The sequence below is a fragment of the Capnocytophaga sp. G1920 genome (assembly GCF_051417515.1).
Genome location: NZ_JBPRKH010000020.1, coordinates 1 through 53472 on the forward strand (window position 1 = coordinate 1; position 53472 = coordinate 53472).

The following is a 53472-nucleotide window of genomic DNA, read 5'->3' on the forward strand; positions in this document are numbered from 1 at the left end:
CAAGCAAGAGTTTAATTTAGGAGTTACTTTTAATACTGAACAACAAGCTCTTAGTGCGGTATGCTCGGCTATAAAGACATATAATCAAAAACGTCCTCACTATGCATTGAACTTAAAAACTCCTGATCAGGTGTACTTTCAAAAGGTAGCTTAATAAGAAAATTTGACTAATAAAACAATAATTAATTATGACAACCTTTTTTAGGACGTGACAGTAGTGACCGAAAAGGGGGAATGTAGCGACGGAAAAGGGAAAATTAGTAAATTAGAGAATTAGTAAATTAGAGAGAGACTTAGGGAGAGCTGTCGGACAGGGCAGAGGGGACAGACTTATCTAACGAGTGATTTGCTTATTAACAAATTGGCTAATTGACAATTTTTTCATATCTTTGCCAAAACTTTTAACTCATACCTCTTAACTGATAACTAAATAAAGTGAACGAATTAAACTTAGAACTTACTGACGTGAGCGCCCAAGTGTTTTGTGGCGAAGACGAAAATAATATCAAATACATTAAAACGCTCTTCCCGAAGCTGAAAATCGTAGCACGGGGGTCTAAACTTATTGCCTTTGGCGAAGAACATTTGCTAAAAGATTTTCAGAAACAAATGGAAAAGCTCATCGCCTATTGCGCGAAATACAATCGCTTAGACGAGCGCACTATCGATAGTATTCTTTCGGCTACTAATACTGAGAAGAGCGAAAAAGTGCGCGAAGAGGACATCATTGTGCACGGCGTGAATGGCAAAATCATACGTCCGCAAACCCCAAATCAGGTAAAATTAGTAGAGCTGATGCATAAAAACGATATGGTATTTGCCGTTGGTCCTGCGGGTACGGGTAAGACCTATGTGGGCGTTGCCTTAGCCGTAAAAGCTCTTAAAGAAAAACAAGTGCGTAGGATTATCCTCACTCGTCCGGCGGTAGAAGCAGGCGAGAACCTCGGTTTTCTTCCTGGTGACCTCAAAGAGAAGCTCGACCCGTATATGCAACCTCTCTACGATGCTTTGCGCGATATGATTCCCCACGAAAAACTCAACGCCTTTATTGAGGCAGGAATCATAGAGATTGCCCCCCTTGCCTTTATGCGCGGGCGCACCTTAGACAACGCTTTTGTAATCCTTGACGAGGCACAGAACACCACTCACGCCCAGATGAAGATGTTCCTCACCCGTATGGGGCGCAATGCCAAGTTTATGATTACCGGCGACCCTGGACAAATAGACCTTCCTCGCAAAGTATCTTCCGGACTCAAAGAAGCGATGCTTATCCTCCAAAAAGTACAAGGTATCGCATTCCTCCACTTAGACGACAGAGATGTTGTGCGTCACCCACTGGTACGCAACATCATAGAAGCCTATAAAACCATAGAAAACAACGAATAGACGTAACACGACAAGCATTTTTTGCAGTATAAACTTTGAAGTTTGAAGTAGCTTGTCGTGTTACTACCTTTGGCAAAGTTTTTTACTTCTTATTCCAACCTTTTTGAATAATCTTCGTTTATAGAGCAGAAAGTGAAAGATATTAGCTCTCTTCTTTAAAAAATAATCAAGGAAAGATAATTGATAATCAGCGTAATGGAAAAATAATGATATCATAACGCTATTTTTATGGTACTTTGTATTGCATAATACTTTTATTTATTATATCTTTGCGCCGTGAAATTAATTAGTTTACATTTAATAACCATAAACCATATAAACAATGAAAAAGATTATTCTATCACTGCTATTAGCAGTAACGGTAAATGGCTTTGCACAATCTTCTTTTAAAGGAACCTTGTTGAATACTGAAAAAAAACCAGTGAGTGCTGCCAATGTGCTCCTAATGACTCTCCCCGACTCTACCCTCGTAAAAGGGGCAATAAGCAATCAGCGAGGAGTTTTTGAACTACCCAATGCTACTGAGGGTAAAAAGGTGGTTATCAAAATTACGCATTTGGAATATCAAACGGTGGTATTCACTCCCTCAGGGAGCAACTTGGGCACTATTGTTTTGACTCCTGCCACCAATCAGTTAGGAGAAGTAGTGGTAACAGCTCATCGCCCGATATTAGAACAGAAGGGTACGCGCATCAGTACCAATGTGGCACAATCGACCTTGCAGAACCTTCCCAAAGCCGAATTGCTTATCAACTTCTTGCCTGGGGTAAGCACCTCCTACACGGGCGGGGGCTTTGAGGTGTTTGGCAAAGGCAATCCTATCTTCTACATCGATAACCGCAGAGTGCGCAACCTTGATGAAATTTATCAGCTATTGCCCAAAGATATTGAGAGCATAGAGCTGGAAACCCAACCTGGTGCGGAACACGACAATACGGTGGGTGCGGTAATCTATATCAAACTGAAAAAGAAACAAGGCGATGGATTGAGTGGGTCGGTTGAAAATGAAAACTATGTGTTAAAAAAAGGTGCTATGATAACTACTTGGCTTAACCTGAACTACCGCAAAGGTAAAACCGACTGGTTTACTACCATTGGCAACTTCAACAACTTCAACAAGAAAAATGCCGACCTCTATCAGGATTTGCAAGTACATACCCAAAGCAATGATTGGCGCGTGACGAGCGACGAAACTAACGAAAGTAATGCCAAAGGAATAAATGCTAAAATAGGGGTAGCTCACGAGATTTCGGACAAACATTCCATAGGCGCAAGTGTGAGAGGGAGTGTAGAACCTTGGGTAGGACACAGGTTTAGCACCCAAGAGACCACTACCTTCAAAAATAACCTCCTTACCGCCAAAGGGCTCAATGAATACGACCGCTTTAGCCAAGATAAAAAGTTAGGCATTAATGCCTATTACGAAGGCAAAATTACTGACAAACTGAAACTGCAAACCGATGTAGATTATATCGGTCAGCGTTCCGATAACACTTCCGATGTTGTGGAGCGCAACCTCCTTAGCGCAACCTCTCGCAATGTGCACACCCATTCCGACGCTGCTTCCGATTGGTGGGGACTCAAAACTACTTTCTTGCAAACCCTTGGTAAGGGCGCTATAAACTATGGCGTAGAAGCAAGCGACCTGCATCGCACTGAGGACTATACCGATAATGTGCTTTCGGCTTCGGATATTAAGAATACCGAAACGCGTTCGGCTGGTTTTGTGAGTTTCTCTTACCCTATCAAAAAGGTGAATTTGAAACTCGGTACGCGCTACGAGTACGCCGACTTTGGTTATTACGAAAACGGACAAAAAAGCCCCGTAAAAAGCAAGACCTATCGCGATTGGTTGCCCAATATTTCTATCGCATTCCCTTGGGATAAAACTCAACTGACCTTTAGTTATGCACGAAAAATTAAACGTCCGGCTTTTTATGAGCTCAGCGACTACAACACTTATAGTTCTCCTTTCTTGTACAATCGCGGAAACCCATATATTGTGCCTCAGCTTACTGATGAATGGAATGCCTTGGCTACTTATGGTCCTATTTCGGCTTCGGTAAGTTATTCGAATATTCACAAGGGTATTTATTCCGATTACCAACTCTCAAGCATCAATCCCGATGCCGTTGAGAAAACCCTTCGCAATTACGATGATTTTAGCGAACTGAAATGTGTACTCAATGCTCAAACCCAAATAGGTAAATGGATGCCTAAACTTACCCTTACTTATAAAAAACCTTTTGCTAACAATGTGTTTTACACCAATGAAGGTAGGTTTATGGTAGAAATGATGAACCAAATTACTCCTACTGAAAATTGGTTAATCTTGGCGATGTTTATTTATATGAACAAAGGTTCAAACCGAGAAGTCTACGCCTACAAGGATATGAGTGGAATATTCGTAGGGGTTGCCCGTATGTTCTTCCACCAATCGCTTACGGTGTATGCCATAGCTTCTGACCCTTTTAACGGTCTCAATGAACACACACGTGTACAAAATTCGTACATCAGCAATAGTACTGCTCAGAATTACAGCAATATAAGTTTTAAAGTAGGACTGAGTTACAATTTCAACACCACCCAAAGCAAGTATAAAGGACAAGGTGCGGGAGAAGAAGAGAAAAACCGCTTGTAATTAGAAAATTAGAGAATGAGGAAATTAGAGAATGAGAAAATGGGTGTGAGGTTGTATTAGAGGAATGAGGCTGTGCCTCAGAAATCAAACAAATTTTAAACAAAATCAAGGCTACGCCTTGTAAACCAGCAGAGGTATTGTCAGTTTATTCAACTTTACCAAAGGTGCGAGCCACACAGGCGGGGAAAAATTAGAAAATTAGAAAATGAGTAAATTAGGAAATGAGAAAAAGCGATGTGTTGGGACTGTTAGGAGAATTCGGAAGGAAACGGAAATTTTCAAAAGGAGACTAAGAGGTCTTTTGATGAAAAAAGAGTATAAGCAGGGTGGGGTTAGCTTATAGAGAGCTTATAGGAAGCTTATACGAATCTTGGACGATTGGTATAGAAAGGGTATATAAGTGATTGACTCATAGTATAATACAACAGGGTTAAAAATGGGAAAAACGGGGTTTCGAGGCGAAAGAAAAGAGAAGAGGCACTAGACCTTAGACCATAGGCAATAGGGGGAGTATGACGGAAAAGGGAAGAAATGACGAATGACGAATGAAGAGTGACGATGTGGATTTCGTCCAAAGGGGGGAATGTAGCGACGGGAAAAGGGAAAAAGAGCAAGAAAACGATTGTTAAAAGGTAGTATATTTTTGAAATCAAAAAAAATGTACTACCTTTGTGCTTTCTAAGTTACGTTAGTTATCATAATACTATCTTTGCTAACGTTACTATTATCAGCATTTTCTCGAGGAGTGGGAGCACAAGCGATGTCTCTCATCACCTGTTGATGACTATGTGGAACAAAATGAGCGAGACTGATGAAAACAATATATTTACTCACCGTACTATCCTTGTTAATAGGTTGTTTGAGTGTACAAGCACAAGAAAAAGAAGACGCTTTATTAATACCCGTAAAGCTTCCTTATTGTAGTATATTTGATACCTCAGCAAGAAAAATGGTAGATAGGACGGTGAAAGAATGTTTGGACTATTGGGTAGTAATGCACTTCGAATATCCTGAGAAAGCTCTGAAATGGGGCGTACAAGGGCAAGTGGTGCTTGACATAGTGATTGATAAGCAAGGGGTTCTAAAAATTAAAGGGGCTGAAGGAGGCGACCCTATATTGGAAAAGGCAGCTATAGACTTGTTTAAAAACTTTCCGCCTATATATCCAGCTAAGAATATCAAAGGGGAGACTGTGGATTGCTATTATAAGTATCCTATTAATTTCAGATTAAAAGATTAGTAATTATGAACACAACTGCACAATACATAAAAGATTCTGAAGGGAATGACATTTTAGCTGTTATTCCTATGGAAACCTATAATGAATGGCGTTTTGAGAAGGCTGATTTAAGTAATACTCAAGAGATTCCAGAATGGCATAAAGAGATTTTAGATGAAAGCTTAAAAGAATTTGAAGAAACTGGTGAAGCAGAAGACTGGGAGGTTTTAAAACTAAAATTCAAACAGAAATATGGCTTCTGACACATTTAGAGTAGGAAAAAGAGCTGAAAAAAATCTATCAAAGATATTAGATTATTATACTGATATTGATGAAAAATTAGCTAATCGCTTCTTCCAAGAGATAGATAAATGTTTTGAATACATAAAAGATTATCCTTATATGTTTACTAAAAAATATAGGGAAATCAGAGTGTGTTTTACCAAAGTATTCCCTTATGGGATTTATTATGTGATAAAAGTTACGCCTAAAAGAAAAACAACAACAATAACAGTGATAAATATTCTGCATACAAGCAGAAAAGTAAGATATAAAGAATAACAATCGTGAATAAAGAACATTTAAAACAATTAGAAGCTGAAAGTATTTACATAATGCGGGAAGTAGCGGCGCAGTTTGAGCGCCCTGCTTTGCTTTTTAGTGGTGGTAAGGACTCTATTACCTTGGTGCACCTGGCGATGAAAGCCTTTGCTCCTATGAAGATTCCTTTCCCTTTGGTACATATCGACACGGGTCATAACTTCCCCGAAGCTCTTGAATATCGCGATGCCCTTGCTAAACGCATAGGTGCGGAACTGATTGTGCGACAAGTAGAAGACACTATTAAAGCGAAAGGACTTACCGAGCCCAAAGGTAAATTTGCTTCTCGTAACTGGTTGCAAACGCACACTTTATTGGACACTATTGAGGAGTTTCACTTCGACGCCTGCATAGGAGGGGCGCGTAGAGATGAAGAGAAAGCACGTGCCAAAGAGCGCTTTTTTTCAGTAAGAGACGAATTTGGTCAGTGGGACCCTAAGTTGCAACGTCCGGAGCTGTGGAACATCTACAACGGTCGGATACAGAAAGGCGAAAACGTGCGGGTGTTTCCTATTTCGAACTGGACGGAATTAGACGTGTGGAATTATATTCAGCAAGAGAAAATAGCACTTCCTTCTATCTATTTTGCGCACAATCGCGAGGTGATTGAGTACGAAGGTAGACTTATTGCAGTGTCGCCTTTTATCCAGATAGATGAAAACGATACTATCCTAAACAAGCGTGTGCGCTATCGCACGGTAGGTGATATGACCTGTACTGCTGCCGTAGAGAGCAATGCAGCGACTCTTGAAGAGGTGGTGAATGAGATTACTGCTTCGCGTATTTCGGAACGCGGTGAGACCCGCATAGACGACAAAGTAACGGAAGCGGCGATGGAAGACCGTAAAAAAGGAGGATATTTTTAATGATTAGTAGTTAGTGGTTAATTCTGATATGAAGAATTACTTGTCGTGCTACGACTTTGGTCAGGTTTTTGTATGACCAAAGACAATAACTAAAAAACAAGATTACGAATGAGAAAAAGATTTTTATTTACAGCCTTAGCACTTTTCTTTTTGGCAACTGCGGAATCCTTTGCACAAGCGTTGCAACGCCATAACCTTGTACCTGAAATTAACTTACCACAGCCTAATGGTGAAAAGTTAGCGTTATCTTCATTACGTGGTAAATATGTGCTAGTAGACTTTTGGGCTTCGTGGTGTATGCCTTGCAAGAAGGAAAACAAATACCTCAAACAAGCGTATAAAGAGTTCAAAGGGAAGAATTTTGTAATTCTATCAGTATCGATAGATAGACCTAAGGATAAAGACGCTTGGCAGGACGCTATCAAAATAGAAGGAATGGTGTGGCATAATGTGTGGGACAACGATGGCAAAACCGCTGAGAAATATGGGGTAACGAGTATCCCTGCGCCTTTTCTCATAGACCCGGAAGGAAACTTATTGTCGCAAGGAGATAACCTAAGAGCTAATGATTTAATGAAAACGCTGAAGAAATACATCAAATAGTCGCAACGCGACGGGCGTTTTTGTTATATCGAATTGACGTTAAAAAAATATATAAAATATTTGCAATGAAGAAAATCAAGTTTATGATGCTACTGAGCGTAGCAATAGGATTGGGGAGTTGCTCTACCAGTACCCAAGCGGTATATTGGGTAAATAGCTCCCAGGTAGAAAGCAGTGCAGGAGCTGGCAAAATGCAATGCTTGCAAGTGTACAAAGGCGATAATTTAAGTAAAGCACAATGGGAGGCTTTTTGTGCTCCTATTGAAGGTTTTACCTTTGAAGAAGGCTACTTTAAGAAGATAGAAGTAAGCGAAAAACCGCTGAAAGACGTCTCCGCCGGTGCACCAAATATTGCTTATACTTTGGTGCGCGAAATAGAAAAGGTGAAAGACTCTCGGTTTGATTTGCAAGGCGAATGGAAACTGGTGAGTATGGGAGAAATGGTTATCACCCCTGAGGCACAGCCTACATTAAAACTTAATATCAGTGAAATGAAGGTGAACGGCTCTGACAGCTGTAATACCTTTATGGGAAGTATTAAAACCCTCACCGATAAAGAACTTGTTTTTGGTGATTTAGCTTCTACACTAATGCTTTGTGTAGAAAAAATGGAGGTTGCTGATGCTTTTGGTATGGCTATGCAAAAGGTAAGACAATACCAACTAAAAGGAGACCAACTGTTGCTTACCGATGAACAAGGAGGCGTACTCCTTACTTTTGCAAAGAAATAGTTGTTTCAATTATTAAAAAAGAAAGGCTGTGCAGAACGCTGTGCACAGCCTTTCTCAATTATATTGGTGTTTAACTAATCATCTTCTTCGTCATAGTTTTCGGCTTCATCGTATTCCTCTTCAGAATACTCGGGTTCTACTACCTTTTTATCTTTAGCCTTAGTACTCTTTTTACCTTTTTTAGGATTAGAAGAGAGTTCATTATGTTTAAGCCATTCGCGTAGTTCTACTTCTATTTGTTCAGCTATTTCTGGATTGTCGTTAAGCATTGCAATAGAGGCATCACGTCCTTGACCTAATCGGGTGCCTTTATAGCTATAAAAAGCACCGCTTTTATCTACGATATCAGCCTCAACGCCTAACTCAAGAAGTTCAGCAGACTTAGAGATACCTAAGCCAAACATAATATCGAAAGTAGCGGTTTTAAAAGGCGATGCTACTTTGTTTTTAACTATTTTCACCTTGGTTTTATTACCGATGATTTCGCCATTGCTGTCCTTAATAGCAGCGCTTCCTTGAGGTCCTCCGTCTTTACGGATATCTATACGCACAGAGGCATAAAATTTAAGTGCATTACCCCCTGTTGTTGTTTCGGGGTTTCCAAAAGTAATACCTATTTTATCACGCAACTGATTGATGAAAATAACGATACATTTTGCTTTGCTAATACTACCGGTGATTTTGCGTAAAGCCTGAGACATTAGTCGGGCGTGAAGCCCCATTTTAGAGTCTCCCATTTCGCCATCAATCTCACCTTTGGGAGTAAGTGCTGCCACCGAGTCGATTACTACGAGGTCTACTGCATTGGAACGAATAAGAGCATCAGCAATTTCAAGAGCTTGTTCGCCACTGTCAGGCTGAGTAATCAATAGATTTTTAACATCTACACCTAAGCGTTGTGCGTAAACAGGGTCGAAAGCGTGTTCAGCATCGATAAAAGCTGCTGTCCCTTTAGCTTTTTGTACTTCGGCGATAGCGTGCAGTGTAAGGGTGGTTTTACCAGAAGATTCAGGCCCATAAATTTCGATTACGCGCCCTTTAGGATATCCACCTACGCCTAAAGCAGCATCGAGCCCGATAGAACCGGTAGAGTAAACTTCTACGTCTTCGACAGGATTATCGCCTAAGGCACGTACAGTTCCTTTGCCATAGGTTTTGTCTAATTTTTCTAAGGTGAGTTTTAGAGCTTGTTTTTTAGCCTCTTCTACACTCATTTCCTTGTTATCTTTTGTTGTTTTAGCCATTTTATACTAGATTGTTTTAATAGGGCAAAGATACAAAATCAAATGATAAATACAATAATATAGCATAATTATTTTAGTTTTTCATTATTGTGATGACGGTCGTGGTCACGTTGTGTTTTTTTTAGCATCTTCTTATCGAAAGCCTCTTGCAAGTCAATCCCTGTTTGATTGGCTAAACAAAGTACTACAAATACTACATCAGCGAGTTCCTCGCCTAAATCTTTGTTTTTATCACTTTCTTTCTCGGACTGTTCTCCATAACGGCGAGCAATAATACGGGCAACCTCTCCTACTTCCTCAGTGAGTTGTGCCATATTGGTAAGTTCATTAAAATAGCGAACACCGTGTTCTCTAATCCAATTATCAACTGCTAATTGTGCATTCTTGATATCCATAGTTTACAAATTTATTTTCTATTAAAAAACTGCTTTAAAAGAGCATTGCTTTTGATAGCAACGCTCTTTCAAAGCAGTTTAAAGAATATATTTCTGTGAATTTAAAATTAGTTTGTCCACATATCTTGCTCTCTGTCGCGAATTTTCTCTTTAATTTTGTCAGCTTCTAACAATTGGAAGAGTGCATTATCAGGGAGGTAGTCCTTGATTTTTCTGTCGCCGTATACATTCGCTTCTTTAAATATCACGGAACTGAACATTCGTGCATTTAAAACGTGGTCGAAAGACACAGGACGAGCATCATTCTTCCTATTAAAGGTTTTCGCTTCGTGCAAAATATCGCGTACTTGAGGATAGAATACCCAGAATAGAGGTACTAATGCCGACATAGTAGAGTCATCAGAATCTATAAAGTTTACGTCGGGAGCTACAGGAGCTAACGCGAGCAAACGATATTTTAATTCACCTTGGCGTTTGTCGAAATACCAAATACCTCTGATGTGGTACTGAGCGATATCTGCAGACTCTAAGTTTCTATGAGTTACATATTCAGGAGAAAGAGCCTCACCTGCGTTAAGTTGCTCATAGCCTACATCTAAAGTATCTACTTTTGATAGTGATGCTTCTATTGACTCAGCTGTTTTTGTTTGAGTAAAATAAGAATCTACATAGATGTCTTGAATTTTGCCATTCTTGATGTTCTTCAAAAGTACATCATACAATGAGCGACGATAAGCATCTATTTCCAAGGTATCAGTAGGGAAAAGGAGAGGAAAGTTAGCTCTTTCGTTGAGGTCGATTACTTCCCATACCTCTACTGACCAAAGGATATCGCGGTCGTCCACATAGCCATAAGGTAGTGGTTTGTCATTATCAGCTTCTATTCGCGCTTCAGATTTAACACCTATTTCGCTTGCTACTTTTGCGTTTAAGATGTTTACCTGAGCTTTGGAGAGCTGAAATGCAAATACTGAAAGCAATAATAATATTATATTTTTTACGTGCATAATAATGGTTTGTCTTAGTTTGTTATTTCAACTACGATTGGTGATACAGGAGGCAATCTGAGCTCAGAGTTACCGATGATACTTGCTTTCACGTCAAATATCTGAATTTTATCACCACGTTTAGCTCTTAGAACAGCTGCTCTTGCTTGTTCGTTCATTCTGCTACCTTTCACGTATACACTTGGTTGTCCTGGAATGAACACTTTAAATTCGTTTACTTGTAGTTTCAAGTCGAAGTCGAAGTCTTCCAAAACAGCCATCACTGGCATTACAGATACGTTTGCTTTTGGTAATTTAGCATTTCCTATTTGTCCGCCCAAGCTGGTTACAGCACGTGGGATATTTTTAATACGGAACATTTTAGAAGAGCTGAATTTTTGTCCTGCAAGCTCACCTGTTACGTGAATAGTAACTTCTCTGCCTTGCCCTGGACGCATTACCCAAGCACCACTACCACTCGCTTTAGATAAACCAGGTGCTGATGCTGAAATTTTGTTATCAGGTACACCAGGCATAGAAATAGTGATAGGGTTAGCAACACCACGATACACTACGTTCATCTTATCAGCTGAAATAACGGCTGAGTTTGGTTTAGGAATCACAGAGAAAGATTGTGCTACAGGCACAGCAATACGTTTTCCGTCTTGGTCGAAGTACAAGTTACCTGTGATTTTGTGATCACCTGTATTACCTGCTGAAATGTTTAATTTCACACGACCATCTTCAATAGTGTATTCACTTGTTCCTAACTTTCTACCATCGATAGCAATGTCTACTTCATTAGGACGTGTAGTAGCGTCTTTTCTACCCAATACGATAGAACCATCGAATTTCTCACCTTGGTAATACGCCCCTTTACTTTGCTCAAGTAAAGTTGTATAGTTAGTCATTGAAACTTGTGATTTCAAGCTACCTGCCAAAGCACTATCAAAAAATTCTTGTTGAATAGTTAAGATGTCTGACTGCATCATTGAGAATTTTGCCAAAGTTGCAATATAAGGGAACCCTTCAAAGTTAAAGTGTAACCATTTTACAGTTCTACCTTCTCTATCTTTTACGTCGTCAGTATTAAAGTTTGCTTTTACTTTATCGGCTAAAGCTTTATAAGCTGGATTATCTCCCAATACTTTTAATACTCCTTCACGATAGGTTTTCATTTTTTCAATGAATTCACTTGCGTGAGCTTTAGCTTGTGCTCCCTCAGCAAAGAAATAATTGTCAGTAAAATCTGACTGATCCATTGCCTGATAGTTTCTTTGATTTACAGGAATGTCTTTTTGACCAATTACATCTTCTACTTTGGTTTTAATATCTTGGATATAGCTGTACAATCCATCTGATAGTTCCTTTATTTGTTTGGATTGTTCATATATCTCACCATATTGAGCTTGATTCTCATTTGCTTTATTTGCTAATTCGGCTAAAGCATTAGATGTGCCTTCATTAGCTCTTTTGTTTGATGATTCAAACTTTTGATTCACTAACCCGAATGCATCTAGTACTTGCTTGCCCATATTCAATGCGATCATCGCAAGGAATACTAAGTACATCAGGTTAATCATCTTCTGTCTTGGACTTAATTTTCCACCTGCCATAAGCTATTTTTTTAATAAGTTAATAAATAATTACTCTTATCGTGCGCCGCCCATTGCAGATAACATTCCTCCATAGATAGTGTTCAAAGATCTTAAGTTGTCTTTAAACGTAAGCATTTGCTGATTTAATGAATCTAAGTTATCAACAACACCTGCTTGTGCAGATACTTGTCTTTCTGTTCTTTCTAATTGTAATTTGTAAAGGCTGTTTAATGACTCTAAATTTGATGCTGCTGCTGAAAGCTCTTCACCATATTTGTGAGTAGCCACCATCGTATTAGCCACTGGAGCGATTTCTTTACTTGCTTCTGCAAAGTTTTCAATAGATCTTCCTAATGAACGCATCATATTCGCATCGATACGAGCCTCTGCTAAAATACCATCTAATTTTTGTGATAATGATTCTCTAAGAATCTTATCTTCTCCTGACTGTAAAGCCAAAGCTCCTTGGCGTCCTGATGGAGCACCTCCTTTTAGCTCAGGATAAACCAATGACCAATCGAACTCTTCATCTATTGGTTCAAAAGCTGAGAAGAAGAAGACGAATGCTTCTGTTCCCATCCCTACTGCTAACAATACGCCACCGCTGATACCTAAGATATCCACGTGCAAAATTTTGGCTAAGGCACCGATAATTACAACTGAGGCACCTATACCATAAACCATATTAAACAATTTCTTTGTTGATCTACTTCCTGCCATAAGACTTTTTTTTATTTGTTAAATTTATTAGTTAATTTGTTTGATTTTTCTTTTAATTCTATCTGTATCCTCTTGCTGATTTAGCTTGTTGTTTGTCGCTGATACCCATAAAATCTTGTACGGTACGGAACCCTATATAACTACGGGCTGAGTCTTGGTACTCATAATCACGGGTATTTACTTGCAACATAAAGGCAACGTCCTTCCAAGAACCTCCACGTATTACTTTACGGTGATTTTTGTCATCAAGTACGTTAGGATTCATAGTAGACATATATTCATATGAATTGGGGTCATATGAGGTGTTTGTCCATTCTGATACGTTACCTGCCATATTGTAAAGGTTGTAACCATTAGGTTCGTACGACTTAGCTTCTACGGTATAGAGTGCATTATCAACAGCATAGTCACCACGCATTGGTTTAAAGTTTGCAAGGAAACAAGCTCTATCATCATAGGTATAAGGACCTCCCCAAGGATAAGTACCTCCTGGCAGACCACCACGTGCTGCGTATTCCCATTCCGATTCAATTGGCAAACGGAAAGAGTTTACTGTGTAATCACCTTTTGATTTTTGATAAGAGTTTTTGTTAAGAGTACGCCATTCACAGAAGGCTTTGGCTTGAATCCAGCTAACGCCTACCACAGGATAGTCGCCATAGGCTTCGTGCCAAAAATAGTCGTTGTGCATTGGCTCGTTATAAGAATAGTTGAAGTCGCGAATCCATACAGTAGTATCAGGATATACTTTCACGATTTCCTCTTTAATGAAGTCTTTACGGTTACCGCGAGTACGAGCGGCTTTATCCATATCAAGCCATTGATATTTAAACTCGAACTTCTGAACGTCCATAATGCGTTTGCCATTGTAAGCTTCTTCTTCGGGCAAATACATTTTGTCCATTACTTCCGAGTAGTATTCATCTGGGAATTTATTAGTGTCCCAAATAAGTGCTACTTTCTTGTTCAATTTTCGTGCTTTTTGGTCGCCATATGTGTTTTGAAGATACTGCTGATAAGCATTCATCTTCTCGGTGTTCGCATCTAAGTATGCGTATTCACCGATACCTCCACTGCCTTGGGTCTGACCGGTTTGTTCCGCCATTTCAGCTAACTGAGTACGGATAATTGAATCGCGAACCCAATTCACGAACTGGCGATACTCACTATTTGTGATTTCGGTTTCGTCCATATAGAACGACCCCACGCTCACAGTTTTCACTGGTGCGTTAAAACTCGCAGTTTTATCATCATCGGAACTACCCATAATGAAAGAACCACTCGGAATAAGCGTCATACCGTAAGGAGCAGGCTGTTTCCAGCTCTTCCCCTTAACACCTACAAGCTCTCCTTTGCTGTCGCCACCGCCACGCTTACACGCAGCTAGTACTAATAGTACAAGTAGCATTACAAATATTCTTCTTGCCATAAACATTGTTTAAATTCACATTTAATTAGGGCGCAAACGTACGCATTTATTTTATACACACAAAATTTATTCAACAATATTTTTCAATAACCTACAAACTTTAACACTATTTTTACATTTTAACCCCTTTTACCCCTTGAAATGTAAAAAAAAAGTAAAAGAATGAGTTTACTTTTTACCCTATTTAATACTTCTTTTGTAAACACTTTTGGCTACTAAATAGTATAAAAAGCTGTGTAATATTGTTACGAAGCTATTTTTCTTTTTCCTCTCCCCTACTCTTTACCGGAGTGTTTTAATCCCCATATTCCAAAGAGTGAATGCTTGCAAATCGGCGTTTTGCTCTATAGTTTTGCTCACTGGTGTCCCTGCTCCGTGTCCTGCATTGGTCTCTATTCGTATAAGAATAGGGTTGTTGCCCGTTTGTTTTGCTTGCAATTCCGCAGCAAATTTAAAACTGTGAGCAGGTACTACTCTATCGTCGTGGTCTCCTGTTGTTATGAGGGTAGCAGGATAAGCTACTCCTTGTTTTACATTGTGTAAGGGTGAATAGGCTTTTAAGTATTCAAACATTTCTTTGCTATCATCAGATGTGCCATAATCATAAGCCCACCCTGCTCCTGCAGTAAAAGTGTGATAACGCAACATATCGAGTACACCTACTGCGGGTAAAGCTACCTTAAACAGGTCGGGGCGTTGTAACATTGTAGCACCTACCAAGAGTCCTCCGTTAGAGCCTCCTCTGATAGCAAGGTATTGGGGAGAGGTGTATTTCTCTTTTATAAGATATTCAGCAGCTGCTATAAAATCGTCGAACACGTTTTGCTTTTGCATCTTAGTGCCTGCATCGTGCCATTGTTTACCATATTCACCTCCTCCACGTAAGTTAGGAACAGCATATACCCCCCCGAGTTCTAACCACACCGCATTGGCAACACCGAATGTAGGCATCAAACTGATGTTGAACCCTCCATATCCATATAATAAGGTAGGATTTTTACCGTTGAGTTTGATTCCTTTTTTATAGGTAATCATCATTGGTATTTTAGTGCCGTCTTTAGAGGTATAAAACACTTGCTTAGATTCGTAGTGAGTGGCATCGAAAGCAATAGCGGGCTTCCAATAGAGTTCAGTAGCTCCTGTTGCCAAATCCATTTTGTATATTTGGGTAGGATATGCGTAATTGGTGAAACTAAAATAGGTGTGTGTTTCATCTTTTTTAGCATAAAAACCTCCCGCACTACCTATACTGGGAAGCTTCACTTCGCGAATGAGTTTCCCCTCGTAGTCGTATTGTTTTACCTGAGAAAGAGCATCTACCATATATTTGGCAAACAGGTATTTGCCTGCGGTAGTAATACTGAGCACATTCTTGGTTTCAGGGATAACATCTTGCCAATGCTCTGGCTGTGGATTTTTAAAGTCTACTTTCACTAAGCGACCGTTAGGCGCATTCAGGTTGGTTTCTAAAAAGAGGGTTGTGCCTTGGTTATTTACAAATCCTGTATCTCCATCGAAGTTGTTGGTAATAGTTACCAAAGAAGATTTAGGATTAGATAAATCTTTTACAAATAGTTTATTACCTGAGGTCGCATTGGCAACCGAAATGAACAGATATTTCCCGTCATTGGATACTGTGCCCGACACATAACGATATTTCTCGGCTGGTGTGCCACCAAAAATGAGCTTATCACTCTTTTGAGATGTGCCGAGTTTGTGATAATAAAGTTTGTGCTGGTCGGTTTTTGCTGATAGCTCACTCCCTTTGGGTTTGTCGTAGCTGGAATAGAAGAAGCCTTCATTGTCTTTCCACGCGATACTACTAAATTTTATATCTACTAAGGTATCTCCTATTCTCTTTTTAGTTTTCGCATCAAGCACTATCCCTTTACGCCAGTCGCTACCGCCTTCTGAGATGAGATAAGCTACTAACGAACCATCTTCGGAGAAAGCAACGTCTCCTAATGAAGTTGTTCCGTCCTTAGAAAAAGTATTCGGATTTAAGAAAATTTCTTCTTTGCCTCCTTTATCTTTGCGATAGAGCACCGATTGGTTTTGTAAGCCGTCGTTCTTGTAATAATAGGTATAATCGCCTTCGGTAAAAGGAGCGCTCAGTTTCTCATAGTTCCAGAGTTTCTCGAGTTTCTCTTTTATTGCTTGTCGATAAGGTATTTTGGAGAGATAACCAAACGTAAAATCGTTTTGGGCTTTTACCCACTGAGCGGTTTCAGCAGAACGGTCATCTTCGAGCCAACGGTAAGGGTCGGATACCTGAGTGCCGAAGTAAGTATCGACGGTATTATCCATACGTGTTTGAGGATAGTTCATCTTTTCGTCGTTAGTGTTGTTAGGGTTTTGGTTGCAGGCTACTAAAAGAAGTAGCGTTGCGGAGAATAAGGAATGTTTCATATTATAAATTATTAGTAATGTCTTTTAAAAATATAGGTTCGCTTTTATCTATAAAAAAGGGTGCCTAAAAATATTGCTATTTTTAAAACACCCCATATTCTTAATTTAGTTATAAAATCTCTCAGCTTAGAAGAACAAAGCTACCCCGATACCAACACCGAAGTTGCCTATTCTCGTTTCTGCTTTATTGTCTTGTTTGTTCTTCAAGTTCATATAGTCATAACCTACATAACCTGTAAGAGCAGCACCTTGGTTTACAAAGTAAGCCATACCTCCTTTTACTCCTAATGCCAATCCTCTTTCTTTATCACTATTATTATCTCCTGCTGAAGCCCAAGCATATCCTACTTTTGCTCCTACAAAAGGTGCTAAGTTGCCACCGATAGGAAAATAATAATGTGCATTAGGAGCTATAACAAACGCAGAAGTTGTTCCCTTTGTTTCTGAACCTGCTACAGGTTTTACTTTGGTAGTAGTACTTTGGTACTCTAAACCTAAACCTACTGCTAAATTATTAATTACAAAATAATTTAAATTAGGTACAAACTTAAATGTATTTTGCGTTTGTACATTACCTGATGTTCCGTCATAACGAGGTGTTTCTTTAACAGAGTTAAATGAAAGAGCCAAGTCAGAGCCTACCATCCAGTTTCCTTTTTCAGTTTGTGCGTATGTAGCGCTTGCAAAAGCAACTGCTACGATTAATAAAAATTTTTTCATACAATTCTATATTTTTATTGTTATTAATAAGGCAAAGGTACTACTTATTTTTGAATGTGCAAATTTTTTTAAAGAAATTTTTCGCTTTGTCGTCGTGCTACGGCTACCCGTGTGTCCACCCCTGTCCAAGAAGTCTAAGCTGCAAAACGTGTGACATTAGGAGATAGTAGCACTATAAACTCTATTAATATTCAATTATAATTTAATTAACCTTTATTGTAGAGCCACTGTAGACCCACTGTAGACCCACTGTAGACCCACTGTAGAGCCACTGAAAACCCACTGTAGTTCCATTTAAAGTTTATTTAACGCCTATTAAAAATATACACCACTGATTTACAATTACGTTTGCATCGCAATCCGTGTAAATCCAGCAACGAAGTTGCCCATCCGTGCCCATCACATTTGTCAATTGTCAATTATCAATTGAAAACTATCCGTGAAATCCGTGAAATCTGTGCGAGACATTTAAAGTTTATTTGTTTGTTTTTTTTGAGATTTGTAAGATTTCTGTAGCGTAAGCTACACTTTTATTACTCCCAACTCACCTTAATTAACACCCGTTCAAAATCTACAACACCGATTCACAATCACGTTTGTATTACAACCTGTGTAAATCCAGCAACGAAGTTGCCCATCCGTGCCCATCACATTTGTCAATTGTCAGTTATCAATTGTCAATTGAAAGACTTTCTGTAGCGTAAGCTACACTTTTATTACACCCAACCCACCTTAATTAACAGCTATTCAAAATCTACAACACCGATTCACAATCACGTTTGTATTACAACCTGTGTAAATCCAGCAACGTAGTTGCCCATTCGTGCCCATCACATTTGTCAATTGTCAATTATCAATTGAAAAAATATCCGTGCAATCCGTGAAATCTGTGCGAGACATTTAAAGTTTATTTGTTTGTTTTTTTGAGATTTGTAAGATTTCTGTAGCGTAAGCTACACTTTTATTACTCCCAACTCACCTTAATTAACACCCGTTCAAAATCTACAACACTGATTTACAATCATGTTTGTATTACAACCTGTGTAAATCCAGCAACGAAGTTGCCCATCCGTGCCCATCACATTTGTCAATTGTCAATTATCAATTGTCAATTGAAAGACTTTCTGTAGCGTAAGCTACACTTTTATTATATCAACTAAAAAAGAGGTGTCTTAAAAAATATCACTACTTTTTAAAACACCCCATACTTATATAATTATGAAGGATTTCCTACTTAGAAGAACAAAGCTACTCCTATACCTACACCCAAAACACCCTCTTTTGCTTTGCGTTTACTGTTATCTGTATTTTTTAAAGAAAAATGGTCATACTCTGCATAGGCTGTAAGAGCAGCACCTCGGTTTACAAAGTAAGCCAAGCCTGCTTTACCTCCTACTACTAAACCATTCCACTCACCATTAGTGCCCGGTTGGTTTTCTCTGCTTGCAAAACCTATTTTTGCTCCCACGAAAGGTGCTAAACTTCCACCTGTAGGAAAATAGTAATGCACATTAGGGGCAATTGTAAGGGTATTCGATTTGTATTCCCAATTATCTCCCCTTTTATCTTTTGAATGTTCATAACTCACTCCTAAACCTACTGCTAAATTATGAACCACAAAGTAATTAAAGTTAGGTGTGATTTTAAAAGTAGTTACTGTTTGATCTAATTCTGTAACTTGGTCATTTTTCACTACTAAGTTTTTAGATTGAAATGAAAGACCTAAATCGGCACCTACCATCCAGTTTCCTTTTCCAGTTTGTGCGTAGGTAACAGTTGCAAAAACAACAGCTACCACTAATAAAATTCTTTTCATACTGTTCATTTTTTGTTTTTAATTAAGGCAAAGATACAAAATAATTACGAATTACAAAATACGAATTACGAAAAAAATGCTTTTTCACTTTTCACTAATGGCAAAAAGCTACCATATCTAATTCGTTTTCAAGACAAAAATCGATGTTCTCTTTTAGTCCCATAATATGTTCATAACTATAGCCTTTGTCTCTTCTTCCTCAGTTTCGCTTTTAGAGCCAAAAACAGCTTTTATCTCTGGAGTTTTTACTCCGTAAGCAAACATATAGTATCCCATAGGTGAGTGGTTTTTAAAGAAAGGACAAAGATAGTGTTTTTATAAAGAGAAGGACAAAAGTATAGTTAGTAAATTCAAGAATAAGTTGTATTTTTGCCAAATAAGTAAATAGATATCAAAAATATGCAACACTGGATATTAACCTCTGCACAAGAGTTTTACGCAAATGCTAAAGATATATTGGACAAGTGCCGAGCCTCATTCTATATAGAGGTAGGAGATGGTAAGGGAGGATATAGGCAAATTCTTATCACTCGAGAGAATGAAAGTGCTATCTCCTCGATAATGCTTGAAGGGATAGAGGGTTTTACCTACCGTCAGTTTATCATTGTCTCTAGCCCTGATGTTACCATAGATACTGAAAAATGTATTTATGATCAAGATATACTGCCTTATGTTATAGAAGGTACAGGAGGAAGAGAAACGGAAGACATTATAGAGTGTATTTACTTGCGGATGATTCTCATTACCAAACTAATGGACGTCTCGGCTAAGTCTCTTTATAAGAAGTTGTATAAGAATTTGGAAGCTAACCCTAACTTTCGTAAGGGATTTCATCAAGGTTCTTCTATGCACAAAAACGCATTGTATGATCTAAGAACTATCCATAAGACCAAGCGATTTGGTCTTAACAATCCTTTATCTATTCTAACGATAGAGGAAAAAGAGGAGTAAAGATATTTTTAAGTTAAAAAACAACAAAGGCTGTCGCAAATTTTACTTTGTGACAGCCTTTTATTTACTATTTTAACGTCAGTTTGATATGTACAATATTGTTTTATTTGTTTTTTCATTACTGTTCCGTGAAATTCCTCAGCTAAAGCTGAGCAATCCGTGGAACAATGATGTTTTACAAAAGAATCATCTGTGTTAAATCTGTGAAATCCGTGAAATCTGTGCGAGACATTTAAAACAGCAAAGCTGTTTATTTGTCTGATTTTTCAAAGATTTGTAAGATTTCTGTAGCGTAAGCTATATTTTTTTACGTCAAACTCACGTTAATTTACTAATTGAATGCTTAGTTCTTTCAATTGCGCCTCATCAATAGGCGAAGGGGCATCAATCATCACATCGCGACCGCTGTTGTTTTTAGGGAAAGCGATAAAGTCGCGTATGGTTTCTTGTCCGCCGAGCAGTGCCACCAATCGGTCGAAGCCAAAAGCCAAACCACCGTGAGGAGGAGCGCCGTATCGGAAGGCGTTCATCAAGAAGCCAAATTGTGTTTGTGCCTGCTCAGGGGTAAAGCCTAATAGCTGAAACATCTTGGCTTGCAACTCTTGGTTGAAGATACGTATAGAACCACCGCCTACTTCATTACCGTTGAGCACGAGGTCATAAGCATTGGCACGTACGGCACCTGGGTCGGTATCAAGTAACGGAATATCCTCAGGTTTAGGCGAGGTGAAAGGGTGGTGCATTGCAAAGAAACGTTCTTCCTCTTCGCTCCACTCCAAAAGAGGAAAATCTACCACCCATAGAGGAGCATATTCATCGGGTTTGCGCAAGCCGAGACGCTCAGCGAGTTCCATACGGAGGGCGCTGAGTTGCCCACGTACTTTGTTTGCCTTGCCTGAAAGGATACAGATAAGGTCGCCTGCTTGGGCGCCTGTGCGCTTTGCCCACGCCTTGAGGTCGTCCTCGTTATAAAATTTATCTACTGATGATTTGAAGCTACCATCTTCATTACATTTTACATATACCATTCCGGAAGCGCCTACTTGCGGACGTTTTACCCATTCTACTAAAGCATCAATCTCTTTGCGGGTGTAGTTGTTGGCACCAGGAACGGCAATACCTACTACTAATTCGGCTTCGTTGAATACCTTGAAATCGCGGTGTTGAGCGAGGTCGTTGAGTTCGCCGAATTTCATACCGAAACGGATATCGGGTTTGTCGTTGCCATAAGTTTTCATCGCCTCGGCATACGTCATACGAGGGAAAGCCCCAAAATCTAAGCCTTTGAGTTCTTTGAGGAGGTGTTTTGCCAATCCTTCAAAGGTCTGGATAATGTCCTCTTGTTCTACAAACGACATTTCACAGTCTATTTGAGTAAACTCTGGCTGGCGGTCGGCGCGGAGGTCTTCATCACGGAAGCACTTTACGATTTGGAAGTACTTGTCTAATCCGCCTACCATTAGCAACTGCTTAAAGGTTTGTGGTGATTGTGGAAGTGCGTAGAACTCACCTGGGTTCATACGGCTAGGCACTACAAAGTCACGAGCGCCTTCGGGTGTTGATTTGATAAGTACAGGGGTTTCTACCTCTATAAAGCCTTGTTCGGATAGATAGTTGCGCACCATTATCCCCACTTTGTGGCGGAAAATAAGGTTATCGCGTACAGGGGTACGGCGTATATCGAGATAGCGGTACTTCATACGGAGGTCTTCACCGCCATCGGTATTATCTTCAATGGTAAAAGGAGGGAGTTCGGAATGGTTGAGCAAGGTGAGCGCTGTAACGAGGATTTCCACCTCTCCCGTAGGGATATTTGCGTTGGTAGCCTCGCGCTTGATCACAGTACCTTGAATTTGAATCACGTCCTCGCGTGAGAGGGTTTTCGCCTGCTCGAAGACTGTTTTATCAGTGCGTTCTTCGTCAAAAATAAGCTGGGTGATGCCATAGCGGTCGCGTAGGTCTACCCAAATCATAAATCCCTTGTTGCGGACACGTTGTACCCATCCGCTAAGGGTTACTTGTTGTTTTTCGTGTGAGAGTCGTAGCTCTCCACAAGTATGCGTTCTGTACATTTATTTTAATTATGAATTAGTGCTATTTCTTAAATAATTCAGAGTGGGAACCCACTCTTACCAAGTAAATTTCATTTTGTTCCTCATCATATTGCAACCAAATTATCAATAAATCAGGTAGGATATGACATTCTAAATGACCTTTATAATTACCTGTAAGTTTGTGGGGTCTCATATAATCAGGTAGAGCCTCAACTCCTCCTTTTTTTAACAATGTGATAGTGTCAGTAATCTTCTTTACTTTGGTCTCATCATTAAGGAATTTTTTAAAATCCTTTTTAAAAAGTCCTGTATAGTATATTTCATATTTAAATGTTTCTTCTTCCATAGTTAGTTTTTAAGAGATTCTATTAATTCCTCTACTGTTGCATAGCTCTTTTTGTTTTTTTCTTTAGCCATAGTTTCGGCTTCTTTCATAGCTTGTAGAGTAAGATCATTAGGGATATAGCTCTCTTCTTGAGGGGGATTGTATTCAAAATCAATGTTCATTTCTTTGAATAGAGTAGTTAGTATATTGATTTGATTTTGAGTTTTAGGATAAACTAATAGACACATAATATTCAATTTTTAAGGTTTTTACTTTTGATACTCTTCTATACGCCTGCTCGCTGACTTCCTTCAAAGGGGAAATGCGATGCAAAAGCGATAACATTCTGTTAATCAGAGATTATTATTTTTCAACTCTTGATTCATATTAATAATAGCTGATTTCGTAAATAGTAGAGGCGTCTTGTTTGGTAAATTTTATTTCTTTACCATCTAAATACTTTCTCTTACCATTCTCTTCTTTATAAGAAAAGGTATAAACTCCCTCTTGCTCGTATTTTACATCAATGGGGTTGCCTTTAGAATCTTTGGTGATGTGCTCTTTATGGGTGATGCTAAACTTATAAGTGCCATTGGCATTAGTGAACTCTTTGTAAGTCATATTTTTGACAGTACCTGCTTTTATTTTAGCAATTAAGGGTTCTAATCGTTCCATTGATAAACTACCTCCTATACCTATTCCGTCATCATCACCAGAACGATTTTCTACTATACGACTTACATAGCCGTCTTTATCGTAGGTATAAGTAAATTTTATAAGTGTGGCATACGATACATTTTCCTTTTTATACGTATAAGATTTAGAGATAGACTCCAAAAGATTTTTAGTAGGGACACCTACCGGAAGTGCATTTAGCAAATAAAAATAGGTGGTATAGACATCTATTTCATCTCTTTCTTCGTTGTTGAAAATAAAAAAGTGATTCTTATTTTCGTTAGGATAGTAAGAAAATTTCATTTCTCGATTTTCTTTTGTTCCTTCCCAAGAAGTAGAGGTATAAGTTTCAGCAGTTAGGTTGCCATCTTTCCAAATAAATTTACTATTATTAATTTTAGACAACTGACCTTTTTCGTCATAGCTGAAATAATTATGTCCGCCAGTCTCTTTTAAGTAACCTTTCTCATCTAAAGGGAATTCAAAATTTTGTTTTCCACTATTTGCTATAATTTTTCCTTGAGGATAACTAAATTCATAGGTTACTTGTTCACCTCCCTTATTAGAAGTGTATTTTGAAATGCGCCCCTGAGCATCATATTCATAAGAAAAGACTCCATTTTTTAAAGTATAAATAAATTTAGGTTCCCCATTTAGAAAATAGATTGGGTCATCATTAGAATTCTTTTTTCTATCTAAATAGGTAATCTTTACCTCTTTAATCCTCTTTACCACAGTAGTTTTAGGGGGTTCAGGGTTATTAGGTATTGGGGTATTAGGGTTATCAGGAGTTGTTGGGTTGTCGTCGCTTTTTCCGCAAGAAGCCAAAGTAAGGACGGCAGTAGCTACTAAAAATAAGGCTTTTTTCATTGTTGATATTTTTAAATAATTCATTTATTTTTATATTCTATTGAGATTTAACTTCTCGGGGTTATTTCTGTTATCCCAAAAAGATATAATTTCAATCACTTGTTTTTGTTCTATAATTTGGTAAAAAATTGAAAAATTACGAAGTACAATTACTCTTCTTACATCCTTTCTATTATCTACTATTGTTCCTATTCTTGGATTATACTCAAGCATTTCACAAATTTTAGCTATTTCAGCTTCTAATTTTAGAATATAACTTTCTGATTGAGTTTTTTCTAACCAATACAGCGAAATATCATACAATTGAATTTTAGCTTTTGGCAACCAAATAATCGTTAGATCTTCCATTTTTCCAATTCTCTATGAGTTCTCGTAATCCTTTCATTACTTCATTATGAGGAACAAAGACACCTTTTTTTGCCTCTTCTAAGCCTTCATCTATAGAACGTAGTTCAGCTTCTGAAACCTTTGCATAAGGTTCAGTGTATTCATTAGTAACAATCTCAAAATCTAAATTTTCAAGAGCAGCTTTAGCCTTTTCCAATGAGAGATGTTTAGGTGGTTTAATAATAAGTGTACTCATAATTTTAGTATTTTTAAATTCAATTATTTTTGATATACTTCAAGTTCTTTAGTAAGAATATATAGACAAAGGTTTTTTCTCTTAGGCTTCTTTCTATATGAGTTCTCGTAATCTTTTTCATTACCTCATTATGAGGAATAAAGACACCTTTTTTTGCCTCTTCTAAGCCTTCATCTATAGAATGTAGTTCAGCTTCTGAAACCTTTACGTAAGATTCAGAATTGTCAGAGATATTGAAAATAAAGGTGTTCATTCATCTAATTAAGCAAAAATTCGTCCTCCTCATTGCTTTTAATGCCTAAGGCTTCGTATATGTACTTGAAGGTGGAAAGCAATCGGGGTTTGCCGTCGATGAGGGCTACATCGTGTTCAAAGTGGGCTGAAGGCTTACCGTCGGCGGTGAGGATTGTCCAACCGTCTTTGAGTTGGCGTATGCTCTTGGTGCCCATATTAATCATAGGCTCTATAGCCACGACCATTCCGTCTTTGAATTTTTTACCATTACCGCGTTTGCCGTAGTTGGGCATTTCGGGGTCTTCGTGCATTTTGCGTCCTACGCCGTGACCGACGAGTTCGCGTACTACTCCATAACCGTGTGCCTCACAGTGTTGTTGTATAGCGTGCCCTACATCACCTACACGGTTGCCTGCACGAAACTGACGGATACCTATATACAACGATTCTTTCGTTACCCGCAATAGTTCTTTTACTTCGGGGGCTACTTCGCCTACTTCAAAAGTATAAGCGTGGTCGCCATAGTAACCGTTTTTCAGTGCCCCACAGTCTATCGAGATGATGTCGCCTTCTTGTAGTGGACGGTCGTTAGGAATACCGTGTACTACTTGCGCATTAGGACTCATACATAGGGTATTAGGGAAGCCATACAAACCTAAAAATCCTGGGATAGCCCCTTGACTGCGGATGTACTCTTCGGCGATTTTATCTAAATATAGGGTGGTTACCCCTGGTTTTACTTCTTTAGCCATTATGCCCAAAGTACGTGATACTACTTGGGCTGCTTGGTGTAGTAGTTCTATTTCTTCGGCTGTTCTAATGTGAATCATTTGTAATTAGATTTCTATTTTTTGAATTGTTTTAGTAAATTGGTTGTGGAACTGTCGTGAGCAGAAAGTTCGGTAGCGGCGATGTCTTTAAGAATTTTGCTTGCCAACTGTTTACCGAGCTCTACACCCCATTGGTCGTAACTATAGATGTTCCAAATCACACCTTCTACAAATATCTTGTGCTCATACATAGCGATAAGGCTACCCAAACTTTCAGGGGTGAGTTTATCAATGAGGGTAGAGGTTGTAGGGCGGTTCCCTGTAAACACTTTGAAGGGCACTAAGGCTTCGTTTACCTTGTCACCCATTTCTTTGCGTACTTCGGCTTCGGTTTTACCTTTTAAAAGGGCTTCGGTTTGTGCAAAGAAGTTAGCCATTAGCTTGTTGTGGTGGTCGGTATTACCGTGCAATGAGTGTTTAAAGCCAATAAAGTCAGTAGGTATCAATTTAGTACCTTGGTGAATAAGCTGGAAGAACGCGTGTTGAGAGTTCGTTCCTGGTTCACCCCAGATAATTACCCCAGTTTGATAACTTACAGGGTTGCCATCACGGTCGGTTTGTTTACCGTTACTTTCCATTATACCTTGTTGTAGGTACGCTGCCAAGCGGTGTAAATACTGAGTATAAGGAATAATCGCTTGACTTTCGGCTCCGTAGAAGTTGTTGTACCACACGCTGAGCAATGCCAAGACTACTGGAATGTTCTTCTCAAAAGGAGCTGTGCGGAAATGCTCATCCATAGCGTGAGCCCCTTTGAGCAACTTATCAAAATTGTCATAACCTACTGATAGGGCAATGCTGAGACCTACGGCACTCCACAACGAGAAGCGTCCACCTACCCAGTCCCACATAGGGAATACGTTATCAGAGTCGATACCGAATTTGTCGATTTCTTGCAAGTTAGTAGACACTGCTACAAAGTGTTTAGCAATATCTTTTTCGCTACCCGATTTTAGGAACCATTCTTTTACAGTAAGTGCATTGGAAAGGGTTTCAAGCGTTGTAAAAGTTTTAGAAACAATCACTATCAAAGTAGTTTCGGGGTTGAGGTGCTTGATAGTTTCGAGCACGTGGTCGCCATCTACATTGCTGATGAAATGTACGTTGAGGTGATTCTTATAGAATTTAAGCGCCTCAGTTACCATTGCCGGACCGAGGTCAGACCCACCAATACCAATGTTCACCACATCGGTAAAGGCTTTACCAGTATAACCTTTGCGTTTACCACTGATGACCTCTTCGCTGAACTGTTTGATTTTGTGTTTTACAGCCGCTACTTCGGGCATTACATTCTTGCCATCTACGTTTATCACGCTGTTTTCGGGCGCGCGAAGGGCAGTGTGCAAAACCGCGCGTTTTTCGGTGTTGTTGATAAGGTCGCCACCGAAGTACTTTTCGATAGCATCTTTAAGGTGACATTCGTTAGCGAGTTGCACGAGGAGTTTCATAGTTTCCTCATCGATGCGGTTTTTAGAATAATCTACATAGAAGTCGTGCCATTTGATGGCGAATTTCTCCGCGCGAGTGGGGTCTTTCTCAAATAGAGAAAGCATATGGCGGTCTTTTACTTCCGCAAAATGTTTTTGCAATGCTTTCCAAGCATTGGTTTGTGTTGGATTACTATTTTTTAACATTTTTCTTATAATGAATTGTATTATTATCTTACATTACAGCTGCCTTTTGTAAAGTTTCTCTTACAAAAGTGTTTAGCGTAGAAGTCTTTTTGTCTTGTAAAGGAATATTATATTCCTTGCAATGAGCAATATAGTCATCTACTGCTTCCATAAAGTCATTTTTTAAGTCCTCTAAGCAGTCTCCTTGATAGGTGATGAGCGTATCTTTATCTAAGCCTAATACTTTTCCATAGAAAGTATTATCTTCTTCTTTTTCGATGCTTCCTATAAAGCCTTTATAGTTGAGTGTTTTCATCTTTTATAAAATCATTTTTTATTAAAAAATCTACAATATCTTTCAATGCTTTTTCTTTGATAATGGAAGAAGGATGAGGTTTATGTGCTAAATATTGTTTTTGTTTTTCGCTGTGATAGAATTTAACCCTTGATCCTGATGTTTTTCCTTTGTTACTTTTCTCAAAACCAAAGTATGTTAAAAGTGTATCCAATTCATTGAAAGTAAAATCCTTTGGTAGCTCTTGAATACGGTCAATTAATTTTTCTTTTTTACTCACTTCACTATTTGTTTTAGATTATTTTTCAGAGTGCAAAACTACAAAATAATGACGTCTCACCTTTAGCTAATTTGCTAATTGACAAATTACTTAATGAAACTTACTTTTTCAGTCTTTTAAACACAAAACGGGTGATAAAAATACCAGTAGAATCATTGCTTCCTGCATTGCTCTCTACTCCACTGGTAACAAAAGCAAGTTCCCAGCCTTCTTCACTCATTGTGTTCAACTTAGAAGTGATAAGAGCATCGTTGGCAGCGATGTTCTGAAAACGAATCCCCCCGAGATTAAAGAAGTTGAGGAGTTTGGTCTCATCAAAGCCTCTTACGCGAATCTCATCACGGTCGCTTTTGTTGCGTTCGTCTCCTTCTTCCGAGCGCGTAGTGGTAAATTCTTTATAATTGCGTGTTTCATTAGCCGAGATAAGTCGCGAACGTCCTGCTCCCGAAGGTACCACCGATTCAATAGCGGTTACTACTTTAAATTCATACACTTGTGCTGAGGCGGTAAAGCCCACAAGAGCCAATAGATAAAAAATAAACTTTTTCATTTGTATTTCTGTTTAATTAACCATTAATCACTAATCATTAACCATTGTTACGACACCGTTTGCTTTTGTACATTCGTTACCTCCTCTTCCATTTCAATAGGAGTGGCTTTTAGCGCATCAAGCTGTTCTTTTAGTGGCGCAATCTCCTTCAAATATTTAGCTTTAAGTCGCGCATCAATAGGCACCGATTCTGGTAACTTTTCTCTGAGTGGGTCTACTTGTCTTCCATTCTTCCAGAAACGATAACACACGTGAGGACCTGTTGCCAAGCCTGTACTTCCCACAAGTCCAATCACCTGTCCTTGCGATACGTGTTGTCCTCTGCGTGCCAATATTCTCGACATATGCAAGTACTGTGTTGTATACATATTGTTGTGGCGTACCTTCACGTAGTTACCATTACCCGAACTATAGCCCGCTTCAATCACCGTTCCTGATGCTGTCACCCGTATAGGCGTACCCGTAGGCGCTGCATAGTCGGTACCAAAATGTCCCTTCATACGGTGAAGCACAGGGTGAAAACGCATTCCAAATTTAGACGTAATGCGGAAGATATCCAAAGGCGATTTCAAAAACATTCGCTTCATCATATTCCCTTTTTCGTCGTAATAGCCATTTGTACCTTTTGCCGAATCGGTAGTGAAGTTAAAAGCGTAATAAGGTTTCCCTTGCCACTCAAAATAAGCCGCTTTCACTTTCTCAACTCCCGCAAAAATAGTGTCGTCCACATAACGTTCCTCATAAATAATCTTAAAATTATCACCCTTTTGCAAGCGGAAAAAGTCGATGGTGTAATCAAAAATCTGTCCCATTTGGTAAGTAGCATTCGCACTGATACCCGCCGCAAGCGCATCAACTGTAAGATTGCTGTTGATATTTCCTGCCAATGCCTTTTCCACAATCGTTACTTTGCGTTGCGCTTTGTAAGCGTGAACCGAGTCTCCAAGACGCACCACTACGTAATCTGTAACGTTCGGCTGATAGATAAAGCTATGGGGTTTCGAGGGGTCTTTTTTATCGTACAAAAAAGCGTAAACCTTACCCGTACGTATATTCTTAGGGTTAAACTCTCCTTTGGTTTTTTGGGTGATATTATGAATATCCACCGCTCCTATATTGTTCTCTTCTAATAGTTTACCAAAGGTATCACCTTGCTTAATCGTATCTTTCACTATCGTGTAATCATTCAGGTTGAAACCAAATTCATACACCGGAGGTTTAGGTGCCTCAACAGTAGCCGAAGCTGTTGCCTTCTCAGCATTAGGGGTATCATTACAAGCCGTGAATACCGAAAGCTGAAGTGCAAAAAATGAAAAATAAAGGACTTTCTTCATCATAAGTTTTCTGTTTCTGTTTTTACATTTTTTAGTTCACAAACACCAAGCCATTTAAGGCGCAAGTGTATCAAAAAATCTTACAAAGGTGCAAATAAAAAATGAACTACGCAAATAAAAAAACTAAAAAAACTGCGTATACCTCCTTTAATTTATTCATAATTAATGTATTAAGCTGTATACCTCAACTCTCGCAAAATGCTTCTATGTCCTCTTTTTCAACACTTTTACTACTACCCTTCACCTTATCTTTTTCTTAAATCCCAGCCATACCCAAATGCCCTCTCCCCTACTCAGTACATTTTTCTACCGTACAAGCAACATAAGTAGTACATTTTTCCACCAAAACTCCATTTCACAAAATGCCTCCTCCCAAAAAAGTGCCATCTATCGTCCAACATTCGTTCAAGGTTCGTTTAAGGTTCGTCCAAGCTACCTATACAATAGTAAATTTTTCTTTTTGAAAATCCTTATCCCTATTTCTCTTAAAAACTATCTGTGTGGCTCACTTTCCCGAGTCTCCCCGAGAGCTCCTAACCAGACTCTTCTTCCTTTTCTCATTTTGTCATTTCCAAATTTGTTCATTTTTCCCTGCCTATAGCCTGTGGCCTGTGGCCTTAGGCCTCACATCTCATTCCCAAATTTGCTCATTTGCTAATTACCTCCTATCTTTGCCCCCATAAAACAAATTATTATGAAATATATTTATACTCTCATTGCCCTACTAACAGCTACTAATACCTTTGGGCAGAACATATTTTTGCTCAAAGAACTCTTTTTAAAAGGAAACGTAAAATCCGTGCGCGTTATCCCTTATCAAGTAAAAGAAAACAAAAAACACCGCATTCAAAAAACAGCTGTAAAGAAATTCTATTACGATGAAAATCTGTTTATCTTAGCCAATGAGCAAGGATATGTTGTCCAACAAATTATGTTTGCCGACCGAAATGTATTCAACCTTAAAACAGAAGTAACTTACGACGATAATAACCGAGAAACAAACTTAAAAGTATACGACGAAACCGATACTCTATTGCGTGAGTACACCCTTACTTATGACGATAAAGAGAAAAAAATGCAGAAAACTGTCTACTTCCCTAAAACAGGTAAAGAATATTTAGTACTTTCAAGTGATACAAACAAACGCAGTTACCCTACCTATGCTACTTATTACAACACCGATGAAAGTATCAAAAACTACTCTTCATATAAGTACGACAAGAGGGGTAACCAACTCGAAACCAAAGTCTACAATCCCGATAAATCAGTAAAATACACCAAGAAGACAAAGTATAATAAAAACGGATTTGTTACCCACCAAATAACCAAATCCAACGAAAAGAATAAAAGCCTCGAAACAGTGTATACCTATAAAAAAGAGCCTTTTCCTACTGAAATGCTCTTAATCTTCGAAAAGAAGACCCATAATAAAGCAAAGAAAATAAACTATACCTTTTCTTATCAATACGATGAAAAAGGTAATTGGATAGAGAAGAAATGCTTTTCCGAAGGCAAATTAGTATATATCATAGAAAGAGAAATCACATATTATTAGTGTAAATTAACTTCATATCTAATTATTGGCATTATTGGCATTTCTGGTATTATTGGCATTATCAGCATTATTAAAATTTATTATCGTATGAGCTTATTCTCTATTCTTATATTTCTTTTTTTCTTTTGGCTTTTTAGACAACTCACCCAACAGCTACCCACCGAGCAGCCCTTTCGCAACCCATTTCAGCAAAACATATCACCCGCTACATTCGAGCTGAATCTCCTCTCACTTTGTAGCTTAGTTATCAAAGCCAACGGACGTGTTACCCAAGCCGAATTAGATTTCGTGCGCTTGCAGTTCGTACGCCTTTATGGTAAAGAACGCGCCAATGCCGTGTTTCGCAGTTTTAATGAACTAATAAAAGGACGCCAGATAGAAGCTCCCCGAGTAGCAATGTACGTACGTGCGCGTACTACCTACGAAACACGCTTGCAAATCCTCTATTTTCTCTTTGGTATTGCTCAAGCCGATGGAGTAGTAAGCCAAGACGAAGTACAACAAATAGAGCAAATAGCCTATTACTTCCAGATAGAAAAGAGTGATTTTATAAGCATCAAAGCAATGTTTGCTAACACTTATGGTAGTAATAGCTATACCCAAACTCCCAATGAAAATGCTTATGCTATTTTAGGTATAAGCCCCCAAGCTACTGATGCCGAAGTAAAACAAGCTTACAGAAATATGGCAAAAAAATATCACCCCGATAGAGTGATTACAGAAGATGAAGCCATAAAAAAAGGCGCCGAAGAAAAGTTCAAACAAGTACAACAAGCCTATGAACAAATCGCACGCCAAAGAGGAATGAACTAACCAAATAGCTTACCCCTATAAACAAAAAAGTGGCAAGCTACCTACATCGCACCGCTACAACCGAATACCTTTGCTGTGTTCCCACCCTGGAGGATTTTTCAGGAGCTGGTCGTGTAGGACTTGCCGGCGACAAAAGTACAACTTTTTTATTACATAGCAAATTTTTTCTATTTTTTTTCTTGCTTAGTAGCTATATTTTTATTACTTTTGCACCAAAAGTGTTGTATAACAACCTTCCAAAATCTGGTTAAAACAGTTAAAAAACAAAAAAAAATATTAAATATCAATAATGAAAAAACTATTCTTTTTATTCTTAGCGCTCCTATCGCTACAATGTAGTAAATCACAAGATAGTGAGACCACAGGTTCGAGCTCTAACAAGATGCTCACCCTTATCAATCAGCAACGACAAAAAGGCTGCAATTGTGGTAGTAATTATTTTAAACCCGTACCTCCTGTAAAGTGGAATAAAACAATAGAAAAAGTAGCCAAAGCCCATAGTGACGATATGCTTAAACGCAACGAATTAACTCACTATAGTAAAAACGGACAAGATCCTGGTAGAAGACTTACTAACGCCGGTTATAAATGGGCTACGTGGGCTGAAAATGTAGCTATGGGACAACAAAATGAAGAAGAAGCGATGAAAAGTTGGCTCGAAAGTCCTTTACATTGCGCTAATATTATGAATGCCCAAGTTACCGAAGTAGGTGTTGCTCGTAGCGGTAAATATTGGACGCAACTCTTCGCTGCTCCTTATCCTTAATTTCTAACTGCTTCCTAACTCTTAAAACAATGTATCTCGACGTTCATTCGCATACCCAGCACTCAACTTCCGATACTTTGGTGATTCGCAATCAGTATCCACTTACCGCCGATACCAGCGAACCTTTCTCAGTAGGTATTCACCCTTGGTTTTTAAACGATTTTGAGGCGCAGTGGAATGCACTCATATCCTTAGCCCAGCATTTCAACTGCTGGGCTATAGGTGAATGTGGTCTCGATAAGAACGTTACCTCTCCCCTACCCTTACAACAAGAAATCTTTTTAAGACACATAGAATTAGCCGAAAGTTTAGAGCTTCCACTTATCATTCACTGTGTGAAAGCTTATGCCGAGGTAATACAACTCCGCAAGCGCACCCACTCACAACAGTTATGGATATTGCACGGTTTTAGAAAAAACTTAAAAGTTGCACAAGAGCTCATCGCTCACGGCATTGCCATTTCTTTTGGCACTCCCCTACTCTATTCTTACCAATTGCAAGAAGTTTTTAAGAAAATCCCTCCTGAATATCGGTTTTTTGAAAGTGATGACAGTATTCAACCATTAGTTATCAAACAAGTCAAACAAGCCAGACTTATCTAAGGTCTGAAACTTAAATCTAAAATTTTCTACTTAAAAAATTTGCTCGTTTGCTAATTACTTCATATCTTTGCGCCCTGAAAATTGAAAGGGGGTGTATCTTTATGTTAATAATTCCTTTAAAAGACGGAGAAAGCATCGATAAAGCTTTAAAACGTTATAAACGCAAATTCGACCGTACAGGTGTAGTACGTGAACTACGTGAAAGACAACATTTCACTAAACCTTCTGTACGCAGAAGAGCCGAAATCCAAAAAGCACAATACATTCAGCACTTGAAAGATCAAGAAGAAGTATAGTTCATTGTGGAGATATTCAATTTTTTTTAAAGTAGGAACGGATTAATTAATATTCGTTCCTATTTTTTTATTTAAGTGTTGTTCATTATCCTTATCGGTATTGTTCATTGTCCATTCTTAAATTGTGCATAACTTGAGGAAGAAAAAACACTAAAATATTTGCTCTTTTATGTTTTCTGTGTATACAAAAATGAAGATGAAAAAAGCAAATTTATTTCTTATAAAATATCCACTACTTTTTGTCAGTTATGAACAATCTGCCCAATGAAAAGTTCTCAACAAAAAGTTGTGCATAATATCAAAAAGAGTTATCAACAATTTTGCTTAAAATATTCATTTAAAAAACCGTAAATCACTTTTTATTGTTGATAACTAATCATAATATCCTTAAACTGAAAAAAGCAAGTTTTTCAGTCTAATTTTATTCCTCTTATGAACGTCATCATAATAATAACCCTTCTTTTTTTAGAAAGAAATCTTTTTCAATTTATAATTTGGTGATTGTTGATAACTCAAAAATATTTACTTTTGCAATATGAAAAAAACAAATAAAACTCAAAAGCAAGGAAAATTAGGAAAACCTAAAAAGAATAAGAGTTTAGCTAAACGCAACAAGCAAGAGCTTATCAAAGCGATTTTCTCGGTGTTACAAGAACACCCCGAAGAGAGCTTTAACTACAAGCAAATCGCTGCCAAACTCCACATTACCGATGCACCACGTCGTGATATGCTGGTGAAACAACTCGTACAACTGAAAGAAAAAAAACGCATTGTAGAAATCGATCGCGGGAAGTATCAAGCTATCCCTATGCAACACTACTATGTGGGCACGCTTGATGTGAGTACGCGCGGCAATGGTTATGTAATAGTTGATGGTTTAGACAACGACATTTTTGTAGCACAGAATTTCCTAAATAAAGCCCTCCACGGCGATTTGGTGGAAGTGTATGTATTTCCTCGTTTTAGAAATCGCAATAAGATGGAAGGAGAAATTAGTAAGGTACTAGAACGCAACAAAGTGCGCTTTGTAGGTACGGTGCAGATGCACAAAAACTTTGCTTTTGTTGTTCCTACTGATGCCCGTATGTATACTGATTTCTTTGTGCTGAAAGACAAACTCAATGGCGCTCAGGACGGCGACCGTGTGATTGTACGCATAGAAGATTGGAAAGACAAAAGCGATTCTCCTATGGGGGTAGTGGAACAGATACTCGGCAAACCAGGAGAGCAAACTACTGAAATGCACTCTATCTTAGCCGAATACGGTTTGCCTTATACCTATCCAGAAGAGGTAGAAGCCTTTGCTAAAAAGTTAGACCTTTCCATTACCGATGAGGAGATTGCCCGCCGTCGTGATATGCGCGAAACCCTCACTTTCACTATCGACCCTCGTGATGCGAAAGACTTTGATGATGCACTGTCATTCAAAGTATTAGAAAATGGCAATTACGAAATTGGCGTACACATTGCTGATGTATCGCACTACGTGAAAGAAGGTACTATATTAGACGAGGAAGCCTATAACCGTGCTACTTCTGTGTATTTGGTAGATAGGGTAGTGCCAATGTTGCCCGAAATACTCTGTAACTTCGCTTGTTCACTCCGCCCCGATGAAGATAAATATACCTTTTCGGCAGTGTTTGAGATGAATAAAAAAGCTGAAGTGGTAGATATTTGGATAGGACGCACTGTAACACACTCGTCATTTAGATTTGCTTACGAAGAAGCACAATCAGTAATAGAGCAAGCCAAAGTAGGGGAGGGGTACACCATTCCTGCCAAAACTTCTATTACCGATAAAGAACGTGCAGTACCTGCTGAGGTAGTAGAGGCTATTCTCACGCTCAATACCTTAGCTGAAAAACTTCGCGGTAAACGTATGCGTTTGGGAGCTATTACTTTTGATAAAGTAGAAGTGAAATTTGACCTCGATGAGAATGGTAACCCTATAGGGGTATATTTCAAAGAAAGTAAGGAAGCCAACAAGCTGATTGAAGAGTTTATGCTCTTGGCTAACAGAAAGGTAGCCGAGTATGTAGCCAAAATGAAAAAGACTTTCGTATACCGTGTACACGATGAACCCGATGCCGAAAAACTACAACAGTTCAACACGGTTATTAACCGATTTGGCTATAGTTTAGATTTGAAAAACCGTCAAACCACTACCGATTCACTTAATAATTTGTTAGAAGAAGTAAAGGGCAAGAAAGAACAGAATTTAGTCGATACCTTGGCAATACGTTCAATGGCAAAAGCTACTTATACTACCAAAAACATAGGACACTACGGTTTAGCATTCGATTATTATACCCATTTCACCTCGCCTATACGCCGTTATCCCGATGTGATGGTACACCGTCTTTTGCAACTCTATTTAGATAATGCCCCCTCACAACCCGAAGCCGAATATGAAACCAAATGCAAACACTCGTCACAAATGGAGAGTTTAGCAGCCTCAGCCGAGCGTGATTCTATCAAATATATGCAGGTGAAATATATGGAAGCGCATAAAAACCAGCAATTTGCAGGAGTGATTTCAGGTGTAACCGAATGGGGTATTTATGTAGAAATTACCGTGAACAAATGCGAAGGATTGGTACGCGCTCGCGACATCAAAGACGATTATTACACTTTCGACGAACAACAATATGCCTTGGTAGGACAAGCCACTGGCAAAATGTATCAGCTTGGTGATGAAGTAATGATACGTGTGAAAAACACTGACCTGATGAAAAAGCAATTAGACTTTGAATTGGTAGATTAGTCATAGCACAGCAAGCAGTTTTTGAATCGCATACTTTGCTAAAGTTTCTTGCCCGTACGGCTCGTACCTTTGGCAAAGTTTTTTTATGCTTTTAATAATATATTGAGTAATAATGTATATTTATAAAATATTGATATATAAATAATTATAAGCTATTTTGTAGAATGATAGTAAAAGAGTTGTAAAAATATTTGGAAGTTATAAAAATATAATATACCTTTGTCCTATAAAATCCTAATGCCTATGACTGATATTGATATTCTTTCCTTTGGAGATATATTTTGTTGTTTTCTTCTATAAACAAAATATAGTGAGAATTTTTCCTTAAAAATAACTTCCCCTAACTGAGCTACGGGTTACTGTCTTCATAAAAAGAACGTGCAAAAGAAGTATTTTTTTAACTAAAAAAATTAGTATGCAAAGACTCATAAAGATTTCGTTGTTTATGCTATGTTTTATAGTAGCGTTAGTGTCTTGCTCTAAGGATAAAAATCAAGATCCATTGCAAGATTTGCAAAATAAGTCAATGACTTATGAAGACTTCTTTAAAACTGTTTCAGAAAAAGAAGTAAGTGTTCCAGAAGATAAGGTACTTTTTATCTCTTACGAATTTAATGCGAAAGATGAGACTATTACTTTATTGTCAAGTACTGAGGCTTTTCCCAGTGAAAAAGTAGTTTGGGATGCTATAGTTAAGCATTACGAGCTTGAAGCTTCTCGTGAAGGAGGAAAGTATGATTATATTGTAACTTGTGATAAAGGCTGGAGTAAAAAATGTGAAGCATATAGTTGTTTAGGTGTAGTTAAAAGTTGCTTGAATCAAGGAGGATGTGCAACTGTTTGTAAAGCTAATATGGTTTATGTTCCAGATATAAAAGCTTTTTATATATCAGCTAATATTGATGAATTAGTGTCATCAAAAGTTGAAGGAGAATTTTAGTTTAAATTTAAAATTTTTCACTATGAAAAAAATATTTAAATTTTCATTTCTAATGGTATGCTTAAGCATAGCCTTTATATCTTGCTCTAAGGATAAAAATCAAGATCCATTGCAAGATTTGCAAAATAAGTCAATGACTTATAAGGAGTTCTTTGAAACTGTATCAGAGAAATCAGTAGACTTTGTTCCAAATGAGAAAGTATTACTTGTCTCATACAAATTAAACAAAGATGACAATACCATCACTTTCTTGTCAAGTATCATTGCTGAATCAAGCTGGGGTGTAGGTTTTGACGTTGCTGGTAAATATGAAGAGCAACAAGCTTCTCGCTCTGACAAAGAGACATATACAGTATCTTGTACAGGGGCTAAAGGTGGAGATTGGACAAAGGGTTGTAATGGAGATTATAGTTGTGGAAAGCTGCTTTACGATTGTGCTGAAGCTGGTGGTTGTGGAACTGTTTGCAAGACTTATATGGTCTATGTACCTGATGTAAGAGCTTTTTATCTTTCTAAAGATCTTGATGAATTGGTTGATTTGAAAGATGAAGAAACTCTAAAACAAGTAAATGAAATTATTAAGCCATAGTTAATAATTATCACAATACCAATAGAGTAGGGGAGAGGTATTAAAAACTTCTCCCTTATTTTTTGTGATTCAGTAGTTTTTTAGTACTTTTGTGCAGTTAATCAAATTTTAGGTAGAAATAGATGTTTGCGGATGTATTGCTTGCATTACCTTTGGGCTTGTTGTTAGCTTTTACCATAGGTCCTGTGTTCTTTGTATTGCTGGAAACAGCCATTACTAAAGGATTTAGGGCAGCTATTGCTTTCAATTCAGGGGTAGTACTGGCAGATACTGTTTTCATTCTCATTGTCTATTTCACTACTAGCAGTTTGCTACGCGAAATTAAGGACGACCCTAAGCTCTTCTTCGCTGGCGGACTCATAATGATAGCTTACGGACTCATCTCGTTCATCAAACTGAAAAAAGACTTCAAGAAAACAATAGATAACAAAGAGAATGCCTATTTGCAAGTAGCTGAAAAAGTGAACTATGTAGCTCTCTTTATCAAAGGTTTTCTACTGAATTTTATCAACATAGGCGTTTTGGGTTTTTGGTTGGGAATTATTATTGTTTTTGGTCCTAAGCTTGATATGAATGCCAGTAGGATATTGGTGTTTTTTACTTCTATTATCCTAGTATACTTTGCAATAGATATCTTTAAAATTCTCATTGCTAAGAAACTTAAAAACCGACTTACTGCTTTTCATATCTACAAAATCAAACGTGCCATTAGCATTATATTGTTAGTCTTTGGAGTTTTCCTGATACTCCAAGCGTTCTTTCCTAACGTATTACAATTAACTGATTAAGTACAACTCACACAAGTAGTGTATAAAAAACTTTGTCAAAAGTTGTAAGCCACACGGGTCTTTACCTCTTGACAAAGTCTATTTTCTATTGCCTATGACCTAATGCCTGTGGCCTTATTACTTCTTACCTTTGTATTGATTATTTAAGTATTCAGTAACTTCTTTAGTAATATCTTTTTTCTCACTACCGTAGAGTACACTACCGCCGTCGTTAGCACCAAGAATAAAGGTGTAACCTTTTTGTTTTCCGTATTCTTTAATGTTTTTCTTCACTTTGCTAAGTAAAGAATCCATTTGAGTTTGGCTTTCCATTTGTATTTTTTGTTCTTCTTGTTGCAAATGTTGTTGCAATATTTGGCTTTTTTGCATCAGTTCGTTGTATTTTTTCTGAGCTACGTTCTGAGGGAGAGTTTTAGCTTGAGCGTCGAAAGCACGCGCTTCAGTTTGGAACGCCATTGAAATACTGTCGCGTTTTCGTTCGTAGGCACTAATTTGTCCTTTTAGTTTTGCCTCGATGTCTTTTTTTTCTTGATAGTCGTTTAGAAGTTTAGAGTTATCTACAAACGCCACCTTGTCGGTACAAGCAGTAAGGGCGAGCAGTGCTACGCCTGTTAAGATGAGTTTTTTCATTTTTATAATGTTTAATTTGAATTACGTGGCAAAAGTAAGAAAGTTTTACGTGTAAAAGAAATATTTTTTAATTTTGTTACTAAAAAAATGAAAATACTCTCTTTCGTCACTATTCATTACACCTTGTTTCACGTGAAACATTTTACTACCTTCTTTTACCTTATATAAATTTATTCTATATCAGAAACAATCTTCTATAAGTGTATTTTATCAAAACTGACTTTATTACAGCTTGTTTTAAGTATTATTTTTTAAAAAGTAATAAAGTATAAGGTAATAGTTGAGAAGTCTTATAAAAACGTCTTATTTTAAGTTTTTACTATTTTTAGCTTCAGAAATATAAAAAAATAGACAATTTCTAACTCTTACCTCTTATTTCTTACCTAAAACATAAATCTGCGATGAGTATTCTCTTTTCCTCCAACCATAATAATTTGAACGGAGTCCGTTGATGAAACCTTTAAGAAAATGTTTCTTTCCTGTTTTATATTGCTCGGAAAGCATACTCACATAAAAAGCATCAAAAAGCATAGGGTGGGTAGCAAGCAACTCAAAACCTTCTTTGGCAAAAAGCTGTTCGATACTATCCTTAGAAAAATGCCATAAGTGTCGGGGTACATCATAGGCTGCCCAGTAGGCTCCGTAATGCTGTGCGTCCCACGAACGATAATTAGGTACAGCTATAACAGCTAAGCCGTCTTCTTTCAGTAAGTTACTGATGAGCTCTATTTCTTGTGTTACATCGAGTACGTGTTCCAATACGTGCCACATAGTAATCACATCAAAAGAGTGGGGGAGGAGGTTACTAAAATCAGCTTGTAACAAAACTCCTTTTTCTTTTGCTTTCGTACGTGCTTTCTCGCTGGGTTCTATGCCCATAGTCTCCCAATGAGCACACTCTTTACCACTACGCACAAAGTCGCCTGTACCTGCACCTATATCAAGCAGACGAACATTTCCTTTTTTGTATTGTTTGATGAGTTTTATTTTGTGCTTTAAGTTATAACTTTTCACCCATTGGTAGAGTTTATCAAATAGTGTTCTACGACTGTCTGTATGCGAAATATAATCCTCACTCTCATAGTATTTTTTAAGGTCATTAGGTAGGGGAGTAGTGCGGTAAAGTTTTAATACTGAATCATATACGAGGGTAAAATCCTCTTGTGATACGCTATAATCTTTAATTGTCATTAGTTATTAGTGTTTACTCGTTAGTTACTACTTGTCAATTATCAATTGTGAATTATCAATTGATAATGTTCCACGTGGAACATTTCTTATATACTTACTTTTTGTCTTTTACTTCTTACCTCTTACCTCGTAAGAAAGCAAACACTTTTCTCTTCTTCAAATATTCAAGGTTGTAATCATTCTCGTAGGCTTCACGTTCAAAGATGATATTATGGTAAGCTTTCTTCTTATCTTTATACTTAATATATTTCAGTATGAAATCCACAAGATACCATATATAGAAAAATATTACCAAGAGTTCTCGTTGCTGAGCTAAATGTATGCGTTCGTGGTTGATGAATTGTGTATCTTTCAATAGTTTTTGGTCATTAGTAAATATAAAAGGGTAGAGGGTAATACCACTAAAACCCTTAGGCACTAAATATCTGTTTACTATAAACCGATTCATATAAGTAAAAAGTATGCGGCAAAAGTAGTGAGAAAATAGCAGATAAACAAATGAGTTCTTAATTATCAATTCTCAATCGCCAATTCATAAATGTTCCACGTGGAACATTTATGAATTGAATATATAGCTTTATTAAAAAATATTTATTACCTTTGTCGGCGTAAAATAATAATATATCAGTATGAAAAAGTTTTTAATCCTGTTGTTATTTCCTTTTATCGGAATGGCACAAATTATCAATACTCCAGCTACACGTTTGGAGAAAGAACTCAATGGTAAAGCAAAAGCTCTTGTCGAACGTACTTATGACGTCTTTCAAGGTAATCTTAAACAAAAACGTCTTGCAACCGAAAATTATTATGAATTTAATAAAGAAGGAAACACCTTGCAGTTAGAACAAAAATACAGTGGTATTACTTTGCGTTACGACTATGTTTACAATGCTGAGCAAAAACCTCTACAAGTGAAAATATTGAGAATGGCTCACGGAGGTATACAGAGTTCTACAGGACTCTATGAATATAATAACCAAGGGCATTTAGTAACTTATCGTACAATGATGGAGGGTAGTGCTTCGCCTACACAAACCTATACTTTTAACAAGTGGGACGCCAACGGTAACCCTACCGAAGGTCTCTTAGTAACACCCGATAGCAAAGCGAAGGTATTCCAGGAGTTTGATAAAAATAACCAGCGCACTTTGCTCAAAATGGTAACCGAAGGAAATCCACCTACCGAGATGCGCATCTCAGTGCGTTACGACCGTGAGGGTAGGGTAGTGGAACGCAGTATTGCTGAGGGGAACACCAAACCCGATGTAATGCATTATACATATGATAAAAAAGGCATTCCTACCGGCGTAAATAACCAGAAGTTTGAACATACTTTTGATAAGCAAGGTAATTGGGTTACTCGCATTGTATTCGTCAATGGATATATCGTAGGATTTACAGAAAGAGAAATAAAATACTAATATTAAAAATACATATACTTATGAAAAGACTATTTATTATTACTTTAGCTTTATTCTGTACGGCTTGTAATACCGATTGGCGCAGAAAATACGATGAGGTATATCCGTCTCAAAACGGAATTTCAATGGTAAGAAAAGATAATAAATACGGACTCGTAAATGCCGAAGGTACCGTCGTAGCACCTTTGAAGTATGATTATATCAACATCTACCCTTCTGCCGGAATACCTTTTTATGATGTTACTATTAATAATTTATATGGGGTGATACGCCCTTCGGGTGAAGAACTCATTCCTGCTCAGTATAATTTTATTTCGTATTCCGAAGGTGTTTTTATTGTACAACTCAATGATAAGAAAAAACTTCTTAGTACTAATAACGAAACACTCACCCCTTGGTATGACGAAATAGACCTCTTTTTCGGTGGTCTAGCTCGCGCTAAACAAGGTAATAAGTATGGCTATTTAAATATTAAAGGTAAAGTAGTATTGCCTTTTGTATATGATGATGCTGATGATTTCAACGATAGTAAAAAGGCAATGGTGAAGTATAAAGGTAAATGGGGAATGATTGATAATCTCGGTAATACAATCATTCCTTTTGAATACGAACAGGCTGAACCCTATACTAAAAGCAATGAGGAATGGGAAGATTATTACTATATCCTCATAAAGAAAGGCAGAGAGGTAAATATAGATAAAGAAGGTAATCTTTTGTCATTTAAATAATCACTTCTTTTACCTCTCCTCTAAATATCACTTTAAACGATAAACGCTTCCATTGTTTAGGCAAGCGAGGCGTAAACGTTAGTGCACCGTTCTTTACACGCATACCAGCAAAGCCCTCTACAATGCTGAGCCACGTGCCTGCCATCGAGGTGATGTGTAACCCTTCGTGTACCTCCTTGTTGTAGTCGTCCAAATCAAGCCGAGCTGTACGCAGGTAGAGCGCGTAGGCTTCTTCTGTCTTCCCTAAGGCTGAGGCGAGGACACTATGCACACAAGGTGAAAGTGACGACTCGTGTACCGTGAAAGGCTCATAAAACTCATAGTGCTTTTGGAGTTGTTCTTTGGTAAATCGCTCTTCAAAGAAATAAAACCCCTGTAACGTATCTGCCTGTTTGATATAAGGTGAACGCAATATTCTATCCCACGACCAATGTTGGTTGAGCGGGCGCTCCCCAGTAGGAATGGTACTTACAGGCTTCAAGTCTTTATCCAAAAAACCGTCTTGTTGCAAGTATACATCATACTTTTCGCTATAAGGTAAGTACATATGTTCCACAATATCACTCCACTCCTTCAATTCTTTAATAGTCACCCATTGCTTTTCGCTCTTGTATTTCAGTGCCGTAGTCGCTGCATAACTCAAACACCAAGAGGCAAGATAGTTCGTATAGAAATTATTGTTCACATTGTTTTCGTACTCATTAGGTCCCGTCACTCCTAAGATTACGTACTGTTTCTTTTCTTCTGAAAAATTGACTCTCTGTGCCCAAAAACGTGCAATAGCAATAAGCACTTCCATTCCATATTCTTTCAGGTACGACTCATCGCCCGTATAGCGTGTATAGTTATAAATCGCAAAAGCAATCGCCCCGTTGCGGTGTATTTCTTCAAAGGTAATTTCCCATTCATTATGGCACTCTTCACCGTTCATCGTTACCATAGGATAGAGTGCAGCCCCGCCAGTAAAACCGAGTTTCTGGGCGTTTTCAATAGCTTGTGGCAACTGTTTATAGCGGTACAACAGCAGATTGCGAGCTACTTCCGCGCCTTTGGTAGCCATATAAAAAGGCAGGCAATAAGCCTCAGTATCCCAATAGGTACTACCACCGTACTTTTCCCCCGTAAAACCCTTAGGTCCTATGTTCAAATGGGCATACTTGCCCTGATACGTTTGGTTCAGCTGAAAGATATTAAACCGGATACCTTGTTGCGCTTTCTCATCACCTTCAATCACAATATCCGATGTCTCCCATATCGCCGCCCAATCTTCTTTCTGCATCTCCAATAACCCCTCAAATGTTAATGCCTGTGCGTCTCGCACCTTTGACAAAGTTTTAGACTTTGTCAAAGGTGTATAGCCACCATATTTTTCAATACGAAAGGTTTGGTTTTGCTTAACAGTTACTTCATACTGCAACCCTATATAGTTCTCCTTTCTATTTTCTTTTCCACTGATATTCAGTTCTTTTCCTTCTATAAAAAGATGATTTTCCATAAAGGTTTGCACTTTAAAGGCTGTCTTTTTAGTTTCAGCAAGTATAGTAGCGCAGTTGTTTTCCGAAGAAATTTCCAAAGTATTCCAAAAATGCTCGTCCCAGTTAGCATCATTATTCTTAATACCACTGTCCAAGTAGCTTTCTATTTCTATGGAAGTATTAGTATTAAGAGGACTAATCTCATAACGTAAAGCCCCTACTTCATCATAACGCAACGAGAGCAAACGTACCACTTTTACAGCAATTTCCACACCGTTACGAAGTGTAGCCGTAAAACTTCGCTCGTACCAACCCTCTTTCATATTCAGTTGTCGGCAGAAGTTTTTTACCTCCAAACAAGTGTTTAAGTCTAATAGTTCCCCGTCTATTTTGATGTGCAGTCCTATCCAACTGGGCGCATTAAGCACTTTGGCAAAGTACTCAGGGTAGCCGTTTTTCCACCAACCCACTCGGGTTTTATCGGGGTAATACACCCCACCGATATAGCTCCCTTGAAGTGTATCGCCCGTATAGTCCTCTTCAAAGTTAGCGCGCATTCCCATAGCCCCATTTCCAAGGCTGAAAATACTTTCGTGTTTGGTAACCTCAGCTTTATTAAAGCCCTCTACGATAATGTTCCACGTGTTCATAGCTATTAGTCTTCACAAGTTTAAAGTGCAAAGGTAGAAGATAATTAGCAAACGAGCAAATTTGTAAAATTAGCTCATAAATACCCAACCCAATAATCATTACCATTACACTTTTCCATCATACCTTCACTTTTTCCATCTCCACATTTCCTTTTTCTTTCATACTTTTTTCCCGTATTACCTATGACCTAAGCCCCACATCACCCATTTTCTCATTTTCAAATTTGCTAATTTAACTGCCTGTGTAGCTCGCACCACCCCATTTTCTCATTTCCAAATTTGCTAATCCTCTGATTTCTCTTCCCCTTTCCTGTCACTACATTCCCCTTTTTTCGTCGCTCTCTACTCGTCACTATACCCCCTCTCCTTGGGAGAGGGACGGGGTGAGGATTCTCTTTCTTTCGCCTCGAAACCTTCTTTTTACCATTTTTTACATCGCTGTATTATATTATGAATCAACTTTTTATATACCCTTTCTATACCAATCGTCCAAGATTCGTATAAGCTTCCTATAAGCTCTCTATAAGCTAACCCCACCCTTCTTACACCCTTTTTTCATCAAAAACCCTACTTCCTCTCTTTTGAATTTCTCCGTTTCCTTCCGCTCTCTCTAACCTATCCGATTTGTCCAACAAGTCTGACCTATCAAAAAACGATTTTTATCACTACTCATTTCCTAATTTTCTAATTTCCACATTTGCTAATCTGCTAATTTTTTCCCGCTCGTGTGGCTCGCACTGCCCGTGTAGCTCACACTGCCTGTGCGACTCTCATTTTGCACAAATTTGCTCATTTGCTAATTATCTTGTATCTTTGCCGAAAATAGAAAATATTATGCCTTACACAATTACCATTGCTGATAACAATCCACAAGCACTACACCTTGTGAGATATCTTAAAACACTCGATTTTGTAAAAGTTACAAAGCAAAAAGAGCCTAAGTATTCTCAGGAAGTGTTAGACGCTTCTAAAGTATTAAAAATGACCCCTGAGGAAATCGTAGAAGCCGCTAAAGAAGAAGAAATGACCCCTGAGGATTACGCGTTTGTGATGACAATTTCTAAAAAGATAAATCACAATATAGCTAAACGTTGGGATAAACATTTTAATATTTAATATTATATGATTATCATTGCCGACAGTAACATTTTTATGAGTGCTCTTGTAAATCCTACAGGACGTACAGCTTCTATATTAGCCGAAAGGAAGAAAATACAATATATAGTGCCTGACTATCTCATTGCCGAAGTAACCGAGCACATTCCTGATTTGGTAAAACGCTTTAAAAATCAGAAAACAAAAAAGGAACTATTAACCGATTTTAAAAAGCTATTAGAAGGTGTTACCATTGTAAGTGAAAAAGATGTAAAAAAAGTTAATGCTATTAAAGCAAAAGAAATAGTTGCTGATATAGATATAAAAGATTATCCTTTTATTGCTCTTCATCTGCAAATCAAACACAAAATATGGACTTCTGACAAACTTCTTGTAAAGGGTCTTACCGAAAAAGGTTACGGACATTTCTTTACTTCTACAGAAGAACTGAGCGAACATCTCTACAAAAAATAAAACCTCTAATTTACTTATTTCAGTTGAAGAAACTCTCCTCCCACATAAAGAATATGCTATATGTTTTGTTGCTTCCTTTGCTTTTCATTGCTATATTGAGCCGCTTTTTTAATAGTACATCTTCGCACTATTCTCGAATGGATATTCTCGCCCCCAAAAAAAATAAGCCTATTTATCCGCAGTCCAATTTTATAGTCACTGTAATTTGCTAATTTGAAAATTAGCTAATTAACAAATTATTACTATCTTTGCCCAAAAATATAAAACGTTATTATAATAGCCCGTGCAACTCGCACCAAATTAGCTAATTGACAAATTAATACTATGGCAAAAGAAACCCCACTAATGAAGCAGTACAATCAGATAAAAAGCAAATATCCTGATGCTTTACTGCTGTTTAGGGTAGGCGATTTCTACGAAACCTTCGGTGAAGATGCCGTAAAAGCCGCTCATACCCTCGACATTGTGCTTACCAACCGCAACAACGGTACTGAGCGCAGTGAATTGGCGGGTTTTCCTTACCATTCTATCAATACCTATCTCCCCAAACTCGTAAAAGCGGGCTACCGCGTGGCAATATGCGACCAGCTCGAAGACCCTAAACTCGTGAAAGGCATCGTAAAACGAGGTGTTACCGAACTCGTTACCCCAGGGGTTGCCCTCAACGACGATATATTGCAAAGCAAAAGCAACAACTTCTTAGCCTCAGTATGGTTGGGCAAACAAAGTTGCGGTGCTGCATTCCTCGATGTTTCTACCGGTGAGTTCTTGGTAGCACAAGGCGATAAAACCTATATCGACAAACTCTTACAGAACTTCCGCCCTAGCGAACTACTCGTTGCTAAACACCAAAAAAAGGAATTTGCCGAGCATTTTGGCGACGACTTTCACTGTTTCTACTTGGAAGATTGGGTCTTTAAAGACGATTACGCCCAGCAGGTACTCACCAAACACTTCCAAACCAACTCTCTCAAAGGCTTTGGCGTAGATGAACTCACCGAAGCAATCCTTACCGCAGGGGCTATTCTCTACTACTTATCCGAAACCCAACACCACCAACTCCAACACATTACTGCCATTCAGCGCATCGCCGAAGAGGCTTATGTATGGCTCGACAAGTTTACCATTCGCAATTTGGAACTCTATGCGGGCAATACCACCCCCTCGGTGAGTTTGCTCGATGTGATTGATAAAACGCTATCGCCTATGGGCAGTCGTACCCTCAAACGCTGGTTGGCGTTACCGCTCAAGAAGTTAGACAAAATCCGTCAGCGTCACGAGGTGGTAGATTATTTTTTGAAGCACATCGATGTATTAGAGCAGGTGAAAACTGCCCTCAGCCGTATGGGCGACATCGAACGACTGATTTCTAAGGTCGCTACTCTTAAAATCAATCCGCGGGAGGTAGTGCAATTGCGCGCTTCCTTGGAACATATCCCCCTGATAAAACAGTTGTGTTTGGCTTCTGCCAATGAATCACTTACCCTTTTGGGCGATAAGCTCCACAGTTGTGAACAGCTCAGTGCGCGCATCGCCGAAACACTTAGTGAGGATGCCCCAGTGAACATCGCCAAAGGCAATGCTATCGCCAAAGGTTTTTCGGCAGAATTGGACGAACTACGCGGACTCTCGCATTCGGGTAAAAGTTATTTAGACGATTTGCTCTTACGCGAAAGCCAACGCACGGGTATTCCTTCTTTAAAAATAGATAGCAACAACGTGTTTGGCTACTATATCGAAGTGCGCAACACCCATAAAGATAAAGTCCCGCCTGATTGGATACGCAAGCAAACCCTTGTGAATGCCGAGCGTTATATCACCGGAGAACTCAAAGAATACGAAGCTAAAATATTAGGTGCTGAAGAAAAAATCGCTCAGTTAGAACAATCGCTATACGCCGAACTGATTGCTTTTATCAGTGAGTACATCGGTCAGGTACAAACGAACGCCACACTTATCGGTCAGCTGGATTGCCTCTGTGGTTTTGCTACTTTGGCGATGGAAAACAACTATCACCGCCCCGAGATGAACGAGGGGTATGCCATTGACATTAAGGACGGTCGCCACCCTGTGATTGAAAAGCAATTGCCTGTTGGTACGCCCTACATCGCCAACGATGTGTATTTAGACCGTGAACGCCAGCAAATCATAATGATTACCGGACCTAATATGTCGGGTAAATCGGCTATTTTGCGACAAACCGCCCTGATAGTCCTCTTGGCGCAGATAGGCAGTTTTGTGCCTGCTGCTACTGCTCAATTAGGTATAGTTGATAAGATATTCACCCGTGTAGGGGCAAGTGATAACATTTCTATGGGCGAATCTACTTTTATGGTGGAGATGAATGAGGCAGCCCTCATTTTGAACAACATCTCCGATAGAAGTTTGGTGCTCTTGGACGAAATCGGGCGTGGTACCAGCACTTACGATGGTATTTCCATAGCGTGGGCAATCGCCGAATATTTGCACGAACACCCCAGCAAAGCCAAAACCCTTTTTGCGACCCACTATCACGAACTCAACGAGATGAGTGAGCAGTTCGAGCGCATCAAGAATTACAATGTATCGGTAAAAGAAACCAAAGATAGCGTACTTTTCTTGCGAAAACTCACCGAGGGTGGTTCAGCGCACAGTTTTGGAATACACGTAGCGAAGATGGCGGGAATGCCTCAATATGTGATTCAGAAGGCTAATAAAATGCTTAAAAAGCTCGAGGAGAGTCATAATGTAGTACCCACTGCCGAAGTGGTTAAAAACGCCCAAAAAGAAATGCAATTGAGCTTCTTTGATATGAACGATCCACTCTTAGAAGCCCTAAAAGACGATTTACTCAGTCTCGACATCAACACCCTCACCCCCGTAGAGGCACTGATGAAGCTCAACGAAATGAGAAAGCGAATTAGCTAATTAGCAAATGACGAGTTACGAATGACGAGTTACGAATGACGAATCACGAGTAGCGTCGCTACATTCCCCCTCTTTGAGGAAGTCCGTGAGAACGGAGTATGTGATAGGGGGAGGTTTTAGTAGCATCACTACACTTTGGTAAAGTCTATAACAACTAAACAATTTAAAAATCAATAAACCTGTTACTTATCATAATATTCCTTTCCTTCTTGCTAAATCAATCGCTTCTATAAGGCTTTCGGCATTGAATTTTTCCCGTATATTCTGTCGGTGTCTATTCACTGTGTAAGTGCTGATGAATAACTGTTCAGCTATTTCTTTGCTCGAAAAGCCTTGCGAGGCAAGTGTGAGTATTTCCTTCTCCCGTGGCGTGAGCACAAAATCTTCCTCTTCTATTTTTATGGGGATAATCTCCCCTGTGATACAGTGTTTCATTTGCACCCTTACCGGCAAGTTCTCCGATTGGTCAGGGGCAATTTCTATAATGCCTAAGGCGAGGTAATTGTCGTCAGTAACTTCTAATAGTTGCACCTCGTTAGTCACGCGCCCATAAGTGCCATCGGTTGCCATTCCGCGATAGTCGTAAATGTATTTGTACTGCACTTGTTCTTCTTTGGGTAAGGACGATAGAAACTCGTAAATCTTCTCATCTATGAGCTCTTTCATCGCCAAATCATCGGGGTGAATGCGTCGTTTTAGCGGATAATCTTGCATTTCACTACTGTCGTTCTTAGGAATATCGTCGTAACCAAAGAGTTTAAACTTATCGGAAATAAAATAGAAATGCTCGTTTTTATCTACTATAAAAACGGCATTATTTCCTATTTTTGCTAGCATTTCGGCATAAGGGATATACTTCTGTGCTAAGATTTCCATAGAGGCTGAGGTGCTCATCGTCAATTAAAAATGGTTATTTTTGCGTATTGCCACAATTGCGCAACCGCCGTAATTTTGCCCCAAAATTAATAATTATTTCTCAAAGATGAAAAATTACAACAGTATTATTATAGGTAGTGGCTTGGGCGGACTCATCGCTGGAGCTACTTTGGCACTCTGGGGCAAGAAGGTAATTGTGCTCGAACAACACTATATCGCAGGTGGTTGTGCTACCGCTTTTAAGCGTAAAGATTACCTAATGGAAGTAGGTTTGCACGAAATCGACGGATTGAACGAAACTGACCCTAAACGTCCTATCTTAGAACTTTTAGGGGTGTTTGATGAAGTAGAATTTCTAAAAGTACCCGAATTCTACCATTTGAAGAAGCAAAACTTCCAGTGTACCCTGCATCACGGGGCAGAAGCCAAAGCAAAACTCATCGCCGATTTTCCCGATAGCAAAGCCGAAATCGAGCGTTATTTTCGACTCATCGATAGGCTTTACACCGAAATGCGCCGACTCCCCCGTAGCAAATGGCTCAATATATTGCTCTACCCGCTGATGCCTTTCTTGATTCCTACCATCATCAAAACTTCTACAATGAATGTGGGTAAATGGCTCGATGCAAATATCAAAAATGAAGCACTCAAAAACGTACTCACGGCTAATTTGGGTTATTATACCGATGACCCTTATAACCTCTCGCTGATGTACTTCCTGATGGCACAAGGTAGCTATCTAAACGGAGGGGGCAACTTCGTGAAAGGGGGTTCACAGTCGCTGTCTAACTACTTGGTGCGCTTTATCGAAAAACGTGGCGGACAAGTGCTTACGGGTAAATTTGTAGAAGAGATTTTAGTGGAAAACAACCAAGCGGTGGGGGTGAGCTATCGCGATACGTTCAACACTTCGGCGGCTAAGCAATCGCTCTATGCCGATACCGTGGTCGCCAATGCCGCCCAACCTATTGTAGCTCAAATGCTCCCCGAGCCTTATCGCTCTAAATTAGCGCAAAAGGTAGCGCCTTTAGAACTCGCCTGCTCACTGCTCACCATTTATTTGGGCTTCAATACCGATTTGAAAAAACTCGGCGTAAACCATTATTCTACCATCATTCAAGGTCAAAAAGACTATAAACTGAAAGATGTAAAAGCCGACTCGCAAGGTGATTGGGCTCAAAAATCATTTACTTTTGTGAATTACGGGGTAGTAGATGCTCAGTTAGCTCCTGAGGGGAAGACCGTAGCCGTGATTTGTGCCGTGGATTACCTCAAAGAATGGGAAGGACTCAGCGAAGCGGAATATCAACAGAAGAAGGAAAGGGTCGCACAGCTGTTTTTAACCCGTTTAGAAGCCGAATTTCCTACTATTCTCGAATACTTGGAGTGTTATGAGGTAGCCACTGCCAAAACCATAAAAAGATACACTTTAAATCCGCAGGGTACGCCCTATGGCTATGTGCAATCGGTGAAACAAACCTACCCTAAACGCGATAAACTCACCGCTTCACCGCTGAAAAACTTGTACTTTGCCTCGGCTTGGGCGCCTTCGGGGGGTGGCTATTCAGGGGCGATTTACAGCGGTTTTATGACGGCAAGCAAGATGAAAACCCAAGTGAAATGGCACAACTACCCGCCCTCAACTCTCGCCGATGAACGCTGCGTAAAACTCTTAGCCAAAGACCTCATCGCTGATAATACTATCTTGCTCACTTTTGAAAAACCTAAAGATTTGGCGTATAAAGCAGGGCAGTATGCCGTTTTGCGCCTCGATAACCCTCGATATACCGCATTGGATATACCTTTGCGTCCGCTTTCAATGGTTTCTCATCCTAAAGATGACACTTTGCAGTTCGCAATGCGCCTCAGCGATAGCAGTTTTAAGAAAAGTGTTGCCGAAATGGCGATAGGCGAAACAGCTACGATATTCGCCCCTATGGGTAATTTCACTCTTAAAGCGAAAAATAAGCGCATCGTGTTCCTCGCCTCAGGGATTGGCATTACCCCCGTACTCCCGATGCTCAAAACCTTAGCACAACAGCAATTTGCAGGTGAAGTAGTAGTATTTTACTCCAATAAAACCGAAGCCTCAGCTGCTTTTCACAGCGATTTACAACATAGCACTTTGGCTAACTATACCTATCTGCCTGTGTTCACCGCCACCCAAAAGCGCCTCAATACCGATTTTTTAAAGGAACACCTCCACACCCTCACCGATTGTGACTATTACATTGTCGGAACCAATAGCTTTACCAAAGCAATGCAAGAGCTCTTGTTAAAAGAAAACGTACCCGCCACAACCATCTTTAAAGACGATTTCGGAGGGTAATTTTATAGTTATATAAAAAACTTTGGCAAAGTCTCTACTCGCCCGTCGTGCTACGACCTTTGCCAAAGTTATACTTCGTCTCGTGCCACGACCTCCCATTACCTTCGCCATTCGTCATTCTTCCCCCATCATTTCTTCCCCTTTTCTTTCATATTTCCCCCTATTAGCTATTCCCTAAGCTCCCACACCACCCCATTTGCTCATTTTCAAATTTGCTAATTCTCTAATTTCTCTTCCCCTTTTCCGTCATACTCCCCCTAGTGCCTATGGCCTAAGGCCTATTGCCTATTCCTCTTTCTTTCGCCTCGAAACCCTCTTTTTGCCATTTTTAGCCTTGTTGTATTATATTATGAATCAACTTTTTATACACCCTTTCTATACCAATCGTCCAAGATTCGTATAAGCTTCCTATAAGCTCTCTATAAGCTAACCCCACCCTCTGTCACGTCCTAAAAAAGGTTGTCATAATTAATTATTGTTTTATTAGTCAATTTTTTTCATTAAGCTACCTTTTGAAAGTACACCTGATCAGGAGTTTTTAAGTTCAATGCATAGTGAGGACGTTTTTGATTATATGTCTTTATAGCCGAGCATACCGCACTAAGAACTTGTTGTTCAGTATTAAA

General features: G+C 38.8%; 53 protein-coding genes and 1 other RNA gene. 25 read left to right on the top strand and 29 right to left on the bottom strand.

Annotation, left to right across the window (positions count from 1 at the left end; translation table 11 throughout):
• The 9 genes from ACSQ7D_RS10425 to ACSQ7D_RS10465 form a co-directional block, all read left to right on the top strand.
• Nucleotides 1–154: integrase core domain-containing protein (locus ACSQ7D_RS10425; RefSeq protein ID WP_437136224.1), on the top strand; the 154-nt coding region annotated here is incomplete at its 5' end.
• 281 nt (nucleotides 155–435) lie between these two features.
• Nucleotides 436–1386 carry a PhoH family protein gene (locus ACSQ7D_RS10430; RefSeq protein WP_437136199.1) on the top strand — a complete coding sequence of 317 codons (951 nt, stop codon included), beginning with the start codon at nucleotides 436–438 and terminating at the stop codon, nucleotides 1384–1386.
• 322 nt (nucleotides 1387–1708) lie between these two features.
• The gene (locus tag ACSQ7D_RS10435; RefSeq protein WP_437136200.1) at nucleotides 1709–4027 is read left to right on the top strand and encodes a TonB-dependent receptor domain-containing protein; all 2319 of its coding nucleotides are present in this window, start codon (nucleotides 1709–1711) and stop codon (nucleotides 4025–4027) included.
• Between the two features lie 811 nt (nucleotides 4028–4838).
• Entirely contained in the window at nucleotides 4839–5267 is a 429-nt protein-coding gene (locus ACSQ7D_RS10440) for an energy transducer TonB (protein ID WP_009420580.1), read from the top strand.
• A gap of 5 nt (nucleotides 5268–5272) precedes the next feature.
• Nucleotides 5273–5509, top strand: a complete 237-nt coding sequence (locus ACSQ7D_RS10445; protein WP_009420581.1) for a hypothetical protein — start codon at nucleotides 5273–5275, stop codon at nucleotides 5507–5509.
• Entirely contained in the window at nucleotides 5499–5807 is a 309-nt protein-coding gene (locus ACSQ7D_RS10450) for a type II toxin-antitoxin system RelE/ParE family toxin (RefSeq protein ID WP_437136201.1), read from the top strand. Before ACSQ7D_RS10445 ends, ACSQ7D_RS10450 begins: the two co-directional genes overlap by 11 nt.
• A 5-nt stretch (nucleotides 5808–5812) precedes the next feature.
• Entirely contained in the window at nucleotides 5813–6712 is a 900-nt protein-coding gene (gene cysD / locus ACSQ7D_RS10455; RefSeq protein ID WP_002674358.1) for a sulfate adenylyltransferase subunit CysD, read from the top strand.
• 108 nt (nucleotides 6713–6820) lie between these two features.
• Complete coding sequence (locus ACSQ7D_RS10460; RefSeq protein WP_009418499.1) at nucleotides 6821–7315, top strand: TlpA family protein disulfide reductase; 495 nt, start codon at nucleotides 6821–6823, stop codon at nucleotides 7313–7315.
• 65 nt (nucleotides 7316–7380) lie between these two features.
• Entirely contained in the window at nucleotides 7381–8046 is a 666-nt protein-coding gene (locus ACSQ7D_RS10465; protein ID WP_437136202.1) for a DUF4377 domain-containing protein, read from the top strand.
• 74 nt (nucleotides 8047–8120) lie between these two features.
• On the opposite strand, the gene recA is transcribed toward ACSQ7D_RS10465, so the two are convergent.
• From recA to ACSQ7D_RS10515, 10 genes are all read right to left on the bottom strand, one after another.
• On the bottom strand, nucleotides 8121–9290 hold the full coding sequence (gene recA / locus ACSQ7D_RS10470; protein ID WP_437136203.1) for a recombinase RecA: 1170 nt from the start codon (nucleotides 9288–9290) through the stop codon (nucleotides 8121–8123).
• A gap of 68 nt (nucleotides 9291–9358) precedes the next feature.
• Entirely contained in the window at nucleotides 9359–9685 is a 327-nt protein-coding gene (locus tag ACSQ7D_RS10475) for a nucleotide pyrophosphohydrolase (RefSeq protein ID WP_009422344.1), read from the bottom strand.
• Nucleotides 9686–9792: 107 nt separating this feature from the next.
• Nucleotides 9793–10692, bottom strand: a complete 900-nt coding sequence (gene gldN / locus ACSQ7D_RS10480) for a gliding motility protein GldN (RefSeq protein WP_437136204.1) — start codon at nucleotides 10690–10692, stop codon at nucleotides 9793–9795.
• Between the two features lie 14 nt (nucleotides 10693–10706).
• Nucleotides 10707–12287: a gliding motility protein GldM gene (gldM, locus tag ACSQ7D_RS10485; protein ID WP_437136205.1), complete on the bottom strand. Its 1581-nt coding sequence runs from the start codon at nucleotides 12285–12287 to the stop codon at nucleotides 10707–10709.
• 36 nt (nucleotides 12288–12323) lie between these two features.
• On the bottom strand, nucleotides 12324–12989 hold the full coding sequence (gene gldL, locus ACSQ7D_RS10490) for a gliding motility protein GldL (protein WP_002674368.1): 666 nt from the start codon (nucleotides 12987–12989) through the stop codon (nucleotides 12324–12326).
• A gap of 58 nt (nucleotides 12990–13047) precedes the next feature.
• Complete coding sequence (gldK, locus tag ACSQ7D_RS10495; RefSeq protein ID WP_002674370.1) at nucleotides 13048–14424, bottom strand: gliding motility lipoprotein GldK; 1377 nt, start codon at nucleotides 14422–14424, stop codon at nucleotides 13048–13050.
• Nucleotides 14425–14700: 276 nt separating this feature from the next.
• On the bottom strand, nucleotides 14701–16827 hold the full coding sequence (locus ACSQ7D_RS10500; protein WP_437136206.1) for a prolyl oligopeptidase family serine peptidase: 2127 nt from the start codon (nucleotides 16825–16827) through the stop codon (nucleotides 14701–14703).
• Nucleotides 16828–16953: 126 nt separating this feature from the next.
• On the bottom strand, nucleotides 16954–17547 hold the full coding sequence (locus ACSQ7D_RS10505) for an outer membrane beta-barrel protein (RefSeq protein WP_009422379.1): 594 nt from the start codon (nucleotides 17545–17547) through the stop codon (nucleotides 16954–16956).
• Nucleotides 17548–18781: 1234 nt separating this feature from the next.
• Nucleotides 18782–19363 carry an outer membrane beta-barrel protein gene (locus ACSQ7D_RS10510; protein WP_437136207.1) on the bottom strand — a complete coding sequence of 194 codons (582 nt, stop codon included), beginning with the start codon at nucleotides 19361–19363 and terminating at the stop codon, nucleotides 18782–18784.
• A 153-nt stretch (nucleotides 19364–19516) separates the two neighbouring features.
• Nucleotides 19517–19639, bottom strand: coding sequence for a hypothetical protein (locus ACSQ7D_RS10515; RefSeq protein ID WP_002674378.1), 123 nt, complete (start codon nucleotides 19637–19639; stop codon nucleotides 19517–19519).
• A gap of 123 nt (nucleotides 19640–19762) precedes the next feature.
• Here ACSQ7D_RS10515 and ACSQ7D_RS10520 point away from each other — a divergent pair, with 123 nt between their 5' ends.
• On the top strand, nucleotides 19763–20314 hold the full coding sequence (locus ACSQ7D_RS10520) for a hypothetical protein (protein ID WP_437136208.1): 552 nt from the start codon (nucleotides 19763–19765) through the stop codon (nucleotides 20312–20314).
• Between the two features lie 323 nt (nucleotides 20315–20637).
• Here the strand turns inward: ACSQ7D_RS10520 and aspS are convergent, their stop codons facing one another.
• The 13 genes from aspS to ACSQ7D_RS10585 form a co-directional block, all read right to left on the bottom strand.
• Nucleotides 20638–22386, bottom strand: coding sequence for an aspartate--tRNA ligase (gene aspS / locus ACSQ7D_RS10525; RefSeq protein WP_437136209.1), 1749 nt, complete (start codon nucleotides 22384–22386; stop codon nucleotides 20638–20640).
• 22 nt (nucleotides 22387–22408) lie between these two features.
• Entirely contained in the window at nucleotides 22409–22714 is a 306-nt protein-coding gene (locus ACSQ7D_RS10530) for a type II toxin-antitoxin system YafQ family toxin (RefSeq protein WP_015782050.1), read from the bottom strand.
• 2 nt (nucleotides 22715–22716) lie between these two features.
• Nucleotides 22717–22941: an antitoxin gene (locus ACSQ7D_RS10535; RefSeq protein ID WP_437136210.1), complete on the bottom strand. Its 225-nt coding sequence runs from the start codon at nucleotides 22939–22941 to the stop codon at nucleotides 22717–22719.
• Between the two features lie 139 nt (nucleotides 22942–23080).
• Entirely contained in the window at nucleotides 23081–24238 is a 1158-nt protein-coding gene (locus ACSQ7D_RS10540) for a sugar-binding protein (protein WP_437136211.1), read from the bottom strand.
• A gap of 30 nt (nucleotides 24239–24268) precedes the next feature.
• Nucleotides 24269–24586, bottom strand: coding sequence for a type II toxin-antitoxin system RelE/ParE family toxin (locus ACSQ7D_RS10545; protein WP_009420594.1), 318 nt, complete (start codon nucleotides 24584–24586; stop codon nucleotides 24269–24271).
• Nucleotides 24549–24821, bottom strand: a complete 273-nt coding sequence (locus tag ACSQ7D_RS10550; RefSeq protein ID WP_288870539.1) for a hypothetical protein — start codon at nucleotides 24819–24821, stop codon at nucleotides 24549–24551. The genes ACSQ7D_RS10545 and ACSQ7D_RS10550 overlap by 38 nt, the downstream gene beginning before the upstream one ends.
• A 19-nt stretch (nucleotides 24822–24840) precedes the next feature.
• Entirely contained in the window at nucleotides 24841–25074 is a 234-nt protein-coding gene (locus ACSQ7D_RS10555) for a hypothetical protein (RefSeq protein WP_437136212.1), read from the bottom strand.
• Between the two features lie 4 nt (nucleotides 25075–25078).
• Entirely contained in the window at nucleotides 25079–25885 is an 807-nt protein-coding gene (gene map / locus ACSQ7D_RS10560; protein WP_437136213.1) for a type I methionyl aminopeptidase, read from the bottom strand.
• Nucleotides 25886–25899: 14 nt separating this feature from the next.
• Nucleotides 25900–27519 carry a glucose-6-phosphate isomerase gene (pgi, locus tag ACSQ7D_RS10565; RefSeq protein WP_437136214.1) on the bottom strand — a complete coding sequence of 540 codons (1620 nt, stop codon included), beginning with the start codon at nucleotides 27517–27519 and terminating at the stop codon, nucleotides 25900–25902.
• A gap of 28 nt (nucleotides 27520–27547) precedes the next feature.
• Nucleotides 27548–27814, bottom strand: coding sequence for a hypothetical protein (locus ACSQ7D_RS10570; protein ID WP_053581315.1), 267 nt, complete (start codon nucleotides 27812–27814; stop codon nucleotides 27548–27550).
• The gene (locus tag ACSQ7D_RS10575; protein ID WP_111972083.1) at nucleotides 27795–28073 is read right to left on the bottom strand and encodes a type II toxin-antitoxin system HicA family toxin; all 279 of its coding nucleotides are present in this window, start codon (nucleotides 28071–28073) and stop codon (nucleotides 27795–27797) included. Before ACSQ7D_RS10575 ends, ACSQ7D_RS10570 begins: the two co-directional genes overlap by 20 nt.
• A 100-nt stretch (nucleotides 28074–28173) precedes the next feature.
• Nucleotides 28174–28623, bottom strand: coding sequence for a hypothetical protein (locus tag ACSQ7D_RS10580; RefSeq protein WP_009410492.1), 450 nt, complete (start codon nucleotides 28621–28623; stop codon nucleotides 28174–28176).
• A 47-nt stretch (nucleotides 28624–28670) separates the two neighbouring features.
• A complete protein-coding gene (locus tag ACSQ7D_RS10585; protein ID WP_111972081.1) occupies nucleotides 28671–29960 on the bottom strand; it encodes a M23 family metallopeptidase in 1290 nt (429 codons plus the stop codon).
• A 691-nt stretch (nucleotides 29961–30651) separates the two neighbouring features.
• Between ACSQ7D_RS10585 and ACSQ7D_RS10590 the strand changes: the two genes are divergently transcribed.
• Nucleotides 30652–31512, top strand: coding sequence for a hypothetical protein (locus ACSQ7D_RS10590; RefSeq protein ID WP_437136215.1), 861 nt, complete (start codon nucleotides 30652–30654; stop codon nucleotides 31510–31512).
• A gap of 87 nt (nucleotides 31513–31599) precedes the next feature.
• On the top strand, nucleotides 31600–32325 hold the full coding sequence (locus ACSQ7D_RS10595) for a molecular chaperone DjiA (RefSeq protein WP_178958040.1): 726 nt from the start codon (nucleotides 31600–31602) through the stop codon (nucleotides 32323–32325).
• 27 nt (nucleotides 32326–32352) lie between these two features.
• On the opposite strand, the gene ffs is transcribed toward ACSQ7D_RS10595, so the two are convergent.
• An RNA gene (gene ffs / locus ACSQ7D_RS10600) (signal recognition particle sRNA small type) lies at nucleotides 32353–32451 on the bottom strand.
• A 160-nt stretch (nucleotides 32452–32611) separates the two neighbouring features.
• Here ffs and ACSQ7D_RS10605 point away from each other — a divergent pair.
• The 7 genes from ACSQ7D_RS10605 (at nucleotide 32612) to ACSQ7D_RS10635 (ending at nucleotide 39070) form a co-directional block, all read left to right on the top strand.
• Nucleotides 32612–33091 carry a CAP domain-containing protein gene (locus ACSQ7D_RS10605; protein WP_002674397.1) on the top strand — a complete coding sequence of 160 codons (480 nt, stop codon included), beginning with the start codon at nucleotides 32612–32614 and terminating at the stop codon, nucleotides 33089–33091.
• 29 nt (nucleotides 33092–33120) lie between these two features.
• Complete coding sequence (locus ACSQ7D_RS10610; protein ID WP_437136216.1) at nucleotides 33121–33693, top strand: TatD family hydrolase; 573 nt, start codon at nucleotides 33121–33123, stop codon at nucleotides 33691–33693.
• A 101-nt stretch (nucleotides 33694–33794) separates the two neighbouring features.
• Entirely contained in the window at nucleotides 33795–33989 is a 195-nt protein-coding gene (gene rpsU, locus ACSQ7D_RS10615; RefSeq protein ID WP_002674401.1) for a 30S ribosomal protein S21, read from the top strand.
• Between the two features lie 535 nt (nucleotides 33990–34524).
• The gene (gene rnr / locus ACSQ7D_RS10620) at nucleotides 34525–36753 is read left to right on the top strand and encodes a ribonuclease R (protein WP_437136217.1); all 2229 of its coding nucleotides are present in this window, start codon (nucleotides 34525–34527) and stop codon (nucleotides 36751–36753) included.
• Nucleotides 36754–37168: 415 nt separating this feature from the next.
• Entirely contained in the window at nucleotides 37169–37693 is a 525-nt protein-coding gene (locus ACSQ7D_RS10625) for a hypothetical protein (RefSeq protein WP_009419578.1), read from the top strand.
• 22 nt (nucleotides 37694–37715) lie between these two features.
• The gene (locus ACSQ7D_RS10630) at nucleotides 37716–38282 is read left to right on the top strand and encodes a hypothetical protein (protein ID WP_437136218.1); all 567 of its coding nucleotides are present in this window, start codon (nucleotides 37716–37718) and stop codon (nucleotides 38280–38282) included.
• A 122-nt stretch (nucleotides 38283–38404) separates the two neighbouring features.
• Nucleotides 38405–39070, top strand: a complete 666-nt coding sequence (locus ACSQ7D_RS10635) for a LysE family translocator (protein WP_016478315.1) — start codon at nucleotides 38405–38407, stop codon at nucleotides 39068–39070.
• Nucleotides 39071–39187: 117 nt separating this feature from the next.
• Here ACSQ7D_RS10635 and ACSQ7D_RS10640 read toward each other — a convergent pair whose 3' ends face one another.
• The 3 genes from ACSQ7D_RS10640 to ACSQ7D_RS10650 all read right to left on the bottom strand — a co-directional run bounded on the left by ACSQ7D_RS10640 (nucleotide 39188) and on the right by ACSQ7D_RS10650 (nucleotide 41339).
• The gene (locus ACSQ7D_RS10640; protein ID WP_002674408.1) at nucleotides 39188–39700 is read right to left on the bottom strand and encodes an OmpH family outer membrane protein; all 513 of its coding nucleotides are present in this window, start codon (nucleotides 39698–39700) and stop codon (nucleotides 39188–39190) included.
• A gap of 372 nt (nucleotides 39701–40072) precedes the next feature.
• Nucleotides 40073–40891 carry a class I SAM-dependent methyltransferase gene (locus ACSQ7D_RS10645; RefSeq protein WP_437136219.1) on the bottom strand — a complete coding sequence of 273 codons (819 nt, stop codon included), beginning with the start codon at nucleotides 40889–40891 and terminating at the stop codon, nucleotides 40073–40075.
• Nucleotides 40892–41006: 115 nt separating this feature from the next.
• Nucleotides 41007–41339: a hypothetical protein gene (locus ACSQ7D_RS10650; RefSeq protein WP_437136220.1), complete on the bottom strand. Its 333-nt coding sequence runs from the start codon at nucleotides 41337–41339 to the stop codon at nucleotides 41007–41009.
• Between the two features lie 181 nt (nucleotides 41340–41520).
• Between ACSQ7D_RS10650 and ACSQ7D_RS10655 the strand changes: the two genes are divergently transcribed.
• On the top strand, nucleotides 41521–42312 hold the full coding sequence (locus ACSQ7D_RS10655) for a hypothetical protein (protein WP_323984577.1): 792 nt from the start codon (nucleotides 41521–41523) through the stop codon (nucleotides 42310–42312).
• A 20-nt stretch (nucleotides 42313–42332) separates the two neighbouring features.
• Nucleotides 42333–43040 carry a WG repeat-containing protein gene (locus ACSQ7D_RS10660; RefSeq protein WP_002674413.1) on the top strand — a complete coding sequence of 236 codons (708 nt, stop codon included), beginning with the start codon at nucleotides 42333–42335 and terminating at the stop codon, nucleotides 43038–43040.
• Here the strand turns inward: ACSQ7D_RS10660 and ACSQ7D_RS10665 are convergent.
• A complete protein-coding gene (locus tag ACSQ7D_RS10665) occupies nucleotides 43033–45165 on the bottom strand; it encodes a family 65 glycosyl hydrolase domain-containing protein (protein WP_437136221.1) in 2133 nt (710 codons plus the stop codon). The two genes, ACSQ7D_RS10660 and ACSQ7D_RS10665, sit on opposite strands and share 8 nt — an antisense overlap.
• Before the next feature lie 834 nt (nucleotides 45166–45999).
• On the opposite strand from ACSQ7D_RS10665, the gene ACSQ7D_RS10670 reads away from it, so the two are divergent.
• From ACSQ7D_RS10670 to mutS, 3 genes are all read left to right on the top strand, one after another.
• Nucleotides 46000–46281 carry a hypothetical protein gene (locus tag ACSQ7D_RS10670; RefSeq protein ID WP_002679587.1) on the top strand — a complete coding sequence of 94 codons (282 nt, stop codon included), beginning with the start codon at nucleotides 46000–46002 and terminating at the stop codon, nucleotides 46279–46281.
• A gap of 6 nt (nucleotides 46282–46287) precedes the next feature.
• A complete protein-coding gene (locus tag ACSQ7D_RS10675) occupies nucleotides 46288–46734 on the top strand; it encodes a PIN domain-containing protein (RefSeq protein WP_289013703.1) in 447 nt (148 codons plus the stop codon).
• Nucleotides 46735–47058: 324 nt separating this feature from the next.
• Nucleotides 47059–49641, top strand: a complete 2583-nt coding sequence (gene mutS, locus ACSQ7D_RS10680) for a DNA mismatch repair protein MutS (RefSeq protein ID WP_437136222.1) — start codon at nucleotides 47059–47061, stop codon at nucleotides 49639–49641.
• Between the two features lie 189 nt (nucleotides 49642–49830).
• Here mutS and ACSQ7D_RS10685 read toward each other — a convergent pair whose 3' ends face one another.
• On the bottom strand, nucleotides 49831–50535 hold the full coding sequence (locus ACSQ7D_RS10685; protein WP_034566348.1) for a response regulator transcription factor: 705 nt from the start codon (nucleotides 50533–50535) through the stop codon (nucleotides 49831–49833).
• An 88-nt stretch (nucleotides 50536–50623) separates the two neighbouring features.
• Between ACSQ7D_RS10685 and ACSQ7D_RS10690 the strand changes: the two genes are divergently transcribed.
• Complete coding sequence (locus tag ACSQ7D_RS10690; RefSeq protein ID WP_437136223.1) at nucleotides 50624–52846, top strand: FAD-dependent oxidoreductase; 2223 nt, start codon at nucleotides 50624–50626, stop codon at nucleotides 52844–52846.
• The last annotated feature ends 626 nt before the right edge of the window (nucleotides 52847–53472 follow it).

Coding starts and splice junctions, on each gene's coding strand:
- ACSQ7D_RS10435 (WP_437136200.1), top strand. CDS start 1,709: ATGAAAAAGATTATTCTATCACTGCTATTAGCAGTAACGGTAAATGGC.
- ACSQ7D_RS10440 (WP_009420580.1), top strand. CDS start 4,839: ATGAAAACAATATATTTACTCACCGTACTATCCTTGTTAATAGGTTGT.
- ACSQ7D_RS10445 (WP_009420581.1), top strand. CDS start 5,273: ATGAACACAACTGCACAATACATAAAAGATTCTGAAGGGAATGACATT.
- ACSQ7D_RS10450 (WP_437136201.1), top strand. CDS start 5,499: ATGGCTTCTGACACATTTAGAGTAGGAAAAAGAGCTGAAAAAAATCTA.
- ACSQ7D_RS10460 (WP_009418499.1), top strand. CDS start 6,821: ATGAGAAAAAGATTTTTATTTACAGCCTTAGCACTTTTCTTTTTGGCA.
- ACSQ7D_RS10465 (WP_437136202.1), top strand. CDS start 7,381: ATGAAGAAAATCAAGTTTATGATGCTACTGAGCGTAGCAATAGGATTG.
- recA (WP_437136203.1), bottom strand. CDS start 9,290: ATGGCTAAAACAACAAAAGATAACAAGGAAATGAGTGTAGAAGAGGCT.
- ACSQ7D_RS10475 (WP_009422344.1), bottom strand. CDS start 9,685: ATGGATATCAAGAATGCACAATTAGCAGTTGATAATTGGATTAGAGAA.
- gldN (WP_437136204.1), bottom strand. CDS start 10,692: ATGCACGTAAAAAATATAATATTATTATTGCTTTCAGTATTTGCATTT.
- gldM (WP_437136205.1), bottom strand. CDS start 12,287: ATGGCAGGTGGAAAATTAAGTCCAAGACAGAAGATGATTAACCTGATG.
- gldL (WP_002674368.1), bottom strand. CDS start 12,989: ATGGCAGGAAGTAGATCAACAAAGAAATTGTTTAATATGGTTTATGGT.
- gldK (WP_002674370.1), bottom strand. CDS start 14,424: ATGTTTATGGCAAGAAGAATATTTGTAATGCTACTTGTACTATTAGTA.
- ACSQ7D_RS10500 (WP_437136206.1), bottom strand. CDS start 16,827: ATGAAACATTCCTTATTCTCCGCAACGCTACTTCTTTTAGTAGCCTGC.
- ACSQ7D_RS10505 (WP_009422379.1), bottom strand. CDS start 17,547: ATGAAAAAATTTTTATTAATCGTAGCAGTTGCTTTTGCAAGCGCTACA.
- ACSQ7D_RS10510 (WP_437136207.1), bottom strand. CDS start 19,363: ATGAAAAGAATTTTATTAGTGGTAGCTGTTGTTTTTGCAACTGTTACC.
- ACSQ7D_RS10515 (WP_002674378.1), bottom strand. CDS start 19,639: ATGGGATACTATATGTTTGCTTACGGAGTAAAAACTCCAGAGATAAAA.
- ACSQ7D_RS10520 (WP_437136208.1), top strand. CDS start 19,763: ATGCAACACTGGATATTAACCTCTGCACAAGAGTTTTACGCAAATGCT.
- aspS (WP_437136209.1), bottom strand. CDS start 22,386: ATGTACAGAACGCATACTTGTGGAGAGCTACGACTCTCACACGAAAAA.
- ACSQ7D_RS10530 (WP_015782050.1), bottom strand. CDS start 22,714: ATGGAAGAAGAAACATTTAAATATGAAATATACTATACAGGACTTTTT.
- ACSQ7D_RS10535 (WP_437136210.1), bottom strand. CDS start 22,941: ATGTGTCTATTAGTTTATCCTAAAACTCAAAATCAAATCAATATACTA.
- ACSQ7D_RS10540 (WP_437136211.1), bottom strand. CDS start 24,238: ATGAAAAAAGCCTTATTTTTAGTAGCTACTGCCGTCCTTACTTTGGCT.
- ACSQ7D_RS10545 (WP_009420594.1), bottom strand. CDS start 24,586: ATGGAAGATCTAACGATTATTTGGTTGCCAAAAGCTAAAATTCAATTG.
- ACSQ7D_RS10550 (WP_288870539.1), bottom strand. CDS start 24,821: ATGAGTACACTTATTATTAAACCACCTAAACATCTCTCATTGGAAAAG.
- ACSQ7D_RS10555 (WP_437136212.1), bottom strand. CDS start 25,074: ATGAACACCTTTATTTTCAATATCTCTGACAATTCTGAATCTTACGTA.
- map (WP_437136213.1), bottom strand. CDS start 25,885: ATGATTCACATTAGAACAGCCGAAGAAATAGAACTACTACACCAAGCA.
- pgi (WP_437136214.1), bottom strand. CDS start 27,519: ATGTTAAAAAATAGTAATCCAACACAAACCAATGCTTGGAAAGCATTG.
- ACSQ7D_RS10570 (WP_053581315.1), bottom strand. CDS start 27,814: ATGAAAACACTCAACTATAAAGGCTTTATAGGAAGCATCGAAAAAGAA.
- ACSQ7D_RS10580 (WP_009410492.1), bottom strand. CDS start 28,623: ATGAAAAAGTTTATTTTTTATCTATTGGCTCTTGTGGGCTTTACCGCC.
- ACSQ7D_RS10585 (WP_111972081.1), bottom strand. CDS start 29,960: ATGATGAAGAAAGTCCTTTATTTTTCATTTTTTGCACTTCAGCTTTCG.
- ACSQ7D_RS10590 (WP_437136215.1), top strand. CDS start 30,652: ATGAAATATATTTATACTCTCATTGCCCTACTAACAGCTACTAATACC.
- ACSQ7D_RS10595 (WP_178958040.1), top strand. CDS start 31,600: ATGAGCTTATTCTCTATTCTTATATTTCTTTTTTTCTTTTGGCTTTTT.
- ACSQ7D_RS10610 (WP_437136216.1), top strand. CDS start 33,121: ATGTATCTCGACGTTCATTCGCATACCCAGCACTCAACTTCCGATACT.
- rpsU (WP_002674401.1), top strand. CDS start 33,795: ATGTTAATAATTCCTTTAAAAGACGGAGAAAGCATCGATAAAGCTTTA.
- rnr (WP_437136217.1), top strand. CDS start 34,525: ATGAAAAAAACAAATAAAACTCAAAAGCAAGGAAAATTAGGAAAACCT.
- ACSQ7D_RS10625 (WP_009419578.1), top strand. CDS start 37,169: ATGCAAAGACTCATAAAGATTTCGTTGTTTATGCTATGTTTTATAGTA.
- ACSQ7D_RS10630 (WP_437136218.1), top strand. CDS start 37,716: ATGAAAAAAATATTTAAATTTTCATTTCTAATGGTATGCTTAAGCATA.
- ACSQ7D_RS10635 (WP_016478315.1), top strand. CDS start 38,405: ATGTTTGCGGATGTATTGCTTGCATTACCTTTGGGCTTGTTGTTAGCT.
- ACSQ7D_RS10640 (WP_002674408.1), bottom strand. CDS start 39,700: ATGAAAAAACTCATCTTAACAGGCGTAGCACTGCTCGCCCTTACTGCT.
- ACSQ7D_RS10645 (WP_437136219.1), bottom strand. CDS start 40,891: ATGACAATTAAAGATTATAGCGTATCACAAGAGGATTTTACCCTCGTA.
- ACSQ7D_RS10650 (WP_437136220.1), bottom strand. CDS start 41,339: ATGAATCGGTTTATAGTAAACAGATATTTAGTGCCTAAGGGTTTTAGT.
- ACSQ7D_RS10655 (WP_323984577.1), top strand. CDS start 41,521: ATGAAAAAGTTTTTAATCCTGTTGTTATTTCCTTTTATCGGAATGGCA.
- ACSQ7D_RS10660 (WP_002674413.1), top strand. CDS start 42,333: ATGAAAAGACTATTTATTATTACTTTAGCTTTATTCTGTACGGCTTGT.
- ACSQ7D_RS10665 (WP_437136221.1), bottom strand. CDS start 45,165: ATGAACACGTGGAACATTATCGTAGAGGGCTTTAATAAAGCTGAGGTT.
- ACSQ7D_RS10670 (WP_002679587.1), top strand. CDS start 46,000: ATGCCTTACACAATTACCATTGCTGATAACAATCCACAAGCACTACAC.
- ACSQ7D_RS10675 (WP_289013703.1), top strand. CDS start 46,288: ATGATTATCATTGCCGACAGTAACATTTTTATGAGTGCTCTTGTAAAT.
- mutS (WP_437136222.1), top strand. CDS start 47,059: ATGGCAAAAGAAACCCCACTAATGAAGCAGTACAATCAGATAAAAAGC.
- ACSQ7D_RS10685 (WP_034566348.1), bottom strand. CDS start 50,535: ATGAGCACCTCAGCCTCTATGGAAATCTTAGCACAGAAGTATATCCCT.
- ACSQ7D_RS10690 (WP_437136223.1), top strand. CDS start 50,624: ATGAAAAATTACAACAGTATTATTATAGGTAGTGGCTTGGGCGGACTC.